The following is a 57,671-nucleotide window of genomic DNA, read 5'->3' as shown; positions in this document are numbered from 1 at the left end:
CCTGCACACCAAAGAAACCATTGCTGTGGCTACGCAAAAAAAGGGCTTATTACCATTGAGCCAGTATTCTATGTTTTCATTGCCGTCGCTTTCATATCACGGTTACGAAGGGCTTGCAGTTAATGATGATGAGCGCAAAGTCCTCCAGGATGATCTAGGCTCAACTAATCACATGTTATTAGTTAACCATGGAGGGTTAACTGTAGGCCCTACTGTAGGCGATGCATTTATGCGTTTTTACGACTTACAGCGCGCCTGCGAAATACAATTAGCGCTGCAAGCTAGTTCGCAAGAGGTCATTCCCGTGCCTCAACCAATTATCGACAATATTTATAATCAAGCCAATGTGGTTCATAGCGGCAGCACCGGAGGCCAGCTTGCTTGGCCTGCTATGCTACGTAAAGCGTATCGGCTTGATCCCAGTTTTGCAAAATAACCTTAACAGGTTAATAAGGAATTTTTATGAAGGTAAATCGCGTAGAAGTATTTGATATTCATTGTCCAGAGCGCCCAGCATGGACACCTGTATTCGTTCGCATTCATACTGATGAAGGCATTAGTGGTGTTGGTGAGGCGGGTCTTGCTTATGATTTAGGTCATAGCGCAGCTGCCGCCATGATCAAAGAAATGGCAGATGCTTTTTTAATTGGGCACGACCCCTTTCAGACCGAAAAGCTATGGTCTCGCATGTTACGAGAAAGCTTTTGGGGTTTAGGTGGTGGACCCGTTGTGTACGCTGCAATGAGTGCTATTGATACTGCGCTTTGGGATATCAAAGGTAAGGCGCTTGGGTTACCGGTATATCAATTACTTGGTGGTAAGGTTAACGACAAGCTTCGTACTTATGCATCGCAACTGCAGTTTGACTGGGATAGCGAATTTAAAGCGCTAGTTCAGCCACAAGAATACGCAGAGGCAGCATTAAAAGCCATAGCTGAGGGTTACGATGCGGTTAAGGTAGATCCAATTCAATATGATAAAGACGGTAATACCTATTACGACCGAACTAATATTATTTCACGCCCAGAAATGAAGTTATACCGCGCGCGTATGCAAGCTATTCGTGAAGCCGTGGGTGATGAAGTGGATATTATTTTTGAATGCCATAGTTTACCGGGTGCTACATCTGCTATTCAAATTGGTGAAATAGCCGAAGAATTTGATTGTATGTACTTTGAAGAGCCTGTGAACTACTTAAATCACTCATTGCATGCCAAAGTAGCAGATAAAGTTAATGTGCCAATTGCAGGTGGTGAGCGCTTGTATAACCGCTGGGGGGTTCGTCCTTATTTAGAAGATCAGAGTATTGACGTGCTTCAGCCAGATATCGGTTTATGTGGTGGTTTTACTGAAACTAAAAAGGTATGTGATTACGCTGATATTTTTGATGTACGCATTCAGGCGCACGTATGTGGTGGGCCAGTTGCAACGGCTGCATCACTGCACCTGGAAACCGCTATTCCTAACTTTTTAATTCATGAGCATCACACGTACGCAATTAAAAAGTGGAACCGCGAGTTGTGTCTACAAGACCCACAACCTAAAAATGGTTTTTTTGAAGTATCTGAAGAGCCAGGTTTGGGTATTGAGTTAAACGATGAGATTGTAATGCGGTCGCAACGTGTAGAAATAAAATAATAAATAATGTTGTTATTATAACAGCCGGTAAGTGACTATTCACTTACCGGCTTTTTATTAGCAAAATTAAGGTTGTTCGTTAATTACGCACTCAACACCTTTGAGCTCTTGAGTTGCTTTGCTATCTACGTGGCGTATAAAGCATTGTTCGTTCTTTATCATCAGTTCAAATTGGTCGGGTGGATTTAGCTGATGACTTTTTATTATGTTATTTTCGTTTAAATTACTCAGCGTAACCACACTGTTTATTGTAAATACATCGTCATCTAACGTTATATTTTGCATATTCATAAGGGTATTGATTACTTTGTTAACTGCGTTTTGATTAGGCGCTAAAAGTAATGCATGTTGTAATTTTGGAGTGGGTTCAGCGTGTTGCGATACACAGCCATTTAATAAAGTGCACAAGGCTAAGCTCGAAATGAATAATGTGTTTTTCATAAAACCTACGCCATTTTAAGCATAATAAAATTTAAATATAACGACTTTTACTTACACTTGGTAGTAGTGCTTTGCATTTGCGTAGCTGAGCTTATGCCAAAGGCTATGGCTATTACATAACGCATAATGCTGATGCCATAGGGCATTGTAATGCGTGTTTATTTGGCATACCGGAAAGTTACTAGCAAACATAATACGCTGCTCGCCAAAATGTTGTAAAAGCCACTTAAAGCAGTTTTCTTGTTGTGCTTGTGTCAGGTCTAATAATTCAAAGCCAGAAAACTTAATAGCAATATTGCTATATTGGGCAAGTAGTTCAACGCCTTTTTGCCAAGAGATCAAATCATCAGGCAACCCTGCATGGTTAAGAATAATTTGTAGGTGAGGTAATTGTTTCGCACAGTGAGCAATATGATTGGCCACACTAATATTGTGTAACTCAAATTGCGCTTCAAAATGCAATTTGTTTACTGCTAATAAATCAAGATTATGAATACAACGAGGGCTTTTTAGCCTTACTGCGTCATCCCCTTCGGTTATATCTCTAATGCCACATAAGCTTGAATGAGCAAGCGCATTTAGTGCATTACTAAATTGCTCAGCAGGGGCATCTATTTGTTTAAAGCTAATGGCTTTAAATGGCATTTCACTTAAATGCTTACTTAGCCAATTTAGCTCCTTAATTGGGGCTGAGTTATCAAAGCCCGCTTCTATGTGTACAAGGCCTTTTAATTTAAAGTCGGTACTGTTGGCAAGTTGTTGTGCGCTAATAGGCCGTTTTATTTTTTCTAAATTGGGCCACGCAGGAGGGTTACTTCCTTGTAGCCAAGTGTATTGACCATCGAGTAAATTAAAAAAATGAACATGCGGGTCAATTATATTTGTACTCATTGGGCTGTATAGCCGCCATCAATACTTTGTAAGCTGCCAGTAATAAAGCTTGCATCGTCACTTGCTAAAAAACCCACAAGAGCGGCTACTTCATCGGCTTGACCTAATCGGTTTAGCGGTTGAAGACTGGCTTCCTCTGCCACTATATCGGCTTTGTTTGCACCGCTTTTATCGCAGTAAGCGTCTATTGCGTTATGAAATAAAGGGGTTTCAATGGTGCCTGGACACACTGCATTAGCACGAATATTAAAGCGTGCATAATCAAGTGCCGTAGTTTTTGCCATTGAGGCGAGGGCATGTTTAGTGAGGTTGTAGGCAAATGAATTTTGCTTGGCAATTAATGCTTGGTCGGATGCTATTAATATAATAGAACCCGCATTATTTGCCTTCATCGTTGGGAGTACGCTTTGTACTGCCGCATAGGCGCCTTTTACATTAAGCGCAAATAGCGCATCGAGCGTTTGCTCATCAGTGCTTTCTATATTTGCGCTTAAGTGTTTTCCAGCATTAGAAACCAGTACGTCAATACGTTGAGATTGTTCATGTATCGTGTTTATCGAGCGGCGGACAGCCTCTACATCACTTACATCGCAATGATGAAAAACACCTACATCACTTGGTGTGATATCAAGGTTATGGACCTCATAGCCACTGGTTAGTAAGCGTTTTACTACCGCTAGGCCAATCCCTTTTGTACCACCTGTTACAATTGCAACTTTTGACATACTTGTTCCTTTTTCGCTAATTAGTGAGCGTGGCCACAACCGCCTTCAGCGTGAACATGGCCATGCGAAATTTCTTCGCTGGTTGCTTCGCGTACCGATACAACTTCAACATCAAATGTTAGAGTTTTACCTGCAAATGGGTGGTTTAGGTCACAATCGGCATTAAAACGACCAACTTTAACAATAGTCACTTGATGACGGCCTTGGTTAGATTGAACCATTGCGGTCATACCTGGTTTCCACACTTTAACATCGCCTTGTAAATGCTTTAGTGGAATGCGTTGAATTAAGTCATCAACACGCTCACCATAAGATTCACTTGGTTCAAGTGTTACACTAAATTTATCGCCGGCACTTTTATCTTCAAGGGCTTTTTCTAAACCTGGAAGCATGCCTTCGCTGCCATGGATGTAGCTAAGTGGTGCATCATTTACACTACTTTCAATTTGCTCACCTGCTTCACTGAGTGTGTAGTGAAACTCTACTGCCGAATTTTTACTAATTTGCATGCTGATCTCTTTCAATAATAACAATGTTAGGGCGTGATTTTACGCGAAATAGATTGGTTTATAAACTTAACGTGGTTGATTTAGTGTTTTTTGCAGATCAAGCAGAAGGTCTTTTTTGATTGGCTTGGCTTTAGGTTTTTCAGCTTGAGGAATAAAAAGTACTAGCTGACTGCCGGGCTTTAAAATACTTGAGGCTGATAATTTATTCCACTTAGCTAAATCGCTATGTGGTACGTCGTAAAGTTGGCTAATGCTCCACAGGCTATCTCCGGTTTTTACGGTGTAGTCTATTTCTATTGTTGGGATGACAATATCTTCTTGAGGTTCTAAATAAGGGCTTATTTTGTAATCTATGGTTAAAGAGCTTGGTAAGGTTTTGGGTTGCCCAACCAATAACTTTTCGCCTATACCAATAAAGTTATTGGCTTTGTTATTAAGCTGTTTAAGCGCTTTGACCGACATACTATAACGCTTTGCAATGCCATAAAGTGTATCGTGTTGCTTTACTATGTATTCACCAGCAAAGTTAGATTTAAAAAACTGACTTTTTAAAAGTGTCTCTTGGCCTATTGGCAGTAGTAAGGTATGTGGTCCGTTTGGCGAACTTTGATTTTTTAAATACCCTTGGTTAATTGCATGCAACTGCTTTGAGCCAATTCCAGACAGCTTAGCAATAACCGAAAAATCGAATTGCTGACCTATATTCATTTGTGTGGTGAGTGGTTTATAAGCAAGTTTTGGTTGCTTCATGCCTTTTTGTGGATGCTTAACTAAATAACTTAAAGCGAGTAATTTTGGTACGTAATCAGCAGTTTCTTTTGGCAAGCTTAGCGACCAAAAGTCAGTGCTTTTTGCTCGTTTTGTATTTTTCTCTATGGCCCGCTTTACGCGTCCTTCACCGCTATTGTAGGCGGCTAATGCATGTAGCCAGTTACCATTAAAGCGTTTATGTAAATAACTCAGATAATCCAGCGCGGCATCGGTTGAAGCAAGTACATCTTGGCGTCCGTCGTACCATTGATCTGACTTTATACCAAAGTGATACGCAGTCGCACCGACAAGTTGCCATACGCCAACAGCTTGCTGCGATGAGGCAGCGGTAGGTCTAAAGTCACTTTCCACAAAAGGCAGTAACGCTATTTCCATAGGGAGGTTTCTTTGCTCTATTTTTTTTACAATGTGGTATAAATAGGGTGCTGCACGGTTACTTACCGTGGTTAGGTATTTAGGCTGTTTTAGATACCACTTAATGCGCTTTTTTAAAGCCCGATTTTGATAAACCGTAAAGTGTAAGTTGTTAGCAATGTGCACCCATAAATCAGTCGTTTTTGGTGGGCGCTTTTTTACGACTCTATTTTTAACCTTTAGTGGCGTGCTTTGTTCTTCAATAAGAAGTGCTTGTTGCTTTTGGGGTATCGGTTCATCTATGTTTTGATGATTAGCGTAATCAGGCTCAAAATGAGTAAATATTTGAGGTGCCTCTGCCTGCTTTTGCTCAGTTGATTCACAACCAAACAAAAAAAGTACTAAAAAGCATAATATCAAACTGCGCATAGTGATCACTTGAATAAATTCCTTTTATTATTTTAACACAATCCGTTGTGTTGGGTTATTGTGAGCTTTTAGCGCGATTGAGTCCTGCTTGTAAAAAAAACTGGCTCGACTTTTGGTTTAGCGTGTCTTGTTGATAAGGAGCAAGCACATTTTGCGGAAAAGATTCTATGAGTGCTTCAGTTGTTAGGTTTTGATTACTTTTGACGTGCTCAGTCAGGGCATTTAAGAATGCCAGTGGTTGCTTAAGTTGTTGTTTATTTAGAGTATCACCATGGCCTGGTATAATGAGTGATAGCTTTTCATTACTTATGTATTGTTTAAGCAACGTTTGCCAGCTTTTAAGTTCACCGTGGCCTGGGTAAGGCAGCCAATCAACAATATCACCACCAATTAACGTGCTCCCATTGTTTGTAGTAATGGTTAAATCACCCGTAGTATGCGCTTTGTGTGGTGTGATATTTATCTCAAAGTTCCCTAAATTAAGCGTTTTACTTACTGCTAATGCTATTTTTGGTGGATTAAGCTTATATTCGCGCCAGCGAAAAAGTCGTGCTTTAGCCAGTTCTAGCTTTTCTCGCCATGCTGTTTGTTCTTCTTTGGGAATTGAAGCTAAACGCTGATAACTCAGTTCAATGCTTTTTTCATAGCTGTCGAGTTTATCGATGTAGGCTTTTTGATAGGTTTTAAAATCAGCGCTCACTTGCTGGTGGGTAATGAGTTTAGCGTTTGGATAGTAGTGTTGAACCACCGCCATGCCCAGTAAGTGATCGTCGTGATAATGAGTTGCAACTAAATAACAAAGAGGCGTTTTAAGACGTTTTTTTAGTTCAACAACTAGTTGTTCAACACCGGCAAAATTCCCGCTGGTATCAACAAGTAGGGCGCATTCAGCGCCTTCAATCAAAACTTGGTTTGAGTCGTAAAAGCGTAAATCGTCCTGTTGTTTTAAAAATTGGATATTGTTATTAATAGTTTGCCAGCTAATAGCTGCATTTGAATTGGCTGTGGCAAAAAGTAAACCTATCATCAGGAGTGTATATTTTAACGATGAGTGAATAGTGAGTAAGGAGTACTTCATTAGCGATCTCTTGCAGGCCATTTATTACCCTAATGATAAACAAAAAGCGCAGGTTGCGCTTTTTATTTTTTTTGTTCGGGGTCACTTGCCAAATGTTGACTGAGTTTATCAACAAGTTGGTCTTGGTGTTGCTGCTCAACAGTTGCTTGTGTTTTTGCTTCAAGCAAATCGTGGCTTAAATTAAGTGCTGCCATAAGCAATGCTTTTTGATCGTTTCGAACGGTTGAACGCTGTTTCATTTGTTCAACTAAGTCGTTTAGATTTTTAGCTGCTGCTATCAATGCCTCTTCTTGTCCTTGCGGACAAGCAAATTGCTGCTCTTTACCTAGCAACTCAACAGTGACCCGCTGGTTTTGCAGCTCAGACATTAGCTAGCCTGTTGTGCGCTTTGTAATTTATCAAGCAAGCCAGTTAATGTTGTGCTGGCATCTTTTTGCTTTTCTTCATTTTCAAGCGCTTCTAGTTGTAAAAGCTCATTATCATCAGCAAGTTTGCTGTTTTGTTCTTTTAAGCTAGCAACGTCAGTTTGTAATTGATTATTGCGTTCAATAAGTGAATCGATCAGTTGTTCGAGTTGTTGAAGAGTATTGTTGTCCATAAGGCGCTCATATAACTGTAATTAATGTCTTGCAAATGTAAAGCAAAGTACATTAATTTACTAGCATTTACGCGAGTTTTAGCTGATTTTTCTTCTTTGTTAAGGGATAATTCATACAACGTGCTTTTTTGTTCATATATGGTTCATTTAAACACCCTTTATCCAAGAGGTTGTTGAATTTTGCGGATTAAAGTTTGTTCAAACTAGGGGGTATTTAATCGTGGCGCGAGGTTTGTAACTCAGTGGACTCGGTAACTGCTCCCGCGTTATTCTACCGGCTTAAATTCATGTAAGTATAACCGCACTATGTAGGCTCTACTTTGCCTAAATATCAAACAGGCCGCTTAAACTTTAACCTCGAACGGTTAACAGACCCTAGTGCAAGTTGCTAAAGCCCAGTGCTTATGGTTCACTTGCGATATTAAATTGCGTATGGCGAAAATAAATAATGCTTAGTTACAGACACTCATTTCATGCGGGTAATCCGGCCGATGTTCTAAAACATCTTGTATTGGCTGAGGTGCTTAAATATCAAACAGTTAAGGATAAGCCGCTAGATTACATTGATACGCACTCTGGCGCAGGCTTTTTTGAACTCGCAGCAGCTGATGCTCAAAAAACGCAAGAATACCAAGACGGTATTGAAAAGTTGTGGGCGCACACAAGTGAGCATGAGGCACTTAACGAATACATTGACCTAATTAAATCGTTCAATAATACGAGTGACCTCGATTTTTATCCGGGTTCACCAAAAATTGCTGAACATTATTTACGTCGTCAAGATAAAGGTTGGTTTTTTGAATTGCACCCAAGAGACTTAGTCTTGCTAGAAAGTAATATGCAGGGTAAGCGCTCTATTCGAGTGCGCGGTGAAGACGGGTTCACTGGTTTGGTAGGGCTACTGCCACCTGCGTCTCGAAGAGCGTGCGTATTAATCGACCCACCATACGAAATTAAAGATGATTATGAACGCGTTGTAAAAACATTAATTAAAGCACATCAACGATTTGCAACGGGTACTTATATGATTTGGTATCCGGTTGTTGATCGGGAGCGCATTAACAATATGGAGCAGGGTTTAATTGATTCCGGTATGCGAAATATTCAGTTATTTGAGCTGGGAACCGAGGCCGATACTGACGTTCATGGCATGACTGCATCAGGTATGATAGTGATTAATCCGCCATGGAAGCTTAAACAAACTATGGATAATGTATTGCCTGAGCTAGTGTCATTATTAAGTGAACCTACTGGCTTTTATAGGTGTGAGCAACTGGTTGATGAATAACCACTACTTACAAAAATGCCCAGCACTGCTGGGCATTTTTGTTCTAACTTATTACTCACAGTTAAAAGCGAAGATAGTGTGAGTTATTGACTGCCTACTTTTTAACAAACTTAGTTAAAATGACAATGCGCTGGCCATCAACACGCCCTTCAATGTGCTCAGGGTTACTGGTTAAACCAATGTTGCGCACCGCAGTACCACGTTTTGCTGTAAGGCTACTGCCTTTTACATCTAAATCTTTTATGAGTGTCACGGTATCGCCAGCTTGAAGAACCACGCCATTACTATCGACATGTTTAACATCGTCATCTTCAGCAAGTGCTTTATTAGCCCAAGCCAGAGTCTCTTCTTCTAGATATACCATGTCTAGCGCATCTTGTGCCCAACCGTTATCAGGTGCTAAGCGCGATAGCATTCTATAGGCAACAACTTGAACCGCAGGTGTTTGGCTCCACATGCTGTCATTTAAACAATGCCAATGCGTCGGCGTTACATCTACGGTGTTTTCAATTTGTTCTTTGCATGTTTTGCAAGTGTAAATGCATTTGTCTGAATGTGTTTCGGTTACAGGTGGAACTTCATAAACAGATAAGTCATTGGTAGCTGTACACAATTCACACTGGTTGCTGCTGCGTTCAATTAAGGCTTTTTCAATACTCATAGGACTACTTTTTTGGTCGGGTTAATATTTTTGCATAGTATAACTCAGCGCACTGGGTGTGTGTTATAAATCCCTTAATTTTGTATGGGTATTTCTTTCATGTATTTTTCAGCTATGTTGTTTATATAGCCAATGCTGTGGAGGTTTTTTATTACTTTATTAATGATAGGCATTAAGTGCTTATGTTTGCTAAGTAGGCGAATTCTCAAAAAACCATGAGAATATTGAGCACCAAAACCAATGTTGATATTAAGTTTTTGTGACCAATATAAGGTTGGCAACTCACCTATTATGGCAACATCTACTCTTTTTCGAACTAGCGCCTCTATGAGTTCTTTTTCCGAAGGAAAATCAACGCGTTTAAATGTATCAGCATTGTGATAATAATAACCTAATACTGTGCCTACATTTTTACCCTCCATATTGGACACATGTTGCCATTTATTTGTGTTTTCGGGCAGCGTTACAAGCATTTCTGTTACTGTAATTAATGGGTCAGAAAATACATATTTGGTGTTGGTTCTTTCACTTTGAGGTAGCCAATCAAGCGAGATCACATCAAAGTCAATAATCCCTTCATTCAGGTATTTAGTAATTCGCTTTGCAGGTAGCGATTCATGAGAAGCAGAGATATTAGCGTCAATCAGTACTTTTTCAATGATTTCTGGTAACACTCCCGGGCGTTTAGGATTGTTGGTGTAGAAAGGGTAATGACTTCCAGATGAGCTAATGTTGTACTTTAGGGTATTGTTGCTTTGTGCTGCAATATTAGGAAGCGAGCTCAATGCTAAACATAATATCAATAACCACTTTAAAATAAGCAAACCCGCTCCTGTACTACGAACTTTTTTATTAGTTTTATTTACTTTGCAAAATTTTGCAACGATTAAGATGCATTTACTATACTTTTAATCTTTAACATAGATTAGACTCAAAAGATTAGCTTTAATTTTGCACAAACTTATAGGTGAATTCTATTGAACGTGTCTGACACTCCGTCGTTAACACCTACGTTGACACAATATGTTGCTAGGCAACCAATATTTGATGCTGACAAAGCTGTGTTTGCTTATGAGTTGCTTTACCGAAACTCCGCAAATAATGCGTTTCCTGTAGGCACTAGCGATGAGCACGCGACCAGCCGTTTGTTTTTTAATACCTTAATGCTAGTTGGCGCAGAAAAGCTTACAGCTCACCAACTTGCTTTTGTAAATCTTTCTACAGACGCCTTGCTGGATGAATTCCCTAAACTATTAAACCCTGAACATACTGTAATAGAAATTGTGGAGCGTACGGTAAATATTGCAGCGGTTGCTAGTCGTATTAAAGCGCTGAAAGGTCAGGGTTATGTATTTGCACTGGACGATTATGACGGCGATGAAAAATGGGAGCCGTTACTCGCCCTTGTTAGTTATATAAAAATTGAGGCTGAAGAGCCTATTATTAAAACTAATATGCGGGTTAAAAAGCTGAAACGAAGTTACCCTCATTGCAAAATAATAGTAGAGCGAATAGAAACTTACGATCAGTTTATAAACTTACGTGATGCAGGTTGTGATTATTTTCAGGGATTCTTTTTTGCCCGCCCAGAAATGCTAACTTACAGTGGGGTCGATCCTTCAAAAGTTACCGTTTTCGAACTCCTTAAAGCAATAGCAAAAGAATCGTTATGCTTTGAAGAAATTCATCAGCGTGTAGCTAAAGATGTAGGAATAACGGCGCGAATTTTACGTTTGGCAAATGCACGTTCTAATAATAGTAATTTAGTTATTACGTCCATATCGCAAGCTGTTGTTTATTTAGGTGAGGACGTAATTCGTCAATTTGTGCGCGTATTAGCTGTTAGCGATTTAGGAATAGATAAACCAACAGAGTTGACTAAATTTGCTCTTGTACGCGCTCGGTTAATAGAGCTTATATTAGCTGAAACAAACAAAAATTTATCTCAGCAAGGTTACTTAGTGGGTTTGTTTTCGATGCTTGATGCGATATTAGATATTGAGCTAGCAACTATTGTAAAAGAGTTTACGCTAGATAAAAGCATAACAGATGCTTTGCTACTGCAAACCGGTTTGCTGGGTGATTGCTTATTACTGGCAAAAGCGATTGAAACTAAAAACTGGGCAGTGGTTGAAACACAACTTAAGTTGGTTAACCCAGAGATGGAAATAGAAAAAATATACAGCTTTATATTAGAGTCAATGCTTTATAGTGATGATGTAATAGAAGTTATGAGCGAATAAGTATGCGTAATTTTTTATCTGTTGTAAGTGTAGTTATTGCTTTATGTTTGTTATTTCCGGGTATTACAAAACCCGTGCTAACAATTGAAGGGAATATTGATAAATCAAAACTTGCTCAAGCGGGGATTGAAATGTTAGCTGAAGAGGGCGATAGCCGAACGCGCAGCATGCTAATGATGTTTTCAAACATGTTGGGCCTGGATAAGTTAGACGGTGAGATTAGCGCTTATAGCAAAACGCAAAGTATTTACGGCACTATCACAGACCTAGCAAATAATAATAATTTGCTTGTGGCTGCCTTGGTTGGTCTTTTTTCAGTTGTGGTGCCAAGCTTAAAGCTATTATTACAGCTGCTGTATTGCTGTTTACCAGTTAATAGGCTTAAGCAAGTATGTGGCAATATTGTTTGTGCACTCAGCAAATGGAGTATGGTTGATGTATTTGTAATAGCATTAATTGTTACGTATTTAGCGGGCAATGCACATGCTAAAAGTGGTGAATTGCTTGTTATGAATGCACAATTTGGTGAAGGATTTTGGTACTTTAGCGCCTATTGTATATTTACAGTTATTGCCAGTTATTTAATTAAAACCCAAACCAAACTACAAAACACGCCCTAAATTATTTGTAGTCATTTATAAGTTACTTTAAAATCCCCTTTTTTGATTGAGGTACTATTTTGCAACGCTTGTACACTATTTTACTTACGCTTACTTTACTGCTCACGTTTGTGGGTCAGTCGTTTGCGTCTGTAGCAAGTGAATGTGAAATGCCTCATCAGTCTAACGTTCACGTTAACATGCATTTAGACAAAAGCAGCGCAGAGAATAACAGCGCTCACCATTCCATGATGCAAATGGATTGCTGCGATGAGGAAGCGACTGCCCAAAATGAATGCAGTTGCCCCGTTAATGGCTGTACCGCTAACTCAATGCTCAATGTTGATATTCTAATGATTATTGCAGTTATGAGTACTGAAAAAGTTAATGCGTGCGAATCGCTTGCTCAAACAACTTCTCCAAAATCACTTTATCGACCTCCAATGTTTGCTTAAATAGCAGGATAGGTGTGTTTAAATTTTATGGAACCTCAAGCTGATTTTTATCTTTTGAAAACGTGATTAGTTTTCGTATTAGGTGCGGCTGATATAAACACCTTTCTTGCCAATTTAAACTTTTATTAATTTTTAAATGGAGCAAGTGATGAATTACGCTTTAAAAATAAATGCAGTGCTATGTTGTTTGACTTTGTTCAGTAGTGCGGCGAATACCCAAGAAGAAAAAACGACTGGCGCAATAGATGAGTATAGCTCTGTACGTACGCTAAACTTATCTCACGCCCTTACCTATGCACTTGCAAATGATCCGTGGTTATCGGCAAGCCGCCACCAAGAGCAAGCCATTATGGCGCAAAGTATTATGGCGGGTACTTTACCCGACCCAACACTAACGCTTGGTCTTATGAACTTACCAACAAATGGTTATGCGTTTGACCAAGAAGGGATGACTCAATTTAAAGTGAGTCTAAGCCAAAAATTTAGCCGCGGTGATAGTCTATCACTGAAACAAAAGTCGCTTTTTCAGTCGTCTAAGCAATATCCATGGCAGCGAGCTGATAGGTTGGCTCAAGTCAAAGCGATGGTTACTGAGTTTTGGTTAAATGCTTATAGGGCTCAGTACAGTATTAATTTGATTGAGAAAGACAAAGAGTTATTTACTCAGCTTATTCAAATAACTGAGGCCAGCTATGCAAGTACGCAGGGTAAAACACGCCAGCAAGATATTATTCGTGCTCAGTTAGAGCTTACCCGCTTAGAAGATAAGCTACTCATACTTGAACAGCAACTTCACAGTGCTAAAAACCGGCTAGCGCAATGGTTACCCATAAAAATGTTAGTAAAATCTTTAGACGATAAATTTATACCGCCTGTGGCGCTTACTGATTTTAATACCCTTGAATTTAGTCAACTTATGCAATTACTTATGGCTCATCCAGCTATTGTTGCTATAGAGCAAAGTGTGTTGGCAAAGCAAACACAAGTGAGCTTAGCGAAACAAAGTTATAAGCCACAGATAGGGGTTAATGTGGGGTATGGCTATCGAGCAGACACCCCAATGGGCCAATCAAGAGCCGATTTACTTTCTGTGGGAGTTAGCATTGATCTCCCTTTATTTACGGATAACAGGCAAGACCAACACGTTAAATCGGCTATATCTATTACGGAAGCGACTAAAACACAAAAAAGGGTCGCTTTGCAAAAGCTCAAAGGTATGTATTTTAAAGAATATAGTCAGCTATCCCAGTTACAAAAACGAAATACGCTATATCAAAATATTTTATTAGTACAAATGGCTGAGCAATCACAAGCAACCTTGAATGCTTATACGCGTGATGACGGTGACTTTTCTGATGTTATGCAAGCACGTATTAGTGAGTTAAATGCCAAAATTGACGCGCTTAACATCCAAGTCGATCAACACATTATTATTGCACGCTTAAATTATTATATGAGTAGCTTAGACTCCCAAGTTATGGGCGAACTACGTGAGGAGCAGCCTGATGAACAATAATTTGAAACTATTCATTGCCGCTATTGTAGGGGCTGGTTTATGGGCTGCTTTTACGCAAATTATAATTGATGACAAACCGGCCGTAAAACAACCCTTATATTGGGTGGCACCCATGGACAGCAATTATAGGCGTGACGCTCCAGGCCTCTCTCCTATGGGAATGGATTTAGTGCCCGTTTACGACGAAGTTGGTAATAGTGAAAGTGAAAAAGGAGCGATTACTATTTCGCCAGTGGTGATTAATAATTTAGGAGTTAAAACCACTAAGGTGCAGTTAAAAACACTGCACAGTAACATCAATACAGTGGGTTATGTGCAATATAACCAAGATAAAATTACTCATATTCACCCTCGAGTAGAAGGGTGGCTTGAGGATTTATATGTAAAAGCGCAAGGCGATAAGGTAAACGCCGGCGAACCTTTGTATACCTTATATTCACCGCAGCTAGTTAATGCACAAGAAGAGTTTTTATTGGCAGTAAATAGAAATAACAATGTACTAATTCGTGCTGCAAAGGCACGTTTAGAGTCGTTAAATGTATCTGCTGAATTTATTGAGCGCTTACAAAAAAATAAGCAAATAATGCAAAATATTACCTTTTATGCGCGTCAAAGTGGGATTGTTGATGAGCTGAATGTGCGAGAAGGTTTTTATGTAAAGCCGGGGACATCTATGATGAGTATTGCTCAACTTGATGAAGTATGGGTGGAGGCGGAAATATTTGAACGTCAATCGTCGCTTATTAGTGTTGGCCTACCGGTAACCATGACCCTTGATTATTTTAAGGGAAAAATATGGCAAGGACAGGTCGATTATATTTATCCGGCGCTCGATGCTCAAAATAGAACACTTCGGGTTAGGCTCCGATTTACAAATAAAGACCTTAAGCTAAAAGCGAATATGTTTGCTCAGGTGACTATTCATACAAATGCGAGTGAACCTCAGCTTGTAGTACCAAAAGAAGCTGTAATTCGTACGCAACATCAAAACCGCGTAGTTATAGCATTAGGCGAAGGGCGCTTTAAATCTGTTGAAGTGCAAGTAGGACAAACAAGCGTTGATGAAACGATTATTTTATCAGGTGTGGTGGTAAACGATAGCGTGGTTACCTCTGCACAATTTTTAATAGATTCTGAGTCGAGTAAGCTTTCAGACTTTAAGCGAATGGAGATGCCAGCTGCTGATAGTAGTAACGATGACAACTCTCAAAGTGCAACCGTAAATGGCGTTATAAATACAATTGATGCAGCAACTCGAGTTGTAAATATTAGTCGTGAAGCTATTCCAAAGTGGAACCGAGGTCCAGCAACAATGAATTTTGTTCTGGCACCGCATATAGAGGTTAACTCTCTTATTAAAGGTCAAACCATTGATTTCACGTTTAGTATTATTAATGATGATTTTGTGATCACCGCTTTAAATAATATAGACGCAATAGATCACTCCTCAATGCAACATACGATGGGCGAGGAAGTAAAATGATTACTGCTGTTATCCGCTGGTCTGTTCATAACCGGTTACTGGTATTGTTGCTTACATTAATTTTAGTGGGCGGTGGTGTGTTTGCCGTTAAAAATACGCCCGTAGATGCCTTGCCCGATTTATCTGATGTGCAAGTTATTGTAAAAACATCGTATCCAGGGCAAGCACCACAAGTGGTTCAAGACCAAGTTACTTATGTGCTTACTACTGCTATGTTATCGGTGCCAGGGGCAAAAACCGTAAGAGGCTTTTCATTTTTTGGCGACTCGTATGTTTATATTATTTTTGATGACAGCACTGATTTATACTGGGCGCGTAGCCGAGTGCAAGAATACCTAACCCAAGCTGCAAACCGCCTGCCTGAAGGTGCAACGCCAGAGCTTGGACCTGATGCAACGGGTGTTGGTTGGGTTTACCTATATGCCCTTATTGATAAAACAAATACGCTTGATATTAGCCAATTGCGAGACTTACAAGATTGGTTTTTAAAGTTTGAATTACAAACTGTGCCGGGTGTTTCTGAAGTTGCCTCTGTAGGGGGAATGGTTAAGCAGTATCAAGTAAATGTAGATCCTAATAAGCTGCGTGCTTACGGCATTCCGTTGAGTCTTATTCAAACTGCAATACAGCAAGGAAACCAAGAAACAGGCGCCTCTGTTATTGAAATGGCCGAAGCGGAATACATGGTTACCAGCACAGGGTACATAAAAAGTGTTGCCGATTTGGAGGCTATTCCATTAGGTACTAATGCAAATGGCACTGCTTTGCAATTACGTGATGTCGCAAATATTCGCCTAGGCCCACAAATGCGCCGTGGCGTGAGTGATCTTAACGGTGAAGGCGAAGCTACCGGTGGTATTGTTGTTATGCGCTACGGCGAAAATGCACAAAAAACCATTGAACTGGTTAAGGCTAAACTCGAATCGCTTAAAAAAGGATTACCAGAGGGCGTTGAGATTATTCCCGTTTACGACCGCTCAAACTTAATTAACAACGCAATAAGTAATCTGACAAGCAAACTTGTTGAAGAGCTGATTGTTGTAGCGCTTGTGTGTGTTGTGTTTTTGTTTCATGTGCGCTCATCTTTGGTGGCTATTGTTACCTTACCGCTGGGTATTTTAACGGCGTTTATTGTGATGTATTGGCAAGGAATTAACGCTAATATTATGTCTTTGGGCGGGATTGCGATTGCCATAGGGGCAATGACCGATGGCGCCATAGTAATGATTGAAAATATGCATAAGCATATGGGAAAAACGCCTCTGACTGATCAAAACCGTTGGGAAGTCGTTATTAAAGCGACAAGCGAAGTAGGCCCTGCGCTGTTTTTTAGTTTATTAATTATTACCGTGAGTTTTTTGCCTGTATTTATTTTAGAAGCGCAGGAAGGGCGAATGTTCTCACCTCTTGCTTACACTAAAACTTATGCAATGGCGGCTTCAGCGGGATTAGCGATCACCCTAGTGCCTGTATTGATGGGCTATTTTATAAGAGGTAAGGTAATACCTGAAAATAAAAATCCCGTTAATAGATTGCTTGTAGCGGCTTATCGGCCTTTGCTCAGATGGGTGCTTAGTTTTCCAAAAACGACCTTAATATTTGCCTTAGTTATGACCTTGGTAGGTTTTTACCCACTTAACAAAATAGGTAGCGAGTTTATTCCGCCACTTGATGAGGGTGATTTAATGTATATGCCCACTACATACCCAAGTATATCAATAGCTAAAGCACGAGAGATTTTGCAGCAAACAGATAAGTTAATCGCAACCGTGCCGGAAGTTAAAACAGTTTTTGGTAAAGTCGGGCGAGCTGAAACAGCCACCGATCCCGCGCCACTGACAATGATTGAAACGTTCATTCAATTAAAGCCCAAAGACGAGTGGCGAGAGGGAATGACTCTTGAAAAACTCAAAGCCGAACTTGATGCATTAGTCACGTTTCCTGGTTTAACTAATGCGTGGGTTATGCCAATTAAAACACGCATAGACATGTTGGCAACCGGTATTAAAACCCCAATAGGTATTAAAGTGGCAGGTCCACAGTTAAGTGAAATTCAAAAAATTGGTGAGCAAATAGAAACGCTACTTGCTGATATTCAAGGCACTGTATCTGTTTACTCTGAACGAGTGGCTGGTGGGCGCTACGTAAAAATTGATATAAACCGTGAAAAAGCAGCGCGTTATAATTTAAACATAAGCGATATACAGCAAGTTATAGCAACGGCAGTTGGTGGTAAAAATGTAACACAAACAATAGAAGGGCAGGCTCGTTATTCGGTTAACGTGCGTTATCCGCAAGTTTTTAGGGATTCACCTGACGCCCTTATGTTAATGCCCATTGTGACGCCACAAGGACAGCATATTGCACTTGGAGATGTCGCTAATGTATTTATTGAAAATGGCCCGTCTGGCATTAAAAGTGAAAATGCACGTTTAAATGGTTGGGTTTATATTGATATAGATGGCGTAGACATTGGTAGCTATGTTGAAAGCGCGAGAGCCGTGCTCGATGAGCGTTTGATACTGCCATCGGGATATTCTATTACATGGGCTGGGCAGTATGAATATATGCAACGTGCAAAAGATAAGCTCACCTACGTAGTGCCTCTCACCTTGGCCATTATTGTTGTGCTGCTCTATCTTAATTTTAAAAGCTTTGCTGAAGTAACTATTATTATGTGCACACTGCCATTGGCTATGATAGGTGGTGTATGGCTAATGTACCTTCAAGGTTTTAACTTTTCAGTCGCCGTAGGGGTTGGTTTTATTGCACTGGCCGGTGTTGCCGTGGAGATTGGGGTGATTATGCTGGTTTACTTAAATCAGGCATATCAAAACATGTGCTTAACTGCTAAGCGAGCTGATAAACCACTTTCGTTAGCTCAGTTACAGCAGGCAATTATTGAAGGTGCCGGGTTACGTGTGCGTCCTGTCATGATGACGGTGGCTACTATTGTTATTGGTTTATTACCTGTGCTTTATGGTACGGGTAGCGGTAGTGAAGTAATGAGCCGAATTGCAGCGCCTATGGTAGGTGGTATGGTAAGCGCAATAATGTTGACCTTATTAGTTATTCCTGCGGTTTACCTGTTGTGGAGAACAAAGGCCATTAAGTAACAGTGATAGGGTAATGACTTATCATTGCCCTATAAAAATTACCTATTGTCTGTAAGTTATTCTATTAATTTGTATTTTAATTTATTTTTAAAGTGTAACCCATTGTTTTTAATTGTGGTTTTTATTGGCATGATTCAAGCAACTAGTAACTCATAAGTTAACTAAGTAAGGAATGCACATGCAAGTTAAAACAATTAAAGAGGTATACGATTGGACAGTATTATTTCATACGCAAATGGCGGCTAACTTTCATAGCGTTAAACCAATACTTGATGAGCGTAATGCCATGCTGGTGGATTATTATCTTAATTACGAAAAAAAACTCGCTGAAGATTTAGTGGGTTTTAAAGCGATTACCGAAATTAACACGCTCGACACGTTTTGCTATGAGTACTTTGCCAGCAACCCCGAACTTATTACGTTTAACGATATCAGCAAAGATAAGCAGTTAGATGAAAAAGCAATTCAAAATTACTTATCGAGCCAGCATCAAAAAGTGATTGCGCTTTACGGTTACCTACTTGAACGTGCAGAAACTGAACATGCTCAAGAGAAGCTAGCGCAGCTACTAGAGCTTGAAAAGCAAGGGCTTAAACAAATGATGCAAAGTACAAATCGCCATATGGATATGTAATTAGCTAAAGTATACTTAGCTAAAAGTAGGGTGTAATAGCACCCTGCTTAATTATTTACTCTTCAAAATATTATGAGCAGTTAAGACTTATTCCTACCTTTTTCAAATAACGCTGTTCTAGTTCTAAATCTGCATTAAGTAACGTGTGTGTTTGTAAATAATTATCGTAAAATTTAATAAAAAGTCCTGTGGCATTAGCGCTAATATTCATATTAGGTTGCTGGCTAATTTGGCGTTTTTGATTAAATAAAACAGCTAAGCGTAAAATAGTAACAAGCTTAATTACATGTTGCTGCGCGATTGTTGTGAACTCTGGTAATTCATCACGTTTAATTTTTTTTCGGTAAAAGCGAATTAGCGAGCTTAAAATGAGTTGTTCTTGCTGAGTAAAGCCAGGAAGCTGGCTATTTGCCACAATGTAAGCGCTGTGTTTATTAATACCTGAAGAGTTAATAGACAAGCCAATTTCGTGTAGCTTAGCAGCCCAATTAAGAAGCGCTATGTCGTTATTATCATTTAGTTGCCACGCTTTGCTAAGGCGTTCGTATATCCAAATAGCTGTATTAGCAACGCGTGAGGCATGGGCTTTATCTACGGTGTATCGTTCACTCAGGTTATTGATTGTATTGCTGCGAATGTCTTTATCGGCGAGTTTTTGCTGCATTTCATGAAGTAGCCCCTCTCTTAAAGAGAAGTCACTATAAGAGAGCTGATTGATTGAGAACTCTTTAAAAACAGCAATAAGAATGGCAAGTCCTCCACATAGACTCTGCTGACGCTCAGGCGTTAATCCTTCTATACTTATATTATCGATATGTTTAGCGGCAATGCATTGCTGCTTAAGAGCCAGTAAATCGTCAATACTTACAAATGTTTGTTGCGGGTTTTGTGCGCACACCATGGTTAAAATTGATTTTATGGTGCCAGATGTACCAATTACATCTTGCCAACCTTCGTTAATGTAGTTGGCAAAAATAACTTCGATTTCTTGTTCCGCTTTTATTTCAGCTCGATTAAAACGCTTAGCCGTAATAGCTCCACCACTAAAAAACTGTTTTGTGTAGCTAACACAGCCCATATTACGGCTGGTAAGAAGCTTATGTTTGAAGTGCTTACCAATAATTAGTTCGGTACTGCCTCCGCCAATATCGATAATAAGGCGGTTCTCTTCGTTATGTACATAATGAGCCACACCTTGATAAATAAGCCGAGCTTCTTCTTGCCCTGGGATCACATCAATATGAAATGGAAATACCTTACTCGCCTGAGTTAAAAAGGCATGAATATTTTTGGCGCGCCTAAAAGTGTATGTAGCAGCTACTTTTACATTACCAGGAGGAAAGTCTTCAAGGGTGTTTGCAAACTGCTTAAGTACAAGTAGTGCACGGTCTATGGCTGCTTGGTTTAGTCTTAATTTATCGTCTAAGCCATCGGCTAAATAAACACGCTGTTTCTCTTTATGCAGAATTTGTAATGTGCCATCCACTTCGCGCGCAACGACCAAGTGAAAGCTATTCGAACCTAGATCGACGGCCGCTATTGATGGGTGATCATTCATTATTATAATTACCCTCCCATTTTTTTAAGTGATCGTATATTGCTATTTGTGAGCGAATTTTTTTTCTGTTACCGCGCCTAACATAGGTATTTTTTTGCTCGCTATCGATTAGCCGAGCTTTTGTGCGGTCTTTAAATTGTAGCTCTAAAATATCCATAATGAGCTGTTTTAATTTATTATTTAAAATGGGCACTCCCACTTCAACGCGTTGATCAAGATTGCGAGTCATCCAATCGGCGGAAGAAATATACACCTTATCATTGCCATTATTGCCAAATACCATTACGCGAGGATGCTCTAAAAAGCGATCAACAATACTGATCACTTTTATGTTTTCGCTAAAGTGAGCCACCCCCGGTATTAATGAGCACATACCACGTACAATAATTCGGATTTTTACTCCACGACGACCGGCATAATAAAGTTTATCTACAAGTTGTTTATCAACTAAGTTATTTACTTTAATTGTAATTTTTCCTGTGAAACCATCTTCAACATGCTGAATCTCTTTATCAATTAAATCCAATAAAGTGTCGCGAGCATTAATAGGGGAGAGCATTAAATATTCAAAATTAAAAGGCTTGTAGCTGCTTTCTATAAACTTAAATACGCTATCGCATTCTTCACAAATACCGTTATGTTTTGTGAAAAGGCTAAAGTCAGTGTAGATTTTAGCTGTTTTTTCGTGAAAGTTTCCGGTACCGATATGGGCGTATTTAACTATTTTGTTTTTTTCTTTACGGTGAATAACACATAGTTTGCTGTGCACTTTTAAGGCTGGAATACCAAAAATAACTTTTATTCCAGCACTGCTAAGAACTTTAGCCCATTCAATATTGTTCTGCTCATCAAAGCGCGCTTTAAGCTCAACCATTACCGTGACACTTTTGCCATTTTTAGCGGCATTGATGAGTAAAGAAATAAGCCGAGACTTACTCGCGACTCGATAAATATTTACTTTAATCTGCGTCACCATAGGATCAAATGCGGCTTGGCGAACATACTCCAGTAAATGATTAAATGTGTGATATGGGTAGTAGAGCAGTATGTCTTGCTCGCTTATTGCGTCAAATACGCTGCTGTGTTTGTTAAAAGCTGTGCTTTGTATTGCTGGAAGTGGTTTGTTTTCAAGGTATTGGCGACCCACATTAGGAAAAGCAATAAAATCTCTAAAGTTACGGTATCGACCGGCGGGTATCAGCGCATCATGATGACTCACGTTTAAACGTTTTTTCATCACTTTTAACATACTTTTTGGCATGCTCTCGTCGTAAACAAGGCGCACAGGCTCTGCATAAATACGTTGTTTAAGGCCCTTAGACATTTTATCGAGCAGTCCTTCTTCTAGCTCATCGTCTAAATTGTATTCTGCATCTCGTGTGAGTTTTATTGCATGACCTTGAATTTTATCAAAGTGAAAAAAGTTACTAAAAACATCATTTAAAAAGTAAGAAATAACGTCATCAAGCATAACAATGGTTTTACGACGACGTGTCTTTTCAGGCGGTAATATAATAAAACGGGGTACTCGGTCTGTGGGGACTTCAAGCATAGCGTAATGGCTTTTTTCGTCACTCATTTCAATAAACAAGTAAGTCATTGTGTCGTTTATATAGTCTGAGTAATCTTTATTTTCATTAAGTAAAATGGGTGATATATGCTGTAAAACCTTGTCATGAAAATACGCTTTAAGCCAATTAAGATGAAAATCTGTTAATTTTTCGGGGCGGTCAACATGGATATTATGAGTGGTTAAATCGTTTAAAATTTGTTGGTGTATTAGGTTAAATTTTTTGCCTAGCTGCAAAACTTTTTGTTGAATTTGACTTAATAAAGCTTCGTCTTCTTCAAAATTAGCATCGGGAAGTTTGTTTAATAAAATACGGCGTTTAACGTCGGCAACACGCACCCTAAAAAATTCATCAAGGTTATTAGAAAAAATCCCCAAAAACCGCATGCGTTCAATTATTGGATTATTTTTGTCTTTAGCCTCTTGTAGAACGCGCTCGTTGAATGACAGCCAACTAAGCTCTTTAGCAAAGTATTCAACGGTTTGAGTATGTTCTATGTGGGCATTCATATTATATTCCATTATCTAACGCTGAGTTAAATATAGAACAATTTAATGACATTAAAATGACATGCGTGTCACTTGTATGACACGCAATAAAAAATTATGCTTCTTCTGTGTCTACTATTAAGTCGCTGGTTATTGACTCGAGCGCATCAATTACTTCGTCTTTATCCATTCCGTTAGGTAAGGTAACGGTTGCAACAGCGCTAAAAATAGGGACTCCCCAATTAGGTGCGCTTTGTTGTCTAGAATTTAAATGAGTAATACTTGCTCCTTTGTGTCGTATTACGCTCGCGAGCTCTTGGACAATACCAGGGCGATCGTTTCCTGTGATCACTAAATTGATTTGTTCACGTGGTGAAGGTTCAATTTCAGTATTGCCAGCTTCAATACGCACTTCAAGTTTTGGTAAAGCGGTAAGCGCGTTTTGCAGTTCCTGAAAATGCTCTTCAGCAACTTCTAACTGAATAATCCCTGCAAAATGACCTAATAAATGGCTAAGGTTACTACATAACCAGTTGCCGTGATTTTTTAAAACTACCGATGAAATATCTTCTACTAAGCCTGGACGATCCTTTCCTAAAATAGTTATTACCAACTGTTTCATAAATTGTGCCTCTTTTTAAGCCCGAAGAATGTAAATGCGTAGGCATTAAATAAAATATGTTTTGATGCTGACGCGCTTTTATAGGTTAATGATTTTATTATGTTAATAATTAATTTAACGTGAATGAAAGAAAGGTAAGCGCATCCCTTAATTTACCATTTGAGTATTAACCTCGTTAAATGCTTTGTCCAATTATTTTTGTTATTTAGTTCCCTTCTAAATGACTAATCTAACGCTTAATTAATACAATAACTTATGCCACCTTAGATATACCTTTAATTAGAGTGCTTATTATGACCGTTGTAACATTACTGTCATCTTGATGAAATATAATTTATAGAACGTTAAGATTTAAAGGTGTTTTGATGACTTCCAATCCGAATAAACCGTCTTTTAATACGGATCGAAGCCGTCTATTTAAAGACAGGTTTGCCAAATTTGGCATAACCGCCGGTGGAGTAATGGTATTAATAGCGCTGTTGTTAATATTTTTCTACCTTCTTTATGTAGTACAGCCAATTTTTGAGTCGGCTAAAGTTGAAAAGCGTGACAGCTTCACAGTAAGTAACGCAGATCAAATAGTTGGCTTAGGTGTTGAAGAGCAAACCGAAGTTGCTTATTTACTAAGCCAACAAGGCCAAGTTGATTTTTACAATGTAGAAAAAGCAAGTTTTGGTAAAAAACTCAAGACGCTTAATGTTGCTCTTCCAAGCGAAGTAACAAGCTTTGCAACGAGTGCACCGTTTCAGGGCCAATACGCCTATGGTTTAGAAAACGGCACTGTAATGGTGGTTGTACCTAAATTTTTAGTTACCTTTCCAAATAACGAACGCAAATTAACGCCACGCGTTGATTACCCGCTTGGTGAAATGGCGTTAGAAGTTGATGCTCAAGGCGCTGCTATCAAGCGTTTTGCGTTTACTCACTATGAAGATAAAACGGCGGTTGTTGCATTAACCGCAGATAAGCGCGTTTTGTTTAGCAGCTTTGTTGCTGAAGAAAACATGTTTACAGGTGAAGTAGAGTGGGTTGTTGAGCGAACAGAGCTTGATGTTGAAGGTCGTGTAGATGAGCTTTTAATTTCGCCAGATACAACACGTACGTTTATTCGTTCAGCTAATCAAATTTACGTTTATGATACGCGCTATCCGAGTGAAGTAGAGCAAATCCAGTTATTATCGGCTAATGAAGAAAACGCTAATATAGTGTCTGCTCAGTTACTTGCGGGTGCAAACTCATTAATGCTTGCTAATGATAACGGTGAAGTATCGCAGTGGTTTGAAGTAAACACAGACGCTGGTCGTCAGTTCCAAAAAATTCGTGCGTTTGAAACAACCAAACAAAGCAAATTAAATATTTTTACAGAATTTTATCGTCGTACTTTCTTTACTACCAGCAGCAACGGTGAGCTTGGTGTTTACTACACAACAAGCGAAGCTAAGTTGTGGCAGGGTAAAGTAAGTGAAGGCGAAATTAAACACTTTGCAATTGCTCCACGTTCAAATGCTGCGTTAATTTTAGCGGATGGCAAATTAACGGTATTAGAGGTTCACAACGAACACCCTGAAGTAACATGGTCTGCGTTATGGCAAGAAGTGTGGTACGAAGGTTACCCAGAGCCTGCATACATTTGGCAGTCAACATCTGCAAGTGATGACTTTGAATCTAAATTTTCGCTAGTGCCTATTTCGTTCGGTACAATTAAAGCGGCTTTTTACGCTATGTTATTTGCAGTACCAATTGCGATTTCGTCGGCAATTTACACTGCGTACTTTATGTCGAGTGGATTACGTAAGGTTGTAAAGCCAACCGTTGAAATAATGGAAGCACTTCCTACGGTTATTTTAGGCTTTTTAGCGGGCCTTTGGTTAGCGCCTTTAATTGAAGAGCACTTACCTGCAATTGTTGGCTTACTCATTTTATTACCTATTGGTATTTTAGGTTCAGCACTTGCGTGGACGAAGTTACCAGCAAGTATTCGCCATAAAATACCTGAAGGTTCTCATTCAATTATTTTGATTCCTGTTGTATTAGTTGTTGGTTGGTTCTCGTTCGCAATGAGCGAAACAGTAGAGCTGTGGATGTTTGACGGTAATGTACGCCAGTATCTAACAAACGAGTTGGGCATGACATTCGACCAACGTAATTCATTGGTAGTCGGTATAGCAATGGGTTTTGCAGTGGTTCCAACTATCTTCTCTATTGCGGAAGACGCCGTATTTAGTGTACCTAAGCACTTATCAAATGGTTCATTAGCACTAGGGGCTACTCAATGGCAAACACTCGTACGTGTTGTGCTATTAACTGCAAGCCCAGGTATATTCTCTGCGGTAATGATGGGCCTAGGCCGAGCCGTGGGCGAAACCATGATTGTACTCATGGCAACAGGTAACACACCGATTATGGACTGGAGTATTTTCCAAGGCATGAGAACGCTGGCAGCTAATATTGCGGTAGAAATGCCTGAATCAGAAGTAGGTAGCTCGCATTACAGAATATTGTTTTTAGCCGCCTTTGTACTATTCATATTCACCTTTGTATTTAACACGTTAGCTGAGTTTGTTCGTCAGCAGTTACGTGAAAAATACAGCTCAATGTAAGTGGAGAGACACGACATGGTAAAGCAGTGGTTTAAGTCTGGTTCTCCTTGGATTTGGATGACCGGCGGTGCAGTGAGCATCAGCTTAATTTCGGTTTTAGGTATATTAGCGATGATAGCCTGGAAGGGATTGAGTTTTTTCTGGCCTTCTCAAGTTGTACAGTTTGAGCTTGAAGGCTCGATTGCCAAGCAAACCGTTATTGGTGAAGTTTACGACCGTGAACTCGTACCAAAAGAACGTTTGGCAGCGACAGGTGTTGATGTTTCAGCATTTGATAAAGAAGAATTTGAACGTTTACTTATAAAAACAGGTAACCGTGAATACGTAGCTCTAGATTTTCGTTGGATACTTGAAACCGACATAAAAGCAAAGTCTACACCCGCTACGCTTGCAGTATTTGAACGTAGTAAAAATGGTAATTTTTACGGGTATGTAGAAAGTGTATTTAAAGACGGCAAGCCAATAGAGGGCGATAAAGTAGAGGCTTTATATGACCTTGTTGAGCGTGCTGTAGATTTAAATGATGAAGCACTGGATTTACAAAATGGCGATATAGGTCATATCAACTATGAACTTGAGCGCTTACGCTTAAAAGAGAAAAGCTACTTACTTGATAACCAGTTAACAGATGAACGTGTTGCAGAGCTTGCAAAAGCGCGTGCCGAATTACGTGCAGAGTACGGCGAACTTGAAAAAGAGTTATTTGCACTACGTAAACAGGCAAAACGTGACCATGTTACGGTAAAAGATATGCGCGGCGAAATAGTCACGATCCCTATGTATCAAGTACTTGATGTGTGGTTTCCGAACGACATGGGCTTTTTTGCAAAGCTAGGCCATTACTTTGGTCAACTAGGCAAGTTTGTATCTGACGATCCTCGCGAAGCAAATACAGAAGGCGGTGTATTCCCTGCTATATTTGGTACTGTATTTATGGTTATGTTGATGGCTGTGATAGTAACGCCGTTTGGTGTTGTTGCTGCTATTTACTTGCACGAATACGCGGCAAAAAATGCGGTCACTAAAATGATTCGTATCGCGGTAATTAACTTAGCGGGTGTACCTTCTATTGTTTATGGTGTATTCGGCTTAGGCTTTTTTGTATATATGCTTGGTGGCAGTATTGACCAATTATTTTACCCAGAGTCTTCACCAACACCAGTATTTGGCACGCCGGGTGTAATGTGGTCTGCACTAACATTAGCAATACTAACGTTACCCGTGGTTATTGTATCTACGGAAGAGGGTTTATCACGTATTCCAAGCACTGTACGTGACGGTTCATTAGCATTGGGTGCAACTAAAGTTGAAACCCTATGGCGTATTGTAATTCCAATGGCAAGCCCTGCAATTATGACGGGGTTAATACTGGCTGTTGCACGTGCAGCAGGCGAAGTTGCGCCCCTGATGTTGGTAGGTGTTGTTAAAATGGCACCGACGTTACCATTAGACGGCAACTTTCCGTATTTTCACTTAGACAGAAAGTTCATGCACTTAGGCTTTCATATTTACGATGTTGGCTTCCAGAGCCCAAATGTTGAAGCGGCACGCCCGCTAGTATATGCAACGGCATTTTTACTTGTGTCGGTAATTATCACACTCAACATAACGGCCATTGGTATACGTAACCATTTACGTGAAAAATTCAGATCGCTTGAACACTAATTAGTAAAGATTTAATAGGTAACAAACATGATTACAGTCGCTCCAAAAGTAAACCAAGCCAATTTGGGCATGAAGTTAGATTTAGACAATTTAACAGACGAGCAAAAAGCGTTAGAGATTAAAGATCTCGATCTTTACTACGGTGATAAACAAGCGCTTAGTAAAGTGAATATGAATATTCCAAAAGGCCAAGTAACGGCGTTTATCGGCCCATCAGGTTGTGGTAAATCAACGCTATTACGTTGTATTAACCGAATGAATGACTTGGTTGATATTTGTCGAATTGAAGGTGAAATACTCCTTCATGGACAAAATATTTACGATAAAAATGTAGATGTTGCGGCGCTTCGCCGTAACGTTGGGATGGTGTTTCAGCGTCCTAATCCATTTCCAAAATCGATTTATGAAAATGTAGTCTATGGTCTACGCTTACAGGGCATTAAAGAAAAGCGTAAGTTAGACGAAGTAGTAGAGCAGTCATTACGTGGCGCTGCTTTATGGGATGAAGTAAAAGATAGACTACATGACAGTGCATTTGGTTTATCAGGCGGTCAGCAACAGCGTTTAGTTATTGCTCGTTCTATTGCGATAGAGCCTGAGGTTTTATTACTAGATGAACCAACGTCTGCACTTGATCCAATTTCGACTTTAGTTATTGAAGAACTAATTAACGATTTAAAGAATAAATTTACCGTTGTTATTGTTACGCATAACATGCAACAAGCAGCGCGAGTGTCTGACCAAACAGCCTTTATGTACATGGGTGAGCTGATTGAATACTCAGATACAAATACCTTATTTACAACACCAACAAAGAAAAAGACTGAAGATTATATTACAGGTCGTTACGGCTAAATAATTAACAGTATCGTGTTGTACAAGATTTAGAGAGAAGGTAATTATGGAACATAATATTAATAAGCATATTTCTGGTCGCTTTAATCAAGAGCTTGAAAATGTTCGTAACCATGTACTAAGCATGGGTGGGTTAGTTGAGCAACAACTAAGTAGTGCGCTTGATGCGGTAAGCACAAACGATGCAGAACTTGCAGAAAAAGTGCGTAAAAACGACTACAAAGTTAATGCTATGGAAGTGAGCATTGATGAAGAATGTACTCGTATTATTGCGCGTCGTCAGCCCGCTGCCAGCGATTTACGTTTGGTGATTGCTATTGCAAAAACTATTGCTGACCTCGAGCGTATTGGCGATGAAGCTGAGCGTATTGCAAAAGTGGCTCTCGATTCTTTCACTAAAGATCAACAAGATTTGTTAGTGAATATTGAAAATATGGGTCGTCAGGTTTTAAAAATGTTACACGATGTACTTGATGCGTTTGCACGTATGGATGTGCAACGCGCATTTGAAGTACACAAAGAAGATGCTAAAGTTGATCGTGAATATGAAGCCATAACACGTCAAATTATGACGTACATGATGGAAGATCCACGTTCTATTCCAAAAATCATGGATTTAGTTTGGTCAGTGCGTTCATTAGAGCGGATTGGCGACCGTTGTCAGAATATTGCTGAGTACATTATCTACTTTGTAAATGGTAAAGATATTCGCCATATATCACAGGAAGATATTGAAAAATCGCTTTAAAGTTCATTAGCGCATTTTAACAAAGCGGCTATAAGCCGCTTTGTTTATTTAGCTATAAGTTAAATAATAAAAACCGTTCACAATTGTTGTGAATACTGTAAAATCGCATGCTGCACGCATGTAATTTGATTAAAGGGTCAGTTATGCCTACAAACGCGTTTTTAGGAGTTTTTGCAAAATCTCCTTTCAAACCAATGGAAGATCACATCAAAAAAGTTCATCAAGCTAGTAAAGCTTTGATACCTTTTTTTAATCACGTTTTTAAAGAAGAGTGGACACAAGCAGAAGAGCTTCGTATCACTATTCGTAATTTAGAGCGTGAAGCCGATGACATGAAAAGAGACATACGTTTACAGTTACCACGCGGTTTATTTATGCCGGTAGAACGTACGGATCTGCTCGAGTTAGTAACCCAACAAGACAAAATTGCTAATAAAGCAAAAGACATTGCTGGGCGCGTAATCGGTCGTGAAATGACCATACCAGCAGTAATGCAAGCTGATTTCTTGGCTTACTTAACTCGTTGTGTGGATGCGACAAAACAAGCATCTAAAGCAATAAACGAGTTAGAAGAGCTATTAGAAACAGGCTTTAAAGGTCGCGAAGTGACCTTAGTAGAAAAAATGCTCGTTGAATTGGATGCAATAGAACAAGACACGGATGACATGCAAATTAAAGTACGCCGCCAACTACGTGAAGTAGAAAGTGAACTTAACCCTGTAGATGTAATGTTTTTATACAGCATTATTGAATGGGTTGGTGAGCTTGCAGATATTGCAGAGCGCGTAGGATCACGTCTTGAGCTGATGTTAGCTCGTTAATTTAAAATCAGTTCAAACACGAAAGATTAAGGTTATACAATGGATATCATTGCATCTTACGGCACGGTATTAGTTTTAATTGCCGCAGCTGTTGGTTTTTTCATGGCTTATGGTATTGGCGCGAACGACGTTGCGAACGCCATGGGTACATCTGTAGGTTCAAAAGCATTAACAATCAAACAAGCTATTTTAATAGCTATGATTTTTGAGTTTGCAGGTGCTTATTTGGCAGGTGGTGAAGTTACATCAACTATTCGTAAAGGAATAATTGATGCTGCACCGTTTGCGAATATTCCTGAACTGATGGTTTTAGGTATGATTGCCGCGCTATTTGCCGCGGGTTCATGGCTACTAATTGCTTCATTTTTAGGTTGGCCAGTATCAACAACTCACTCTATTATTGGTGCAATCATTGGTTTTGCGCTAGTAGCTGTGGGTACAGAAGCAATCCAGTGGAATAAAGTAGGCGGCATTGTAGGAAGCTGGATCATTACACCAGCTATATCCGGCTTTATTGCGTATCTAATATTCATGAGCGCGCAAAAGCTTATATTTGATACAGATGCACCATTAAAGAACGCTAAACGCTACGTACCAATCTACATGGGTTTAGCGGGTTTTATCATGGCTTTAGTTACAATCAAAAAAGGTTTAAAGCACGTTGGTATTAACCTAGGTTCTGTTGAAGGCTATGCGCTTTCAATTGGTGTTGCAGTGGTTGTTGCCATCATTGGTAAAATTGCTATTTCTCGCTTAAACATCGATCCTAAAGCTGATAAGCAAATGCAATTTAATAACGTAGAAAAAGTGTTTGCGGTATTAATGGTGTTAACCGCTTGTTGTATGGCATTTGCTCACGGTTCTAACGATGTTGCTAATGCAATTGGTCCACTAGCTGCTGTTGTAAATATTGTTGAAAACAACGGTGAAATTGCTAAGAAGGCAGCAATTGCATGGTGGATTCTTCCACTAGGTGGCTTTGGTATTGTTGCAGGTCTTGCCATTTTAGGTAAAAAAGTAATTAAAACAATTGGTGAAGGCATTACACATTTAACGCCTAGCCGTGGTTTTGCTGCAGAACTTGCCGCTGCTTCTACTGTTGTTATTGCATCAGGAACTGGTATGCCAATCTCTACTACTCAAACCTTAGTGGGTGCGGTACTAGGTGTAGGTATGGCACGTGGTATTGGTGCACTTAACATGAGCGTTATCAGAAACATTGTAGTTTCTTGGGTAATAACGTTGCCAGTTGGTGCTGCCCTTGCTATTGTTATCTTCTACGTACTGAGAACCGCATTTGGGGTTTAACAAAAAAGTACTAAAAGACTTTTAGCTTGAAAAGATCTCAATGCCCTAGGTATTGGGGTCTTTTTATTTGTGGAAAGAAAAAATGACCAATCTTCCAAGTATTAAACAGCTTCAGTATTTACTCGCTGTTCATCAGCATCAGCATTTTGGCCGTGCAGCCAGTGCCTGCTTTATTGGCCAGTCGACACTAAGCAGTGCCATTCAAAACCTTGAAGAAACGCTAGGTTGCCAACTTATTGAGCGTGAAAACCGAAGTCTTATGTTTACAAGCATAGGTGAAGAGGTTGTTGAGCGTTCACGAAAAATAATCAACGACACTATTAGTTTAAAAGAGCTTACAAAAAGCTTTTTAACGCCCCTTAGCGGTAAGTTAACCGTAGGCGTTATTCCTACTATTGCAAGCTTTATTGCAGCGCCTTTGTATCACTTTTGTCAGCAAACTTTTTGTGAATTAGAGTTGGTACTAATTGAGGATACCAGCGACAAATTACTGGATAAGCTAGAGCATGGGCACATTGACTTAGCGTTACTGGCATTACCGTATGCAACCGACAAGTTCCATACCCAAATTTTAGCAAAAGATCATTTTAGCTTAGTGCACCATAAAGATTATATGCCTGCAAAGGGCGTAGAAGACTTTAACCTATTACCTGATGCCAGTGTGTTTTTGCTAGAGCGAGAGCACTGTATGACGGGTCACGCGCTGAGTGCGTGCCATTTAAACCGCTCAAGCTGTATTAACCCATTTGAAGCGGCCAGCTTACATACATTACTCAGTATGGTTGAACACCAGCTCGGGGTGACCTTTTTACCACAAATGGCCATTAATGCCGGTATTTTAGAAAATAAACAGATGGTAGCCACACCGTCGCAAAGCGATGCTTACAGAGATATTGGTATTCTCTGGCGAAAAACTACAGGACGTATTCGCGATTTTAAATTGTTTAGCCAGCAGCTTGAGGTGTTTTTACAACGCCAATGTAGTTTAAACTTTAATGAGCCAAGCAATTAAAGTTAACCGCTATTAAAAAATTAAAGCAGCCTACAATGGCTGCTTTTGACTTTGAACATGGCTTTCAAATGGCTCCAGTTCAGGTAAAAAAAGTAAGTAAATCCATACCACTACATTAAAGTAGGGCACGCATCCTAATACGGTAAATACTTTGACGGGGTAACCTTTTAAACTTGAATACCTGTAACATTGGTACGCAATAATAAGGTGAATTATCAGTAATAATATAACTAGTTGCGCCATACCTTCCTCCCTAAAACCCTTGTAACTTGTAATCAACCATGTATTGACTGGGGGTTGATGTCATGTTTATACAGCGTAATCCTTTAAATTACATGACATCCTCTTTATCTGATAAAGAAAGTATAGGCAAGAAAGAAAATAATGGAAGAAAAAAGTGACGTTAAATTGTTCGAATTTGTTAGTTTTAACCTAGGCTACTGTTGGTAAATACTTTTATTTTGATAAATTTTTTCAAGCTCATCATTTATTTTTTCAACAGGAACGGGGCGAGCAATAAAGTAGCCTTGTCCGTAGTCGACACCAATGTCTCTTAAAGTAGTAAATAATTCTTTATTTTCAACGTATTCCGCAACAGAATATTTATTAAGTGAGCGACTAATGTCGTTAATTGCTTTTACCAAAGCAAGGTCAATGGGGTCATTAAGCATGTCGCGAACAAACGAGCCATCTATTTTCACATGTTGAGCAGGCAGCTGTTTTAGGTAACTAAAGGTACTAAAGCCAGTCCCAAAATCGTCTATTGAGAAGTGACACCCTAAAGAGTTAAGTTTATCAATCATCTTACGTGTAGCTTGTATGTTGTTTATGCTTGCGGATTCGGTGATCTCAAAAATAATCCGTGTGGCGGGAACATTGTACTTTTCAAGGTTCGATTCAATGAGTGGTAGCAGTCGTTCATCTAAGAATGATTGTGCAGATAGATTAATAGCAACTTGGCTAAGTTGAGGGTATTTTGCAACACTGGCAATTGCATTTCTAATTACGCACTGATCCATTAAAAAGGTGTCGTTAAGCATTTCTAGAGACGGAATAAACTGATTAGGGTAAATAAGAGTGCCTTCATGCTTTAAGCGCAATAGTGCCTCAAAGTAAGCAACTTTTTCTGCTTTAAAATCCCATATAGGCTGGTAATGCAATTCAATATTATTCTGTTGAAGTGCTTGGCGGATTTCGTGTCCCCACTCAAGACCTGTTTGAAGTGTATTGTTGTGCGCATCTTCTTTTGAATAGCAATGTACTAAGTTACGGCCTAAGTTTTTTGCAATATACAAAGCAATGTCGGCTTGTTTTAAACACTCATTAGGGTCGTTATTGTTTACTGTAATTTGCGTTAAGCCGATAGAGCAGCTTATTGTGTAGCTTTGCTCGTTTGACTTAAAGGTATGCTGCTCTATGGCACTACAGACACCTTCTGCAATAAGGTGCGCATCGAGTAGGTTCATATTTTTTAGAATGACGGCAAATTCATCGCCACCAATGCGACATACTAAGTGTTCTTTTTCAATATTGTCTTTAAACAGCTGTGCCACATCTTTTAACACCAAGTCGCCTTGATGATGACCTTGGCTATCATTAATAATTTTAAAATGATCAAGGTCAATGTAAATCAAGGCATGCTCAACATCGCAGTGAGTATGTTTGGGTTTACAAATACGACTTAGCTCTTGGTCAAAGTGGTATCGGTTGTGTAGGCCAGTTAATGGGTCATGCAGCGCAAGGTGGCGTAATTGAAGTTCGGCTTGCTTACGCTCGTGAATGTTATCAATAGTGACAGTGATCGTTGCATTATTGCGTCTGTTTTTAATTAGCTGCAACCTACATTCAACCCAAATTTGGCCACCGTTTTTATGTTGGAGTTTTATTTCTATTTGCTGATGATCGTTCCCACCACCGAGTATATCGTCGATGGTTGCTTTGAGCTTTATCTGACATTCACCAGTATAAAATTGCGTTAGGCTTTTTTGCAGGCTTGTTTTAACGCCAAAACCACTTAAGGTTTCCCAGGCTGGATTTATAAAGCGAATTTTTCCTAACTGGTCGAGCTCAAGAACAACAGTATTAAGGTGCAATAATATGCGCTGATGAGCTGAGAATAGTTCTTTATACCTCACTTCGCTTACGCTTAACTGCTCTACTTTTTGAGCAAATTCAGCGTAGCTCACCATAAAGTCTTCTCGACGAGCGGCATGATCACATACTTTATTTAAAAATGAAGGTTCGTAAGGGGCGCGAATAAAATCGGTTACGCCCGATAACAAAAGCTGTTCGGCATAATCTGCATCAGCGCTATCTATAATAGTAACAATGGCTTGCTTTGGGTTATGTTGTAAAATATTTTCGACAAGCAAGCTAGATTCATCGGTTTTTTCTTGAGTGGTATCAAGCAGTACGATTGAGAACTGTTGTTGGTTGTACTGGTTCAGTGCGGCTTTACACGTTGTGACATGTGTAATAGCAAAATTTAGTTTTAGTTCTTCAGTTATAGACTCCGCTTTATTTGTCTGGGGCTCTAACAAAAGTAGGTTTAGTCGACTGCTTTTTTCTAAATGTGTAGATAAAACATTAGCCAGAACTTGCGGTAGCATATCTTGGTTTTCAAAAGGCAAAACAGCATCGATTCCGTAACTACGGGCGGTTGTTTCTGCAATTCGTTCGCAGTAAGTCGGGGGCATCAACAAAATAGGGGTGTTTTTAGGGGTTTTTAATAGCCCTGAGCGAATCATACGAGAAAAACGCCAACCGTCTATTTTACCCACATTTAATCCAGTGATAATAATATCAACCGGTTGTTGCTTAAGAGTTTTAAGAGCTTCCTGGCTATCATTTGCTTCGATAAAGCTAAATACGTTAAGCTTTTTTAAAGTATCTTTAATCACCCTGCGCTCAGCACGGCTTGCATTTAAAATCAGCAAATTTAATTGTTCTGCCACGCAGGAGATCCTAAAAATCGTAATTTACTACCATTACTAAGGGTAATAAGTTTTGTTAGTAAGAACAAGTAGATTTGAATAATCCCCCCGAATAGAAGGATGCTCAGGTTTACAGTAGTTGGATTGGCTTCTTGAGCTTAATTGACGATAGATATACACTTGGCGCGATTTTTAATGATGTGGATTACCAACTATGCGCGTAGCTGACTTTAGTTTTGACTTACCCGATGAATTAATTGCTCGCTTTCCAAAAAAAGATCGTACGAGTAGCCGCTTATTAAGCCTCGATGGTCCAACAGGGGAGATAAGCCATAAAGTATTTAGTGATATTCTTGAGCTAGTTAACGAAAACGACTTACTCATTTTTAATAATACGCGAGTAATACCAGCACGTATGTTTGGCCAAAAAGCATCGGGCGGTAAGGTTGAGGTACTTGTAGAACGAGTATTGGATGAACACCGTGTGCTTGCTCATGTTCGTGCAAGTAAATCATTAAAACCAGGCAATGAGGTTATTTTAGAAGGCAAAGCTAAAGCCACTATGATTGCCCGTCACGACACCTTATTTGAGCTGGAATTTGATCACAGCAAAAATGTACTCGATACACTTAATGATATAGGCCATATGCCGTTACCGCCTTATATCGATAGACCAGATGACGAAGCTGACCGCGAACGTTATCAAACAGTATATGGTGAAAAACCAGGGGCTGTGGCAGCACCTACAGCGGGCTTACATTTTGACGAGCCGCTTATGGCTGCGCTTAAAAATAAAGGTGTAAACATGGCCTTTGTCACGTTACACGTAGGCGCAGGTACATTTCAGCCGGTACGTGTAGAGACCATTGACGAACACGTCATGCACTCAGAATACATTGAAGTACCACAAGATGTTGTGGACGCTGTAGCACAGACTAAAGCGAGCGGTGGGCGAGTGATTGCTGTTGGTACTACATCAATGCGTTCGCTCGAATCAGCTGCAAAAATACATGGCGGTAAATTAGATACTTACTTTGGCGATACCGATATTTTTATTTTTCCGGGTTACCAATTTAATGTCGTTGATGCCATGGTCACTAATTTTCATTTACCTGAGTCAACGTTAATTATGTTGGTGAGTGCGTTCAGCGGACAAGACAACATAATGGGTGCCTACAACACAGCAATAGAACAAAAATATCGCTTTTTTAGTTATGGCGATGCTATGTTTTTAACACGTAAATAGCGCTGTTTTATTTATTATCAAATATAACTAACACTCAACCCCAGCATACTTGCTGGGGTTTTTAGTTGCATATGATTATAACGAGCGAATTTACCGCAGCTAATAGTATTAGCAGTGCAAAAAGGGTAGAATCGAGCGGTTAAATTATAGCTTGTTGGACTGTTTTTCCGACATTGAGGATGATATGAAATTTGAATTAGACCGCACCGACGGTAAAGCGCGCCGTGGCCGCTTGATTTTTGACCGTGGTGTAATAGAAACACCTGCATTTATGCCAGTAGGTACTTACGGTACTGTTAAAGGCATGACACCTGATGAAGTTAAAGCAACAGGTGCGCAAATTTGTTTAGGTAATACCTTTCACTTAATGCTTCGCCCTGGTACTGAAATTATTAAGCAGCACGGCGATTTGCACGACTTTATGAATTGGGACTTCCCAATTTTAACTGACTCAGGCGGCTTCCAAGTATTTAGTCTTGGCGCAATGCGTAAAATTACCGAAGAAGGTGTTTTATTTCAGTCACCTGTAAACGGTGACCAAATAATGATGTCACCAGAAAAATCAATGGAAGTACAACGTGATTTAGGTTCAGATATTGTAATGATATTTGACGAATGTACGCCATACCCTGCTACTGAAAAAGAAGCTAAAGACTCTATGGAGTTGTCTCTTCGTTGGGCAAAACGCTCAAAAGAAGGTCACGGCGATAACCCATCTGCGTTATTTGGTATTATTCAAGGTGGCATGTACCCAGAATTACGTGCACAATCGCAAGCTGGTCTAGAAGAAATTGGCTTTGATGGTTATGCGCTAGGTGGTTTATCAGTTGGTGAACCTAAAAACGAAATGATGAATATTCTTGATCATTGTGCGTTCAAAATGCCTGAAGATAAACCACGATACTTAATGGGGGTTGGCAAGCCAGAAGATTTGGTTGAATCGGTACGTCGCGGCATAGATATGTTTGACTGTGTTATGCCAACGCGTAATGCGCGTAATGGTCACTTATTTATTACCACCGGTATTATTAAAATACGTAACGCAGTGCATAAAACAGATACCGGTCCACTCGACCCTGATTGTGATTGCCATACGTGTAAAAATTACTCGCGTGCATATTTACATCACCTTGATAAATGTAACGAAATTTTAGGTGCACGACTAAACACAATACATAACTTACGTTACTATCAGCGTGTTATGGAAGGCCTGCGCAATGCAATTAGCGAAGGTAAACTAGAAGAATTTGTTAAAGATTTTTACGCTCGCCGCGGCCAAGACGTGCCAGAGCTTGCAGATATAAAAAATTAAACTTTAAATTTAAAGAGGAAGTATTATGAGTTTATTTATTTCAAACGCACACGCATCAGCTGGCGCACCTGCAGCCGGTGGCGGCATGGAAATGCTAATCATGTTAGCTATTTTCGGTTTAGTTTTTTACTTTTTAATTTACCGCCCACAAGCTAAGCGTGTTAAAGAGCATAAAGGCTTAATGAATGCGATGGCTAAAGGCGATGAAGTACTAACCCAAGGTGGTTTAGTAGGTAAAATTGTTAAAATTGCAGAAGATAAAGATTTCATCGTTATCTCTTTAAATGAGCAAGCAGAAGTTACAGTTCAAAAAGCGTCTGTATCTGCTGTATTGCCAAAAGGCACAATGAAGTCGCTATAAAAATAATAAGGACGACCCCGTGTTAAACAAGTTTCCAGTGTGGAAGTATTTACTTGTTTTAGCTGTGGTTGCCATTGGCCTTTTATATGCCTCTCCAAACTTGTATGGCCGTGACCCGGCTATACAAGTTTCGGGCGCTAAAGGTGCTGATGTTGATCTCAGTGTAGTAGACAAAGTAAACGCAACCCTTAAAAAACATAACGTAGCAGTTAAATCAACCAAGCTTGAAGGCGGTCAAATACTTGTTCGTTTTAAAAATGTTGAAGAGCAATTAAAAGCACAAGATTTACTGCGTGACTCGCTAAGTGACGATTACATTTCAGCCATTAATATGGCGCCGGCTCAACCTCTTTGGTTAAAATCCCTTGGCGGAAATCCAATGAAGTTAGGTCTAGATTTAAGTGGTGGCGTACATTTCACCATGGAAATCGACATGGCAACAGCGGTTGATAACCAGCTTGAGCAAATGGAGCAAGATTTCCGTAGCGATCTACGCGAAGAAAAACTTCGTTATCGCAGCGTTCGTCGCGTGGCTGGCTCTGACCGTATGCGTGTTGAAATGCGTAATGAAGAAGATAAAAATGCTGCAGAGCGCTTTTTAGAATCTCGTTATCCACTTAACGTATACATTGATGACAGCAGTAACGATAATGCATTTTTTGCCACCATGAGTGAGCAAAAGCTGAAAGAGATTCGTGACTACGCCATCAAGCAAAACGAAACAATCATCCGTAACCGTATTAACCAAATTGGTGTTGCAGAGCCAAACGTACAACGCCAAGGTGCTGAACGTATTATTGTTCAATTACCTGGTGTACAAGATACAGCTCGTGCTAAAGAAATTTTAGGCGCGACAGCAACGCTTGAATTTCGTGAAGTAGACGAAAACGCCGATCCAAGCGCTGCTGCTCAAGGCCGTATCCCTGCAGGCACTGAAATGATCATGAGCCGCGACGGTTACCCTGTGGTACTTAAAAAACGCATTATTCTTGAAGGTAGCCATATCACTGGCGCGCAATCTGGCGCAGATGAATACCAACGCCCACAAGTAAGTATTTCACTCGACAGTAAAGGCGGTTCAAAAATGAATGCCTTTACTAAGCGTGCTATTGGCAAGCGTATGGCAACGGTATTTATTGAATACAAACCATCAGGTAAAAAAGACGAAAACGGTAAAGCACTTCCACCTATTAAGGTAGAAGAAGTTATTAACGTGGCAACAATTCAAGCTCGTTTAGACCGCTCTTTTCGTATTACAGGTATTGATAACCCAGCTGAAGCACATAACTTAAGTTTACTGCTTCGCGCAGGTGCACTTGTTGCGCCAATTCAAATTGTTGAAGAGCGTACAGTGGGGCCAAGCTTAGGCCAAGAAAACATTGAAGCAGGTATGACTGCGGTTGCACTTGGTTTTGCGTTTGTACTTGCCTTTATGCTTATTTATTACAAAGGGTTTGGCTTAGTGGCTAACTTAGCGCTTGCTGCCAACTTGGTGCTTATTGTTGGCATAATGTCACTTATTCCAGGCGCTACGTTAACCTTGCCGGGTATTGCTGGTATTGTACTGACAGTTGGTATGGCGGTTGATGCTAACGTACTTATTTTTGAACGTATTCGTGAAGAGCTGGCCGATGGTCGTAGCCCGCAACAAGCCGTTCATTTTGGTTACGATAGCGCATTCAGCACTATATTTGATGCCAATATCACTACGTTAATTGCGGCAGTTATATTGTTTGCTGTGGGCACAGGCCCAATTGCAGGCTTTGCCGTTACATTAGCTATTGGTATTTTAACTTCAATGTTTACAGCCATTGTTGGTACCCGAGCGGTGATCAACTTATTTATTGGTGGTAAACGCATTGATAAACTTTCTATTTAAGGAGCAGACATGCAAATTTTAAGTTTGGGTAGCAGAACCCTTCGTTTCATGTCTCTTCGAAAAGTGGCAATGGGCTTTTCTACGCTATTAATTGTAGCGTCGATAGTATCAATGTTTACGAAGGGCTTAAATTTTGGTCTTGATTTTACCGGCGGCACCGCGGTAGAAGTGGGTTTTTCTCAACCGGCTGATCTTAAAAAAGTGCGTAATGTACTTGGTGAAAATGGCTTTGCTGATGCATCAGTGCAGCTGTTTGGTTCGAGCCAAGATATATTAGTGCGCTTAGCTCCACGTGGAAGCGATGTTAAAGCTGAAGTAATTGGTAACCAAGTAATTGATGCACTGAAAAAAGCGGACGACAGCGTAGTCATGCGTCGTATTGAGTTTGTTGGCCCAAGTGTCGGTGAAGACTTAAAAGAGCAGGGTGGCCTAGCCATGTTAACTGCACTTATTTGTATCTTAATTTACGTTGCATTTCGTTTTGAATGGCGTTTTGCTGTGGGTGCTGTAGGCGCACTATTACACGATGTAATTATCACTTTAGGTTTGTTTTCAGTACTGGGTTTAGAGTTTGATTTAACTATATTAGCGGCAATATTGGCGGTAATCGGTTACTCACTCAACGATACTATTGTTGTATCTGACCGTATTCGTGAAAATTTCCGTAAAGTACGCATCGACGATACCGTTGAAATTATTGATATTTCACTTACGCAAACACTTAACCGTACACTTGTTACATCAATCACCACAATTTTGGTATTGATTGCATTGTTTGTATGGGGTGGACAAACCATTCATGGTTTTGCTACTGCATTATTGTTTGGTGTATTTATTGGTACATATTCTTCTGTATATGTTGCAAGCTCGGTTGCACTTGCAATGGGAGTAAGTAAAGAAGATTTAATACCAGAAGTGATAGAAAAAGAAGGTGCAGATCAAGATCCGATGGCAATGCCATAATCTTAAATGCATTAAAAAAAAACCGCTCTATGAGCGGTTTTTTATTGCCTGTAATATAGGGGCTTGAAATAAAAATGTCATACAGAATTGATATTTTGTTGCTCTATTTAAAATAATAATTGAGCCAGTAGTGACCCTTCAACGACAAGCCTTAGAGGCTATTTTAGATAGTGGGGAAGTAACCACGTTATTTCAGCCTATTTTAGATATATCTGGTCAGCTCATTCTTGGTTACGAGGCGCTTAGCCGTGGTCCACAAAATAGCCCATTAGAAATGCCCAATAAGCTCTTTAAAGCTGCGCATCAAGAGGGCCTTATTTCTGAGCTAGAGCTACTATGCCGCTCAAAGGCAATAGAAAACTTTGTTAAGCTAAATTTGCAAGGTAAGCTTTTTTTAAATGTGAGTCCAAAAACGCTACTAGACCCTTGCCACCCAAAAGGCGAAACACGCCACCTAACCGAGCAGTTTGGTTTAGCGACTAATCGTGTTGTTATAGAAGTAACAGAGCAAGACAAAGTAGATAACGACGACTTATTACTTAAAACCATTGCGCATTACCGAGAGCTCGGTTTTACCATTGCAATTGATGATTTAGGTGCTGGGTACTCTGGCTTAAAGCAATGGTCTGCACTGCGTCCTGACTATGTAAAAATAGATCGTTATTTTATCGACCATTGCGATCAGAGTGAGGTTAAAAAGGAGTTTTTAAAATCAATTATTGTTTTAGCTAAAGCAACAAACACATTAGTAATTGCCGAAGGCATAGAGCGCTCTGAGGAACTCGCACTGGTTGAAAGTTTAGGCATTAATAATGTACAAGGTTTTTTATTTGAACGACCGAACTTGCAACCAAGTCGTGATTTTAGCTCTGCTCAAATACAAGCACTTACATTTAAATTATGTGATCAGTTTGATCAGTCAATGGCGATTGGCGCGCTAAGCCAACCACAAAAGGCCATAGCAAGTGATACCCGATGCAAAGACGCTCATTTACTTTTTGAGCAAGACAAAGCCATTATTAGCATACCTGTAATCAATCAACAGAGTCAGCCAGTGGGCCTACTACATAAAGACCAACTTACCGAGGTATTTGCAGCACCCTATGGTCATGCTCTTTATGATAAACGCCCTGTTATAGAGTTAATGGACAAACAACCCTTGATTGTTGATGTAGACCAAAAGCTCGATACGGTGAGTAAGCAAATAACTGAGCAAGACTTCGATATTAGGCGCCATATTGTTATTACTAGAGGCGGTAATTATTTAGGGCTTGCGCCACTAAGAGACATTTTAAAACATATAACAGAAGAAAAAATTCGCCACGCACAACATGCAAATCCGCTAACAATGTTACCAGGCAATGTTGCAATAAACGAAGCTATAGAGCATAGGTTACGTAATAAAAATAAATTTCATCTTGCCTATATTGACCTGAATCACTTTAAACAGTTTAACGATCTTTATGGCTACGCGAGTGGCGACAGTGTTATTAAATTATTGGCTGATGTAACAGTGCAAGCCTGTACAAATAGTGCTAACTTTGTAGGACACATTGGTGGTGACGACTTTATGGTTGTTTTTGACCAAAGCGATGCGGTAAGTATTTGTAACCGTATTATTGAACAGTTTGAACATCGTTCTCGTGCTTTTTTTACGCCCGATCACATAGCTAGCAAAGGGTATTGGGCTACAAATCGTGAAGGTGAAAAGCAGTTTGTACCGTTACTCACCTTATCTATCGGATTAGTTGAACCCGATTTACAGCAGTGCAAAAATAGCCATCAGGTTGCAGCATTAGCAACGGATGCAAAGAAAGAAGCCAAACGATTTCGTCATAGCTATCTTTTTACATGCAAGCGAAGGCGCCCAGCGCCTCCAGTAGTAGCGATTAGCAAATAGTAAAAAGGTAATTTACTAATAGGTGATCATGATGTTGCCATTAAAGTGTATCGTATGTGTAGTGAGCTTGTTTATTGGAAGTGTTGTAGCAAGCGAAGTTAATATTGTAAAAATTCCGAAAGATCAACATGCGCATTTTGCCCGTGATGATTACCTCAATGACATGCTAACCAAGGCATTGATAAGAGCCCAGTATCCTGTCGAAATAGAACGTGTTGCTGTACACCCGCATCAGCAACGCAATTTAATGTCACTTGATGATAGCTCGCTTGATTTATTTTGGAGTATGAGCAGCCCTGAACGAGAGTCACTGGCAACAGCTATTAAAATTCCATTGTTCAAAGGGTATATAGGCAAAAGAGCGTTAGTTACAAATAAACAGAATTTAGATAAATTTAAAGATATAAAAACGCTTGAGCAATTATCAAAACTGAGCTCGGTACAGGGGCATGATTGGCCTGATACGCGCATATTGGTTAATAACGGTTTAAACGTGAGGCCATTATCAAACTTAAAAGCCATGTTTGCGCTTACTAGCCAAGGCCGCATAGATTACTTTCCGCGATCATTTATTGAAGTCAATTCTGAGCTTTTAGAGCGAGATCACAAAAATTTACGTGTTGTGCCTAATTTATATATTAGCTACCCAACAGCGCTATATTATTTTGTGTCTAAGGATAAGCCTGAGTTGGCTAAAGCGCTTGAGCAGGGAATTAAAATAATGCAGCAAAACGGCGAGTTTGATGCGTTATTTTATGAATACTTTGCTACAGATTTAAATTCCCTTCCCTATACAAAAGGGGAAACTATAGAGATTAAGCTAATAAACCCATATTTTTAACAACAAAAAAGGAGCCTAGGCTCCTTTTTTGTTGTACCAATTATATTGGTAAAAGCAATTTATTAGCGAAGTAACGATTCAGTTAACACTGGACGAATTTCACGAATAATAGCTTGAGTCAGTTTTGGTGCGCCACAGATGATATTGCCACTGTGGTTGTAGTTATTACCACCAGCAAAATCGACAACCATACCACCCGCTTCTTTAACCATAAGCTCACCTGCAGCAGAGTGCCAAGGTTTTAAGCCAATTTCAAAAAAGCCATCAACACGGCCAGCAGCAACATACGCCATGTCTAATGCAGAACAACCTGCGCGACGAATATCTGCAGTGTGAACAAATAACGCTTTAAACGCTTCAGTGTATGCATCTGTATGTTGTTTATGCTTAAAAGGGAAGCCCGTTGCCAATACTGTACCAGCAAGAACAGTTGTTTTACTCACGCGTAAACGCTTGCTGTTAAGTTGTGCGCCTTGACCTTTAGATGCAGTGAAAAGCTCACCACGAATCGGATCATAAATAACGGCTTGGTCTAAACGACCTTTAACTTTAAGTGCAATAGAGATTGCGTAATGTGGAATACCTTTGATGAAGTTTGTTGTTCCATCGATAGGATCTACAATCCATTGGTAATCATCATCCTTGCCTTTGTGTTCACCTAGTTCTTCGCCCACAACAGAGTGAGTAGGGTAAGACTGTAAAATAGTGTCACGGATTACGGCTTCGGCTTCTTTATCAATATTAGTTACTAAGTCGTTAGCGCCTTTTTGTTGCACTTCAACTTTTGATAAATCTTCGCCAGCGCGAAGTAAAATTTTGCCTGCGTTACGCGCAGCGCGAACCGCAATGTTTAACATTGGATGCATGGAGTTACCTTTGGGTTGTAAAAGAACGTTTGTATTTTCAGCCGGCGTATTTTAGCGACTTTTGACATAAAGTAAACAATAAACCCTAAATACTTGTGGGTGTTTTTTGTACAGCCTTGAAAGTGTTGCACATTTAATTAAAACAAAAGTGTATTTTTAATGACCCACTAAAAATTTAAAAAAAGCGCTTTACCTAAAGTTAACTTGAGGTTTTATTGTGTGTTTAAATTAACTCACAAGGAAACAGTATGTATTTAGAACACGTAAATTTAGTTGTTAAAAACATTGATACCATGATTCGCTTTTACCAAGCCATTTTTCCCCACTGGGTAATACGAAGTGAAGGGCGGGGTGAATGGTATGGAAAACCAAGGCGTTGGGTCCACTTTGGTGACGACACGCAATACATAGCAATGAGCGATCATGGTGAGGGTGAAAATAGATCGCTTTCAGGGCATCAAGTTGGGTTTGCTCACTTTGCTTACGTGACGGCTAATTTAGAAAATACGGTGTCTCGTTTAAATAAAGCGGGTTTTTCAGTTCATAAGCAAGGCAATGAAAACCCATTTAGAAAAAATATCTACTTCAGAGACCCATCGGGCTTTGAAGTTGAGTTTATAGAGTACTTGTCGGATATACCTGCAGAACGAAATAATGATCTTTAAGCCCACCACTATATGGCTGCCAAAAGCAGCCATATTAAAGCAAATACAGTTGCACTTATTTACTGCTGACCCCTAGCTGTGACCTTAAATCGTTTGCAAAGCTCATGAACTTTTCTTTTATGGTACGTTTTATCTTTACTTCAACCGACCCTAGTATCGCTTTGCCTTCAATATGAATGGTAGGACCTTGACGCTTATTTAACGTTACTGATTTGTTTTCTAGCGTGCTTAAAATACAAAACATTTTGGACACAACATTAACATGCTCGGGTACGTAAATTTCGTCGCTACCAAAAATACAATTAACATGAATTGTCACGTTTTGATGCGTAAAGATAGCGTCGGTGAAATCAAGCACCACAGAGCCCATATAATTATTTAGGTAAATATTTTTAGGAACCACCCATTGTCCGCTTCGCTCGTTTGAACCCAAAATACTGCGCAGTGTAATGTCGTCATCGCTATTTTGTTGAGCACTGTAATTAGGCGTAAACTGCGATTGCTTTTCAGCTTTGTATTGCTTGTCGGTATTAAGTGTTAAGTCTTCTACTAACGTAAGCAGCACAGAATTGTCTTTTGCATCCATTGCTTTGTCTAATCGTCTTTCAAATGCCTCAACCGATATAACGCCATGGCTATAGTTATAAATTAACTGATCAATCACTTGTTCGCGTACTTGCTCTATTGGGCGGTCTTCAACTTTTACAGACATGGGGCATTCCTTAATTGTATTTGCAATTAGTTAACTAGTTAGCAAACCGTATACCAAAGTTAATTTTGTTTATTATCAACATTTTAACTTTCAAGGGCTTTTTATTTAGTTGTTATATTAACGATACATTAACCAAAATAGCAATAATCTAGTAATTTTCACACTTTGAGAAAGTTTTACTCACTTGCCTGTAAATAGGGGAAATGCGTTAAACCTATAAGAGTCTATTTTTTTCGTTAAGTTTATGATTTTGAATGGTAAATAAAGTTGGCTTGATGTTCGCATTAGTTAAAGTGTCTTTAATCAAAAGGAGAAAGATTATGAAAACATTTAACAAATCTATTATCGCCGCGTTAGTTCTTGGTACAACAGCAATGGGTGCACAAGCAAACAGCTGGGAAAACGAAAGTAAAGATGCTTGGATTGATGGCAAGGCAGAAACTGTGCTTCTTATGAACACAGACCTAAACAACTTTGACATAAACACTGATGTAACAAATGGCAAGGTAGTACTTACAGGTAAAGTTGATAGCGAAGTAGAGAAAGAGCTAGCAGAAGAGCTTGTACTTAGTCTAGATGGCGTCATGGACGTTGAAAACAGCCTAACCGTTGTTAAAAACATGAGCGCTAAACACACAGATTCTAAAATGATGGATGATGATAACGACCTGACGGACGCTAAAATCACCACCGTTATTACAACACGTTTCCTATTTGATTCTGAAGTAGGTGGAACCGATATTGATGTAGATACCGATAATGGTGTTGTTACATTAAACGGCTCAGTTGAATCATCAGCGGAAAAGCAATTAGCAATCGAAATTGCAAAAAATGCTGAAGACGTACGTGATGTGGTAGATAACTTATCTATCGTAGCTGAATAACGTTATACTCAAAGCCCAGCATTGCTGGGCTTTTTGTTTTTAACTGTTTGAAGGAGCTAAATAATGGATATCATTCGCATAATACTGTCTGTTTTGCTACCACCACTAGGTGTTTTTTTACAAGTGGGCTTAGGTATGCATTTTTGGATTAATATTTTATTAACGCTATTGGGTTACTTCCCTGGGTTAATACATGCAATTTATATTATTGCTAAAAAATAATGCGCAGCTGAGCTATGTTTGCGGCAGTTGTAAGTAAATATTGCTCAGCGCATTCTATTAATAAATATTATTTTTAATCATTTTTACTTTATTATCCTAAAACTCCCCAAATTTACCCATTCACACTCTTTAAAAGATTACAATTTAAGCAGTTAGCTTATTGATTGTTAAAATAAAGGTTTTTGGTAGTGACAAGCCCTAAAAAAGTTTTTATACTGCAACCCGCTTTAGTCGCTCTGTGGCTGAACGCTTCAAAAATTAACTGCCTTGCAGTTATATAAAGTTGGCCCCTTAGCTCAGTTGGTTAGAGCACACGACTCATAATCGTTAGGTCCCCAGTTCGAGTCTGGGAGGGGCCACCACTTTCCAAGTAGATCCCTATTAAATTTTTACGCACTTAAAATCCAAAGCTCTACATTATTATTCTTTATTGTTGATATATTGATTTTTAATTAATCTATAAAATTTCTAATTGCAATCAAATATATAGCTGTGTATTTTATTGGGTACAAAAATATGTTGTTAAAATATATCTAAAAGGAAGTACCATGAAAATGAATAAAGTCGCACTCTTATTATTAAGCTCAGTTTTTGTCACCCCTGCTGCATTTGCAGAAACACCTAACTTTAATTATGTGTCTGGCGGTTATTTAAATGCAGATCTTGATGGCGATGATTTAAACGGTTGGACGCTTGATGGTAGTAAATTACTAGGCGATAACTTTTTTGTGTCTGGTCAATATAAGACTGTAGGCGACTCAGAAGATGGTTTGGATGTAGATCTAAATTGGTTGAGCGCAGGCGTGGGCTACCGTACTGCAATTAGTGAAAGCACTGACTTTTATGGTTTAGTAACGTACGAAAACATTGAAACTGAAGTATCGTTCAGCGGTACTGATTTGTCGGATGATGAAAATGGCTATGGATTATCTGTTGGTGTTAGATCAATGCTAACTGATAGCATCGAAATTGATGGCCGCTTAAGTTACATTGATATTGCTGATGACAGTGAAACAGCTATCACTTTAGGTGCTCGTTACTATGTGAATACAAATTTCTCTGTAGGTACTAGCTACACCACAATAGATGATTTAGATTATATTAGCTTAACTGCACGTTACAGCTTTTGATCACAAGCAGTTAAATGAGCGCACTTATTAGTGCGCTTTTTAGTTTTTACGTAGCTATAACACGCTAATTTACGTGGTATAAGCCATTGCAGCGAATGTAAATAGTTGCTGGTATATCGCTTGTGTTCTCAAGCGAGTGAATGAACTTACCCCCAGATTCTACAAAGCTACCTGCACTTAAGTTTTGTGAGTTACTTTTTGAGCTGTATTGCGCGTTGCCTGCAATTATCACTGCACGAAACTCATCCGCATCTGTGCTAATTTCCCCCTTAAACCCGGCTGGTAGTTTTATCATTGAGCCGTACATTGTCTCGGTGTCTCCCCAAAGGTAGGTTGTTTGTACACCTTTAGCATTAATATTGCTTACGTCGTTTTTGTCTAGCCAAACAAGGTTGTCTTTATGTACGTTTAATGGGCGTTCACCATTATCAAACTGTTTGTTTGTTGGTTTTACTAAATAAGGGCCTGAGTCTATTTCTAGGTAAATTAGATTTGTAGTGCCATTGGCTGCAGTAGTATGGTTTTCACCGGCAGGTTGTGTCCAAAATGATCCCGCAGGCATCCACATTTTTTCAGCTGTGGGGTCGTCATTGTGCATTTGGCCTTCAATTACGATACCTCGGTAAGTAATGTTATGAATATGCGGCGGGGACTCGAACCCTTTTTTAAAGCGTACTAGCATACCTGTTGCGGTATCTGCGGTACGATCGCCCCATAAATCGGCTGCACCGGGACTTTGATCGCCTCTTAATGGGTTTAAATAGCCCCATTTTACTTTGTTTGCAGGTATTACTTTTGATTCGTGCTCGTCTGCAAAAGTAGGTACAGATATAAGCGAAGTTGTGAGTATTAAAGCTGATAGGACAATTCTACATTTCATAAATATTTTCCTTTGCGTTGGGATAGAAACACAATAGCGAGTATTTTTCATTCCATAAACAGGCTAATGTTTAATACAGTTTCGTTAAAACGTGGATAATTGGCAGCATCAACGAATAGTTTTATAAAGGGGCGGTTATGAAAATTGCAGATTTACGCGTATTACTAAAAGTTGCACAGCTTCAATCAATAACAGCGGCTGCGCATCAGTTGGATATGAGCTCGTCGGCAGCGAGTGTCTCTATTAAACGAATAGAGCAAGCTCTTGGTACACAACTATTTGTTCGCACTACTAGAAAGATAAGACTGACCGCTGAAGGTGAGCGTTACTTACCATTATGCGAACAGGCGCTTGGGCTACTAATGCAAGGGCAAGCGGTTATTAATGAAAAGCAGGAGTGTATTACAGGCGAAGTGCGAATGGCGGTGTCGTCTGAAATGGGACGTAATTTAATGCGTGTTTTGCTTAATGAGCTTATGGATCTTCATAGTTCTATAACTTTGAGGTTACATGCAAGTGATAGCCGTGCTGATTTTTATCGTGATGGAATTGATGTTGCATTAAGAGCGATGAAAAAAGGTGTAGCTGAGGAGCTTAATTTATATGGATTTAAAATTTGTAATATTCCACACGTGGTGTGCGCTTCACCTAGTTACTTAAAACTGAATGGCGAGCCGTTAGTGCCGAACGATTTGAGCGAGCACAACGCATTACTCTACAAACTTTACGAAGTAGTGCATGCGGATTGGGAGTTTTATGATAATACACAGCAATACAAAGTTAAAATGAACAGCGATAGAGCTGTAAACGATGGTGATATTGTTAGACGCTGGTGTGTTGATGGTGCTGGGATTGCAAAAAAGTCAGCCATTGATGTAGCAGATGATTTGCTTACCGGAAAGCTCAAACGAATAATACCCGATTATAAAATACCCTTAACAGAAATGTGGTTAGTGCTTCCGAGCCGGCAGTTTATTTCGCCTGCAATAAGGCTGATACGTGATGAGTTAAAAAGTAAAATAATGGCTCTTAGGGCATCGCTATTGGCAAAGCATATTTTGACTGAAGACGAGTGGCCTTGTGATGATGAGTACAAGGCCTGAATTGTGTTAATTTTTACGATATATCTCGTGGTCCATGTCGTAAATATTAACGCTTAAACTGTCAGACTCCCTGCAATAGGTTTTTAAACACGCAAGTAGGTGCTCACTCAGAGTTTGCTTTTGCTCTACTGTTCGCCCTGCCATAATGTGTGCTTGCACATGTATAAACCCTTCTTTACCCACACCCAATTGATACTGCTGATATGCAACTGCGCGAGTTTTTATAGTTTCTAAATCAAATAAACCGCTTTCGAATGTGCATTTATGGATTTTTTCTACCAGTACTTGAGGTAATACAGGGAGGTCTTCTGAGTGCTCAATAATAATGTGCGGCATGCGGGTGGTTCCTGTTGGTTACGGCATTAAGCGTGTCGTTAATTGTAACAAATACACGACGGCTCGCTAAACCCCATACGGCTAAAATGTTTGTTTTAAACTAATTTAGTTGTGCTGATTTTTGATGTTAGTATAAAAACACACAGGTGAACCCAAGCTTATTAAAATAAGCGTGTAAAAAACCTAGCTTAAATTAAGGATGAGTATGAAATTTCAGCAAAAAATAAAACATTTAGCCGTGCTAATGGGCGCAATAATTACGTTAAGTGCCTGCTCTGATGATGTGGCGTCGGTGAGTTTAGGTTTGTTTACTACAAAAGATGTGGTGGTGAACTCACAGCAAGATCCGATCATTAAAGGAGTGACGTGTCATATTAGTCATGTTGAGGCCGATTTAGACTTTTCTGACCCGTCAGACATGTCGATTGCGTGTCGTCAAACAGGGCCAATCACTGCGGAGCAATTACAAGAAATTGATCGTAGTAAGTCTGGTGAGGTGGTGTTTAAGTCATCAAAGAGCATTTTATTTAAATCGTTAAAGGTGCGCCGAATATACGACGCTAAAACTCGCACATTATTATATTTGTCGTATTCAACAAAAGAGTCGAGCGGCAGTCATCACCATGCATTATCTACTGTGCCTTTATATAACACGAAAGCATGGCAGTGGGCACAAGAGCAAGAATAATTAAATTAAGAGTACACTATGTTAGCGTTATTTAAATCAGCGCCTTTGTTAGAGCAACAAGAGCAGCAATGGCTTATTGATACTTTTATTTGGGCTGTAGAAAATTTTGATGCTGAGTTTTTTACTAAACATACGCAAATAATATTGCCTACAGGGCAATATTTTCCTGATTCGGTATCAAGTATTGAGCAAATGGCCACCAGCGTATTTAAGCGAGTAACTACGTATGCGGGAATGAGTGCATGGCCAATTCAATTAGTTGCGCCTCAGCAATTACAGCCACAAGTGTTTCCTCGTTTTGAGTTTAGTAGTGTAATACGTGGTGAGCGCTGTGAGTTAATTGTGCCGCCGAGCCATGCTATTAATATTTCATTTAACCCTAATCAAATAAATCAGCCCCAAGATTTAGTTGCCAGTTTTGCCGGAACACTGTCTACTATTATGATTCATCATGTTGGTGTATTGCCTCCAGGGGGGAAGGACTTTTTACCCCAAGCTGCTGATGCGCTTGCCTGTTTTTTAGGTTTTGGTGTCATGATGAGCAATACGGTGTATCAGTTTAAAGGCGGGTGCGGCTCATGTTACAACCCGTACGCTAACCGTGAAGCACAATTGAGCGAAACACATACGGTATTTATGCATGCTTTGGTTTGCTACTTCAAAAAAGACAACGTATCTAAAAAACATTTAAAGCCCCATTTACGAAGCCAATTCAAAAAAGCGCAAAAAGAAATTAAAGCGCTGGTGAGTGAATCGGCAAACCCGTTATTACTGGCGTATGCACCTAACTAGCAAGGATAAGTGTGGACTATTTAGATGAATTTTTATTAATTGTTATTGCTCACTTCTTTGCAGTAGCGAGCCCAGGCCCTGACTTTGCTGTTGTGCTAAAGCAAAGTGTGCAACAAGGTAGGCGAAACGCCTTGTGGACAAGTGCAGGCGTTGGCGGCGCTATTTTGTTGCACATAGCTTATTGTGTAATGGGTGTGGCGCTTATTTTGTCTCAATCGCCTCGTTTGTTTATGGCACTTAAATATGTAGCAGGCGCTTATTTGGCTTATCTTGGAATACAAGCACTAAGAGCGGCTAAGCCGGGCGCATCATCAACCAATGATATTGATAACCAAACAGCTCCAGAGGAGTCTATTTGGGTTGCTTTTAGACGTGGTTTTTTCACTAACGCACTGAACCCAAAAGCCACTCTCTTTTTTATGTCGTTATTTACCTTGGTAATAAGTCAAACAACGCCAGTGAGTGTGCAAATTGGTTATGGTATTTATATGGCGCTTGCAACATGGGCGTGGTTTTCTGCGCTTTCGTTGGTACTTTCTAAAGCCTGCGTGCGTGATTTTTTTCAGCAACGCGGCTACTGGTTTGACCGAGGTATTGGCGTTATTTTAATTGCGTTGGCTGTACGTGTTGTTATTTAACTTGTTCAATTTATGTAATACAAGCAGGAGTAAACATGCCTTTATATAATTTTTCGTTTGGATCTAACATGTCGTCTAATCGTTTGTTGGCACGTTTGCCAAATGCAAAGCGTGTGGGCACAGCAATCCTTAAAGGGTATGAGCTAACCTTTGATATGCTTTTTTCTGATGGCTCGGGTAAATGCAGTATTCAAAAAACTGATAAAGCAGATGCCTTAGTATACGGTGTGGTCTATGAGGTTAACGCTGACGAAAAACTCACTTTAGATGCGATTGAAGGCCCAGGTTACGATTGTGTAGATATAACGGTTGATCTGTTAAATGGGCAAACAATTGATACCCATTGTTATATTGCAAATACACACGACGAGAACGTTTTACCCTACGATTGGTACGTTAAACATGTTCATCGCGGAGCACTTGAAGCGGGCGTACCAAAGGCTTACAGTGATGCAATACTTAATCGCCCACAAAAGAGCGATCCTAATAAAGAACGCGCAGCAATTGAATTTGCAGTGCATCAATAATAAAAGGACTAACATGAAACTGACTAATTTAGCGGCTTTTACACTACTGGCCAGTGCTACTTTTAATACTTGGGCACAGGTTGATACCAACAAAATAGAAGAGGTCATTAAAACCTCTATGGCGCGCTTTGATGTGCCAGGTATGGCCGTTGCTATTGTTGAAAATGACGAGGTTGTACTCGCTAAAGGGTTTGGCATCGCAAACCAAAATACAAAGGCTGAAGTAAATAAAGATACGTTATTTGGTATTGCATCAAATACAAAGGCATTTACCAGCGCCGCGTTAGCTAAATTAGTCGATGAGGGGAAATTACGCTGGGATGACCGCGTAATCGACCATTTACCTGAATTTAGATTATACGACTCATATGTAACCCGGGAAATGCGAGTGCGCGATTTACTAAGCCACCGTAGTGGTTTAGGCCTTGGGCAAGGCGACTTAATGATTTGGCCAAGCACAGATAAATCAGTTTCTGATATTTTATCAGGCTTAAAATACTTAAAACCAGCCAGCAGTTTTCGTAGTAAATACGCTTATAACAACCTGATGTTTGTAACCGCTGGGGAAGTTGTAGCGCGTGTATCTGGCATAAGCTGGAACGACTACGTTGAAAAACATATTTTACAGCCGCTAAAAATGACCAATTCACGCGCAGGTTTTTCGCGTATCCCAAAGTAATAAAAACTGGGCAATAGGGCATATTCCAATGGAGGGAAGCTTACACCCATTTTTTGTTAATTACCTTGAAGATTTTAGAGGTGCAGGTGCTATTGCATCGAGTGTAAACGATATGAGCCAATGGCTACGCACTCAATTGGCTGGCGGCAAAATGCCTAATGGCGATCAATTGTTTAGTGAAAAACAACAAGCGCAAATGTGGCATCCGCATATTACCTCTATGGCATCTAAAAGTGCCTTTGAAGCATATCATCAACAATTTAGAGGTTATGGTTTAGGTTGGAGTATAGAGGACTACCACGGCTTTAAAAAGTTAGGTCACGGTGGCGGTATTTTAGGGATGGTGTCGCAAGTTACGTTACTACCAGAAAAAAAACTCGGTATTGTTATTTTGTCTAATCAGCAAGCATTTAGTGCTTTAAGTGCTGTTACTCACGAAGTACTTGAGGATGTGCTCAACCTAGAGGATAAAGATTGGGTTGAAGATTTAGCCAAAAAGCATTTTGAAGGTAAGCAAAAAGCATACGCAAATGCGACACCACCAACCCCTGCGGATTATCAGCCACAGCTACCTAGTATAAATTATACTGGTACACTAAACGATGATTGGTATGGCGACGTTATTATTGAAGAGCTTGATGGTAAATTACGAATTGATTTTACGCACACAAAACGCTTAAAAGGCACACTTGAGCACTATACAGGCAATACGTTTATTGTTAAGTGGGACGAAAAGCTGCTCGAAGCCGATGCGTTTATTAGTTTTGAAATGAGTACAGCTAACCGTGTTAATAGCGCCAACATGCGTGCAGTTTCAACAGCCGTGACCGACTTTAGCTTTGACTTTAGAAATTTAAATTTAAAAACTAAATGATTAACGCTAAAGTTATATAGTTATACACCAAAGTCGCAAAGCCACCATCGGGTGGCTTTGTTATATTAAGTTTTCACTTATTTGGTTTTTGGAGTTTTTATGCGTACTGCAGTTATCTCACACCCACATTGCCGTAAACATAAAATGATAGACGACCACCCTGAGTGCCCAGAACGTTTAGATGCGATAACTGACCGCTTACTTGCCAGTGGCATCGACGTGGGGTTAAAGCATTTACAAGCGCCTAAAGCTCATCGAGAACATTATTTACTAGCGCATGATGAGGCGCTTGTTAATTTGGTTGAGCGATTAATTCCTCAAGAGGGCTTAAATAATCTCGATGGCGATACATGGCTTTGCCCTGACTCATTTAAAGCAATTGAGCGCGCGGTGGGGGCCGGGGTTTTAGCGGTAGATGAAATACTTGATGATAAACTCGACGCGGCATTTTGTTCTGTGCGTCCGCCAGGGCATCATGCCAATAAGCACTCTTCATCAGGGTTTTGCGTATTTAATAACTTAGCGATTGCTGTTAAGTATGCACAAAGCAAAGGCATCAAACGTATTGCAATTGCCGATTTTGATGTACACCATGGTAACGGAACCCAAGACATTTTTATTGATGATCAAAGGGTACTGCTTTGCTCGTTATTTCAATACCCGTTTTACCCAAATACAGCGGTTAAAAATAATAACCATATTGTTAATTCGCCTTTACCTATTGCAAGCAATGGGGACGATTTAAAAGAGGTATTCAATAGCAAATGGTTACCAAAATTAAAGGATTTTAAGCCTGAACTGTTATTTATAAGTGCAGGTTTTGACGCACATGTAGAAGATGACATGGCAAGCCTGAATTTTGTAGAAGACGATTACATTTGGCTCACTGAGCAGCTATGCAAAGTAACAAAAGAAAGTGGCTGTAAGGGAATTATATCGTATTTGGAAGGGGGCTATGCGCTATCAGCATTGGGTAGAAGTGCAGTAGCGCATATTAAAGTGCTTAGCGAGCAATAGTTATTAAAAGTATGTTTAAAGCCCGAGTAAATCAAATGCCTGTGAAGTACTTAGCGTTTTAATTTTACCTAGGCAACAATGCCCTTCATTTAATAGGTAAGCAGTAACAAGATGTGCTAGCTGCTCTTCGGTTAAGGCTAAGCAAGGTTGAGCTTGTAGGTTAAGGTATTGACCTTGTTTATTAAGCACTCTCACATTAGTTAGTTCACTTGATGCAACACCGTGTAAGCACTCATTTTGCTCTTGCTGGTTTCGCACTATTTCAAGCTCATTATAAATAACCATTAACTGTGGAAAGCTGTTTAACATGGTTAGCCTACAGTTACTTCGTATGAAGTAAATTTACGTATATTAATAACGCCGTTATCAAATATTAAATATTGGCCTTTAATACCTTGTAAAATACCGCTTACAACGGGATTTTTATCAAAGTTAAACGAGCTAATTTTGGTTGGGTATTCGGTGACTGGAAAGTTTAAATCAACAACGTCTTCATCAAGTTGTTCTATGGCTGTTGCACCAAAAAGCTCACTAAGCTCGTTTAGTTTATCGCTAATTTGTGGAATAAGCTCAGCGGCGGCAGCTTTTAAGTCTATAGCTTCGTTTTGGCCTTTTAACATATTGCGCCAATTAGTTTTATCGGCAATAAACTCTGCTAATGCAACTTCTACCAATCCCGACTGCAAACGTGTTTGTACTTTAAAAATAGGTAAAGCTTGAGTGGCGCCTTGGTCAATCCAACGTGTAGGTATTTGTGTATGGCGCGTAATACCTACTTTTAATCCCGAGGTGTTAGCTAAGTAAACGTAATGTGGGATCATACAATTAGCTTCGCCCCACTGTGGCTCTCGACATGTACCTTGATCGTAGTGGCAGGTTTCTGGTTTCATAATACACATGTCGCAGCTAGCGAGCTTACGCATACAAACAAAGCAATGACCTTGAGAATAACTTTTTTTGGTTTTTTTACCGCAGTTAGAACACAAAATAGTGCCGCTAAATGTAAGCGTTAGTTCTTTACCTATAAAAGCATTTAAGTTAACTAGCTCATCGCCAACGGGAAGGTGATATTGAACGGGCTCTGTTAAGCTCGATTTTAATTTACGCAGTGTGCCTTGCATCTTCACATAGCCCCTAAAGATGTTTAAAAAGGAGAGTCTAACATTTTTAAACTGTATTGGCTTTTTAAGAAATTAACATACTCAGGATAAGGCAACGCTTTAGCATATAAATAACCTTGTGCGCGGTCTGCATTCATTTGTTTTAGTAGCTGGTGGATTTCTTGAGTTTCAACACCTTCTACAGTAATTGACAAGTTAAGCTGGTGCGCCATATCTATTGATGTTTGAACTATGACTTGGTGAGCGGGGTTATTAACGAGGTCAAAAATAAATGATTTATCTATTTTAAGCTCGCTAAAGTGGTAGTTAACAAGGTAGCTCAATGATGCGTAACCTGTGCCAAAGTCATCGAGTACAACTTTTATTCCTAATGCTGATAATTCATCAACTAATTTAATGAGCACGTCTTGGCTTTCTACAAAGGC

General features: G+C 39.6%; 56 protein-coding genes, 1 tRNA gene and 1 pseudogene (2 of these 58 running past the window's edge). 36 read left to right on the top strand and 22 right to left on the bottom strand.

All coding sequences use genetic code 11. The features are described 5' to 3' along the window. On the top strand, positions 1-436 hold the 3' portion of the coding sequence (locus tag ATS72_RS09930) for a class II aldolase/adducin family protein (RefSeq protein WP_006791222.1). The gene continues 332 nt to the left of window position 1, outside the view; only the last 436 of its 768 coding nucleotides appear in the window; its start codon lies off the left edge, out of view; it ends in the stop codon at positions 434-436. 26 nt (positions 437-462) lie between these two features. Continuing rightward, positions 463-1,638 (top strand): mandelate racemase/muconate lactonizing enzyme family protein, encoded by a 1,176-nt coding sequence (locus ATS72_RS09925; protein ID WP_010556678.1) that lies wholly within the window; start codon positions 463-465, stop codon positions 1,636-1,638. A 66-nt stretch (positions 1,639-1,704) separates the two neighbouring features. Here ATS72_RS09925 and ATS72_RS09920 read toward each other — a convergent pair whose 3' ends face one another. The 8 genes from ATS72_RS09920 to zapB all read right to left on the bottom strand — a co-directional run bounded on the left by ATS72_RS09920 (position 1,705) and on the right by zapB (position 7,434). Next, positions 1,705-2,079: a hypothetical protein gene (locus ATS72_RS09920; RefSeq protein ID WP_058429624.1), complete on the bottom strand. Its 375-nt coding sequence runs from the start codon at positions 2,077-2,079 to the stop codon at positions 1,705-1,707. Between the two features lie 51 nt (positions 2,080-2,130). Continuing rightward, positions 2,131-2,970, bottom strand: coding sequence for an amidohydrolase family protein (locus tag ATS72_RS09915; protein ID WP_058429625.1), 840 nt, complete (start codon positions 2,968-2,970; stop codon positions 2,131-2,133). Further along, the gene (locus tag ATS72_RS09910; RefSeq protein ID WP_058429626.1) at positions 2,967-3,695 is read right to left on the bottom strand and encodes an SDR family NAD(P)-dependent oxidoreductase; all 729 of its coding nucleotides are present in this window, start codon (positions 3,693-3,695) and stop codon (positions 2,967-2,969) included. The genes ATS72_RS09915 and ATS72_RS09910 overlap by 4 nt, the downstream gene beginning before the upstream one ends. A gap of 20 nt (positions 3,696-3,715) precedes the next feature. Continuing rightward, entirely contained in the window at positions 3,716-4,204 is a 489-nt protein-coding gene (locus ATS72_RS09905; protein WP_039037967.1) for an FKBP-type peptidyl-prolyl cis-trans isomerase, read from the bottom strand. A gap of 66 nt (positions 4,205-4,270) precedes the next feature. Next, positions 4,271-5,758, bottom strand: a complete 1,488-nt coding sequence (locus ATS72_RS09900; protein ID WP_058429627.1) for a LysM peptidoglycan-binding domain-containing protein — start codon at positions 5,756-5,758, stop codon at positions 4,271-4,273. Between the two features lie 55 nt (positions 5,759-5,813). Further along, a complete protein-coding gene (locus tag ATS72_RS09895; protein WP_058429628.1) occupies positions 5,814-6,836 on the bottom strand; it encodes an MBL fold metallo-hydrolase in 1,023 nt (340 codons plus the stop codon). Between the two features lie 62 nt (positions 6,837-6,898). Next, entirely contained in the window at positions 6,899-7,204 is a 306-nt protein-coding gene (locus ATS72_RS09890; protein WP_006791214.1) for a cell division protein ZapA, read from the bottom strand. Then, the gene (gene zapB, locus ATS72_RS09885; RefSeq protein ID WP_006791213.1) at positions 7,204-7,434 is read right to left on the bottom strand and encodes a cell division protein ZapB; all 231 of its coding nucleotides are present in this window, start codon (positions 7,432-7,434) and stop codon (positions 7,204-7,206) included. The genes ATS72_RS09890 and zapB overlap by 1 nt, the downstream gene beginning before the upstream one ends. Before the next feature lie 448 nt (positions 7,435-7,882). Here zapB and ATS72_RS09880 point away from each other — a divergent pair, with 448 nt between their 5' ends. Next, positions 7,883-8,722 carry a 23S rRNA (adenine(2030)-N(6))-methyltransferase RlmJ gene (locus tag ATS72_RS09880; RefSeq protein ID WP_039037970.1) on the top strand — a complete coding sequence of 280 codons (840 nt, stop codon included), beginning with the start codon at positions 7,883-7,885 and terminating at the stop codon, positions 8,720-8,722. Between the two features lie 94 nt (positions 8,723-8,816). Here ATS72_RS09880 and ATS72_RS09875 read toward each other — a convergent pair whose 3' ends face one another. Further along, complete coding sequence (locus ATS72_RS09875) at positions 8,817-9,383, bottom strand: PhnA domain-containing protein (protein WP_058429629.1); 567 nt, start codon at positions 9,381-9,383, stop codon at positions 8,817-8,819. A 74-nt stretch (positions 9,384-9,457) separates the two neighbouring features. Then, positions 9,458-10,207, bottom strand: a complete 750-nt coding sequence (locus tag ATS72_RS09870; RefSeq protein WP_058429630.1) for a substrate-binding periplasmic protein — start codon at positions 10,205-10,207, stop codon at positions 9,458-9,460. A gap of 153 nt (positions 10,208-10,360) precedes the next feature. Here ATS72_RS09870 and ATS72_RS09865 point away from each other — a divergent pair, with 153 nt between their 5' ends. From ATS72_RS09865 to ATS72_RS09835, 7 genes are all read left to right on the top strand, one after another. Continuing rightward, positions 10,361-11,626: an EAL and HDOD domain-containing protein gene (locus tag ATS72_RS09865; RefSeq protein WP_058429631.1), complete on the top strand. Its 1,266-nt coding sequence runs from the start codon at positions 10,361-10,363 to the stop codon at positions 11,624-11,626. Positions 11,627-11,628: 2 nt separating this feature from the next. Then, on the top strand, positions 11,629-12,246 hold the full coding sequence (locus ATS72_RS09860) for a paraquat-inducible protein A (RefSeq protein WP_058429632.1): 618 nt from the start codon (positions 11,629-11,631) through the stop codon (positions 12,244-12,246). Between the two features lie 59 nt (positions 12,247-12,305). Further along, positions 12,306-12,680, top strand: coding sequence for a hypothetical protein (locus ATS72_RS09855; RefSeq protein WP_058429633.1), 375 nt, complete (start codon positions 12,306-12,308; stop codon positions 12,678-12,680). A 148-nt stretch (positions 12,681-12,828) separates the two neighbouring features. Beyond that, on the top strand, positions 12,829-14,196 hold the full coding sequence (locus ATS72_RS09850; RefSeq protein WP_058429634.1) for a TolC family protein: 1,368 nt from the start codon (positions 12,829-12,831) through the stop codon (positions 14,194-14,196). Further along, positions 14,186-15,679 (top strand): efflux RND transporter periplasmic adaptor subunit, encoded by a 1,494-nt coding sequence (locus tag ATS72_RS09845; RefSeq protein WP_058429635.1) that lies wholly within the window; start codon positions 14,186-14,188, stop codon positions 15,677-15,679. The genes ATS72_RS09850 and ATS72_RS09845 overlap by 11 nt, the downstream gene beginning before the upstream one ends. Next, entirely contained in the window at positions 15,676-18,795 is a 3,120-nt protein-coding gene (locus ATS72_RS09840) for an efflux RND transporter permease subunit (RefSeq protein ID WP_058429636.1), read from the top strand. The genes ATS72_RS09845 and ATS72_RS09840 overlap by 4 nt, the downstream gene beginning before the upstream one ends. Positions 18,796-18,973: 178 nt before the next feature. Next, a complete protein-coding gene (locus ATS72_RS09835; RefSeq protein WP_039037975.1) occupies positions 18,974-19,429 on the top strand; it encodes a hypothetical protein in 456 nt (151 codons plus the stop codon). A 70-nt stretch (positions 19,430-19,499) separates the two neighbouring features. Here the strand turns inward: ATS72_RS09835 and ATS72_RS09830 are convergent, their stop codons facing one another. From ATS72_RS09830 to ATS72_RS09820, 3 genes are all read right to left on the bottom strand, one after another. Then, the gene (locus ATS72_RS09830) at positions 19,500-20,987 is read right to left on the bottom strand and encodes a Ppx/GppA phosphatase family protein (protein WP_058429637.1); all 1,488 of its coding nucleotides are present in this window, start codon (positions 20,985-20,987) and stop codon (positions 19,500-19,502) included. Beyond that, positions 20,980-23,067, bottom strand: a complete 2,088-nt coding sequence (ppk1, locus tag ATS72_RS09825) for a polyphosphate kinase 1 (protein WP_058429638.1) — start codon at positions 23,065-23,067, stop codon at positions 20,980-20,982. The genes ATS72_RS09830 and ppk1 overlap by 8 nt, the downstream gene beginning before the upstream one ends. A gap of 94 nt (positions 23,068-23,161) precedes the next feature. Beyond that, positions 23,162-23,668 carry a glycine cleavage system protein R gene (locus tag ATS72_RS09820; protein WP_006791200.1) on the bottom strand — a complete coding sequence of 169 codons (507 nt, stop codon included), beginning with the start codon at positions 23,666-23,668 and terminating at the stop codon, positions 23,162-23,164. A 365-nt stretch (positions 23,669-24,033) separates the two neighbouring features. Between ATS72_RS09820 and ATS72_RS09815 the strand changes: the two genes are divergently transcribed. The 7 genes from ATS72_RS09815 to ATS72_RS09785 all read left to right on the top strand — a co-directional run bounded on the left by ATS72_RS09815 (position 24,034) and on the right by ATS72_RS09785 (position 32,677). Continuing rightward, positions 24,034-26,268 carry an ABC transporter permease subunit gene (locus tag ATS72_RS09815; RefSeq protein WP_006791199.1) on the top strand — a complete coding sequence of 745 codons (2,235 nt, stop codon included), beginning with the start codon at positions 24,034-24,036 and terminating at the stop codon, positions 26,266-26,268. A gap of 15 nt (positions 26,269-26,283) precedes the next feature. Next, positions 26,284-27,933 (top strand): phosphate ABC transporter permease PstA, encoded by a 1,650-nt coding sequence (pstA, locus tag ATS72_RS09810; protein WP_058429639.1) that lies wholly within the window; start codon positions 26,284-26,286, stop codon positions 27,931-27,933. A gap of 27 nt (positions 27,934-27,960) precedes the next feature. Next, positions 27,961-28,788 carry a phosphate ABC transporter ATP-binding protein PstB gene (pstB, locus tag ATS72_RS09805; protein WP_006791197.1) on the top strand — a complete coding sequence of 276 codons (828 nt, stop codon included), beginning with the start codon at positions 27,961-27,963 and terminating at the stop codon, positions 28,786-28,788. A 46-nt stretch (positions 28,789-28,834) separates the two neighbouring features. Beyond that, positions 28,835-29,536 (top strand): phosphate signaling complex protein PhoU, encoded by a 702-nt coding sequence (phoU, locus tag ATS72_RS09800; protein WP_006791196.1) that lies wholly within the window; start codon positions 28,835-28,837, stop codon positions 29,534-29,536. A 143-nt stretch (positions 29,537-29,679) separates the two neighbouring features. Then, entirely contained in the window at positions 29,680-30,357 is a 678-nt protein-coding gene (locus ATS72_RS09795) for a TIGR00153 family protein (RefSeq protein ID WP_006791195.1), read from the top strand. A 39-nt stretch (positions 30,358-30,396) separates the two neighbouring features. Then, positions 30,397-31,665 carry an inorganic phosphate transporter gene (locus ATS72_RS09790; protein WP_008130472.1) on the top strand — a complete coding sequence of 423 codons (1,269 nt, stop codon included), beginning with the start codon at positions 30,397-30,399 and terminating at the stop codon, positions 31,663-31,665. 82 nt (positions 31,666-31,747) lie between these two features. After that, entirely contained in the window at positions 31,748-32,677 is a 930-nt protein-coding gene (locus tag ATS72_RS09785) for a hydrogen peroxide-inducible genes activator (protein WP_006791193.1), read from the top strand. 30 nt (positions 32,678-32,707) lie between these two features. On the opposite strand, the gene ATS72_RS09780 is transcribed toward ATS72_RS09785, so the two are convergent. Together ATS72_RS09780 and ATS72_RS09775 are read right to left on the bottom strand one after the other, a co-directional pair. Continuing rightward, positions 32,708-32,920, bottom strand: a complete 213-nt coding sequence (locus ATS72_RS09780; protein WP_006791192.1) for a hypothetical protein — start codon at positions 32,918-32,920, stop codon at positions 32,708-32,710. Between the two features lie 194 nt (positions 32,921-33,114). Further along, the gene (locus ATS72_RS09775; RefSeq protein WP_058429640.1) at positions 33,115-35,631 is read right to left on the bottom strand and encodes an EAL domain-containing protein; all 2,517 of its coding nucleotides are present in this window, start codon (positions 35,629-35,631) and stop codon (positions 33,115-33,117) included. Between the two features lie 193 nt (positions 35,632-35,824). Here ATS72_RS09775 and queA point away from each other — a divergent pair, with 193 nt between their 5' ends. The 7 genes from queA to ATS72_RS09740 all read left to right on the top strand — a co-directional run bounded on the left by queA (position 35,825) and on the right by ATS72_RS09740 (position 44,112). Beyond that, a complete protein-coding gene (gene queA / locus ATS72_RS09770) occupies positions 35,825-36,856 on the top strand; it encodes a tRNA preQ1(34) S-adenosylmethionine ribosyltransferase-isomerase QueA (RefSeq protein ID WP_010556659.1) in 1,032 nt (343 codons plus the stop codon). Between the two features lie 184 nt (positions 36,857-37,040). Continuing rightward, positions 37,041-38,168, top strand: a complete 1,128-nt coding sequence (tgt, locus tag ATS72_RS09765) for a tRNA guanosine(34) transglycosylase Tgt (RefSeq protein ID WP_058429641.1) — start codon at positions 37,041-37,043, stop codon at positions 38,166-38,168. A 25-nt stretch (positions 38,169-38,193) separates the two neighbouring features. After that, positions 38,194-38,529 (top strand): preprotein translocase subunit YajC, encoded by a 336-nt coding sequence (gene yajC, locus ATS72_RS09760; RefSeq protein ID WP_006791188.1) that lies wholly within the window; start codon positions 38,194-38,196, stop codon positions 38,527-38,529. A gap of 19 nt (positions 38,530-38,548) precedes the next feature. Beyond that, positions 38,549-40,408 (top strand): protein translocase subunit SecD, encoded by a 1,860-nt coding sequence (gene secD / locus ATS72_RS09755; protein ID WP_006791187.1) that lies wholly within the window; start codon positions 38,549-38,551, stop codon positions 40,406-40,408. A gap of 9 nt (positions 40,409-40,417) precedes the next feature. Next, positions 40,418-41,371: a protein translocase subunit SecF gene (secF, locus tag ATS72_RS09750; protein ID WP_006791186.1), complete on the top strand. Its 954-nt coding sequence runs from the start codon at positions 40,418-40,420 to the stop codon at positions 41,369-41,371. Between the two features lie 130 nt (positions 41,372-41,501). Then, complete coding sequence (locus ATS72_RS09745) at positions 41,502-43,271, top strand: bifunctional diguanylate cyclase/phosphodiesterase (RefSeq protein WP_082650907.1); 1,770 nt, start codon at positions 41,502-41,504, stop codon at positions 43,269-43,271. A gap of 31 nt (positions 43,272-43,302) precedes the next feature. After that, the gene (locus ATS72_RS09740; RefSeq protein ID WP_058429643.1) at positions 43,303-44,112 is read left to right on the top strand and encodes a substrate-binding periplasmic protein; all 810 of its coding nucleotides are present in this window, start codon (positions 43,303-43,305) and stop codon (positions 44,110-44,112) included. A gap of 62 nt (positions 44,113-44,174) precedes the next feature. On the opposite strand, the gene suhB is transcribed toward ATS72_RS09740, so the two are convergent. Then, positions 44,175-44,978 (bottom strand): inositol-1-monophosphatase, encoded by an 804-nt coding sequence (gene suhB / locus ATS72_RS09735; RefSeq protein ID WP_006791183.1) that lies wholly within the window; start codon positions 44,976-44,978, stop codon positions 44,175-44,177. A gap of 248 nt (positions 44,979-45,226) precedes the next feature. Between suhB and ATS72_RS09730 the strand changes: the two genes are divergently transcribed. After that, positions 45,227-45,643, top strand: a complete 417-nt coding sequence (locus ATS72_RS09730) for a VOC family protein (protein ID WP_058429644.1) — start codon at positions 45,227-45,229, stop codon at positions 45,641-45,643. Positions 45,644-45,698: 55 nt separating this feature from the next. Here the strand turns inward: ATS72_RS09730 and ATS72_RS09725 are convergent, their stop codons facing one another. Then, positions 45,699-46,355: a LiaF domain-containing protein gene (locus ATS72_RS09725; protein ID WP_006791181.1), complete on the bottom strand. Its 657-nt coding sequence runs from the start codon at positions 46,353-46,355 to the stop codon at positions 45,699-45,701. Between the two features lie 320 nt (positions 46,356-46,675). Between ATS72_RS09725 and ATS72_RS09720 the strand changes: the two genes are divergently transcribed. The 4 genes from ATS72_RS09720 to ATS72_RS09705 all read left to right on the top strand — a co-directional run bounded on the left by ATS72_RS09720 (position 46,676) and on the right by ATS72_RS09705 (position 48,591). Continuing rightward, on the top strand, positions 46,676-47,239 hold the full coding sequence (locus ATS72_RS09720) for a BON domain-containing protein (protein WP_006791180.1): 564 nt from the start codon (positions 46,676-46,678) through the stop codon (positions 47,237-47,239). A gap of 63 nt (positions 47,240-47,302) precedes the next feature. After that, the gene (locus ATS72_RS09715) at positions 47,303-47,461 is read left to right on the top strand and encodes a YqaE/Pmp3 family membrane protein (protein WP_006791179.1); all 159 of its coding nucleotides are present in this window, start codon (positions 47,303-47,305) and stop codon (positions 47,459-47,461) included. A gap of 285 nt (positions 47,462-47,746) precedes the next feature. Next, positions 47,747-47,823, top strand: a tRNA-Ile gene (locus tag ATS72_RS09710). 186 nt (positions 47,824-48,009) lie between these two features. Then, complete coding sequence (locus ATS72_RS09705) at positions 48,010-48,591, top strand: porin family protein (RefSeq protein WP_058429645.1); 582 nt, start codon at positions 48,010-48,012, stop codon at positions 48,589-48,591. Positions 48,592-48,655: 64 nt separating this feature from the next. Here ATS72_RS09705 and ATS72_RS09700 read toward each other — a convergent pair whose 3' ends face one another. Continuing rightward, entirely contained in the window at positions 48,656-49,471 is an 816-nt protein-coding gene (locus ATS72_RS09700; protein ID WP_058429646.1) for a DUF4437 domain-containing protein, read from the bottom strand. A gap of 137 nt (positions 49,472-49,608) precedes the next feature. Here ATS72_RS09700 and ATS72_RS09695 point away from each other — a divergent pair, with 137 nt between their 5' ends. Next, the gene (locus ATS72_RS09695) at positions 49,609-50,574 is read left to right on the top strand and encodes a LysR family transcriptional regulator (RefSeq protein WP_058429647.1); all 966 of its coding nucleotides are present in this window, start codon (positions 49,609-49,611) and stop codon (positions 50,572-50,574) included. Between the two features lie 6 nt (positions 50,575-50,580). On the opposite strand, the gene ATS72_RS09690 is transcribed toward ATS72_RS09695, so the two are convergent. Then, positions 50,581-50,910: a 5-carboxymethyl-2-hydroxymuconate Delta-isomerase gene (locus tag ATS72_RS09690; protein ID WP_006791175.1), complete on the bottom strand. Its 330-nt coding sequence runs from the start codon at positions 50,908-50,910 to the stop codon at positions 50,581-50,583. A gap of 205 nt (positions 50,911-51,115) precedes the next feature. Between ATS72_RS09690 and ATS72_RS09685 the strand changes: the two genes are divergently transcribed. The 6 genes and pseudogenes from ATS72_RS09685 (at position 51,116) to ATS72_RS09660 (ending at position 56,125) form a co-directional block, all read left to right on the top strand. Beyond that, positions 51,116-51,598, top strand: a complete 483-nt coding sequence (locus ATS72_RS09685; RefSeq protein ID WP_058429648.1) for a CreA family protein — start codon at positions 51,116-51,118, stop codon at positions 51,596-51,598. Between the two features lie 18 nt (positions 51,599-51,616). Continuing rightward, positions 51,617-52,390: a hypothetical protein gene (locus ATS72_RS09680; protein WP_058429649.1), complete on the top strand. Its 774-nt coding sequence runs from the start codon at positions 51,617-51,619 to the stop codon at positions 52,388-52,390. An 11-nt stretch (positions 52,391-52,401) separates the two neighbouring features. Continuing rightward, positions 52,402-53,028: a LysE family translocator gene (locus ATS72_RS09675; protein WP_058429650.1), complete on the top strand. Its 627-nt coding sequence runs from the start codon at positions 52,402-52,404 to the stop codon at positions 53,026-53,028. A 35-nt stretch (positions 53,029-53,063) separates the two neighbouring features. Then, positions 53,064-53,555, top strand: a complete 492-nt coding sequence (locus tag ATS72_RS09670) for a gamma-glutamylcyclotransferase family protein (RefSeq protein WP_058429651.1) — start codon at positions 53,064-53,066, stop codon at positions 53,553-53,555. Between the two features lie 13 nt (positions 53,556-53,568). After that, positions 53,569-55,108 (top strand): annotated as a pseudogene (locus tag ATS72_RS09665) (serine hydrolase). A gap of 99 nt (positions 55,109-55,207) precedes the next feature. Beyond that, the gene (locus ATS72_RS09660; RefSeq protein WP_058429652.1) at positions 55,208-56,125 is read left to right on the top strand and encodes a histone deacetylase family protein; all 918 of its coding nucleotides are present in this window, start codon (positions 55,208-55,210) and stop codon (positions 56,123-56,125) included. Between the two features lie 15 nt (positions 56,126-56,140). Here the strand turns inward: ATS72_RS09660 and ATS72_RS09655 are convergent, their stop codons facing one another. The 3 genes in view from ATS72_RS09655 to ATS72_RS09645 are tightly spaced (at most 23 nt apart) and all read right to left on the bottom strand, a layout consistent with a single transcriptional unit that may run on beyond the window. Next, entirely contained in the window at positions 56,141-56,434 is a 294-nt protein-coding gene (locus ATS72_RS09655; RefSeq protein WP_058429653.1) for a DUF4144 family protein, read from the bottom strand. 2 nt (positions 56,435-56,436) lie between these two features. Beyond that, on the bottom strand, positions 56,437-57,246 hold the full coding sequence (locus tag ATS72_RS09650; protein WP_006791167.1) for a DUF2797 domain-containing protein: 810 nt from the start codon (positions 57,244-57,246) through the stop codon (positions 56,437-56,439). Between the two features lie 23 nt (positions 57,247-57,269). Further along, positions 57,270-57,671, bottom strand: partial view of an EAL domain-containing protein gene (locus ATS72_RS09645; RefSeq protein ID WP_006791166.1) — the 3' end only. Its footprint extends 2,139 nt past the window's final position; 402 of the gene's 2,541 nt are visible here — the last part of the coding sequence; the start codon falls outside the window, past its right edge; it ends in the stop codon at positions 57,270-57,272.

Origin of the sequence: Pseudoalteromonas sp. 13-15 (assembly GCF_001468205.2) — a bacterium.
Lineage (GTDB): Bacteria > Pseudomonadota > Gammaproteobacteria > Enterobacterales > Alteromonadaceae > Pseudoalteromonas > Pseudoalteromonas marina.
The sequence above is the reverse complement of the archived record's forward strand: the minus strand, read 5'-3'. Positions and strand labels throughout refer to the sequence as shown.

Bases quoted from the DNA above. Each gene is read 5' to 3' on its own strand.
- ATS72_RS09705 (WP_058429645.1), top strand. From the start codon at position 48,010: ATGAAAATGAATAAAGTCGCACTCTTATTATTAAGCTCAGTTTTTGTC.
- ATS72_RS09740 (WP_058429643.1), top strand. From the start codon at position 43,303: ATGTTGCCATTAAAGTGTATCGTATGTGTAGTGAGCTTGTTTATTGGA.
- queA (WP_010556659.1), top strand. From the start codon at position 35,825: ATGCGCGTAGCTGACTTTAGTTTTGACTTACCCGATGAATTAATTGCT.
- ATS72_RS09725 (WP_006791181.1), bottom strand. From the start codon at position 46,355: ATGTCTGTAAAAGTTGAAGACCGCCCAATAGAGCAAGTACGCGAACAA.
- ppk1 (WP_058429638.1), bottom strand. From the start codon at position 23,067: ATGAATGCCCACATAGAACATACTCAAACCGTTGAATACTTTGCTAAA.
- ATS72_RS09895 (WP_058429628.1), bottom strand. From the start codon at position 6,836: ATGAAGTACTCCTTACTCACTATTCACTCATCGTTAAAATATACACTC.
- suhB (WP_006791183.1), bottom strand. From the start codon at position 44,978: ATGCATCCAATGTTAAACATTGCGGTTCGCGCTGCGCGTAACGCAGGC.
- ATS72_RS09700 (WP_058429646.1), bottom strand. From the start codon at position 49,471: ATGAAATGTAGAATTGTCCTATCAGCTTTAATACTCACAACTTCGCTT.
- ATS72_RS09785 (WP_006791193.1), top strand. From the start codon at position 31,748: ATGACCAATCTTCCAAGTATTAAACAGCTTCAGTATTTACTCGCTGTT.
- ATS72_RS09900 (WP_058429627.1), bottom strand. From the start codon at position 5,758: ATGCGCAGTTTGATATTATGCTTTTTAGTACTTTTTTTGTTTGGTTGT.
- ATS72_RS09790 (WP_008130472.1), top strand. From the start codon at position 30,397: ATGGATATCATTGCATCTTACGGCACGGTATTAGTTTTAATTGCCGCA.
- ATS72_RS09840 (WP_058429636.1), top strand. From the start codon at position 15,676: ATGATTACTGCTGTTATCCGCTGGTCTGTTCATAACCGGTTACTGGTA.
- ATS72_RS09880 (WP_039037970.1), top strand. From the start codon at position 7,883: ATGCTTAGTTACAGACACTCATTTCATGCGGGTAATCCGGCCGATGTT.
- ATS72_RS09830 (WP_058429637.1), bottom strand. From the start codon at position 20,987: ATGAATGATCACCCATCAATAGCGGCCGTCGATCTAGGTTCGAATAGC.
- ATS72_RS09780 (WP_006791192.1), bottom strand. From the start codon at position 32,920: ATGGCGCAACTAGTTATATTATTACTGATAATTCACCTTATTATTGCG.
- ATS72_RS09715 (WP_006791179.1), top strand. From the start codon at position 47,303: ATGGATATCATTCGCATAATACTGTCTGTTTTGCTACCACCACTAGGT.
- ATS72_RS09685 (WP_058429648.1), top strand. From the start codon at position 51,116: ATGAAATTTCAGCAAAAAATAAAACATTTAGCCGTGCTAATGGGCGCA.
- ATS72_RS09650 (WP_006791167.1), bottom strand. From the start codon at position 57,246: ATGCAAGGCACACTGCGTAAATTAAAATCGAGCTTAACAGAGCCCGTT.
- ATS72_RS09680 (WP_058429649.1), top strand. From the start codon at position 51,617: ATGTTAGCGTTATTTAAATCAGCGCCTTTGTTAGAGCAACAAGAGCAG.
- ATS72_RS09815 (WP_006791199.1), top strand. From the start codon at position 24,034: ATGACTTCCAATCCGAATAAACCGTCTTTTAATACGGATCGAAGCCGT.
- ATS72_RS09695 (WP_058429647.1), top strand. From the start codon at position 49,609: ATGAAAATTGCAGATTTACGCGTATTACTAAAAGTTGCACAGCTTCAA.
- ATS72_RS09720 (WP_006791180.1), top strand. From the start codon at position 46,676: ATGAAAACATTTAACAAATCTATTATCGCCGCGTTAGTTCTTGGTACA.
- yajC (WP_006791188.1), top strand. From the start codon at position 38,194: ATGAGTTTATTTATTTCAAACGCACACGCATCAGCTGGCGCACCTGCA.
- ATS72_RS09835 (WP_039037975.1), top strand. From the start codon at position 18,974: ATGCAAGTTAAAACAATTAAAGAGGTATACGATTGGACAGTATTATTT.
- ATS72_RS09820 (WP_006791200.1), bottom strand. From the start codon at position 23,668: ATGAAACAGTTGGTAATAACTATTTTAGGAAAGGATCGTCCAGGCTTA.
- ATS72_RS09670 (WP_058429651.1), top strand. From the start codon at position 53,064: ATGCCTTTATATAATTTTTCGTTTGGATCTAACATGTCGTCTAATCGT.
- ATS72_RS09690 (WP_006791175.1), bottom strand. From the start codon at position 50,910: ATGCCGCACATTATTATTGAGCACTCAGAAGACCTCCCTGTATTACCT.
- pstA (WP_058429639.1), top strand. From the start codon at position 26,284: ATGGTAAAGCAGTGGTTTAAGTCTGGTTCTCCTTGGATTTGGATGACC.
- ATS72_RS09890 (WP_006791214.1), bottom strand. From the start codon at position 7,204: ATGTCTGAGCTGCAAAACCAGCGGGTCACTGTTGAGTTGCTAGGTAAA.
- ATS72_RS09655 (WP_058429653.1), bottom strand. From the start codon at position 56,434: ATGTTAAACAGCTTTCCACAGTTAATGGTTATTTATAATGAGCTTGAA.
- ATS72_RS09915 (WP_058429625.1), bottom strand. From the start codon at position 2,970: ATGAGTACAAATATAATTGACCCGCATGTTCATTTTTTTAATTTACTC.
- ATS72_RS09860 (WP_058429632.1), top strand. From the start codon at position 11,629: ATGCGTAATTTTTTATCTGTTGTAAGTGTAGTTATTGCTTTATGTTTG.
- ATS72_RS09910 (WP_058429626.1), bottom strand. From the start codon at position 3,695: ATGTCAAAAGTTGCAATTGTAACAGGTGGTACAAAAGGGATTGGCCTA.
- ATS72_RS09660 (WP_058429652.1), top strand. From the start codon at position 55,208: ATGCGTACTGCAGTTATCTCACACCCACATTGCCGTAAACATAAAATG.
- ATS72_RS09920 (WP_058429624.1), bottom strand. From the start codon at position 2,079: ATGAAAAACACATTATTCATTTCGAGCTTAGCCTTGTGCACTTTATTA.
- phoU (WP_006791196.1), top strand. From the start codon at position 28,835: ATGGAACATAATATTAATAAGCATATTTCTGGTCGCTTTAATCAAGAG.
- ATS72_RS09925 (WP_010556678.1), top strand. From the start codon at position 463: ATGAAGGTAAATCGCGTAGAAGTATTTGATATTCATTGTCCAGAGCGC.
- ATS72_RS09905 (WP_039037967.1), bottom strand. From the start codon at position 4,204: ATGCAAATTAGTAAAAATTCGGCAGTAGAGTTTCACTACACACTCAGT.
- ATS72_RS09795 (WP_006791195.1), top strand. From the start codon at position 29,680: ATGCCTACAAACGCGTTTTTAGGAGTTTTTGCAAAATCTCCTTTCAAA.
- ATS72_RS09850 (WP_058429634.1), top strand. From the start codon at position 12,829: ATGAATTACGCTTTAAAAATAAATGCAGTGCTATGTTGTTTGACTTTG.
- zapB (WP_006791213.1), bottom strand. From the start codon at position 7,434: ATGGACAACAATACTCTTCAACAACTCGAACAACTGATCGATTCACTT.
- pstB (WP_006791197.1), top strand. From the start codon at position 27,961: ATGATTACAGTCGCTCCAAAAGTAAACCAAGCCAATTTGGGCATGAAG.
- ATS72_RS09730 (WP_058429644.1), top strand. From the start codon at position 45,227: ATGTATTTAGAACACGTAAATTTAGTTGTTAAAAACATTGATACCATG.
- tgt (WP_058429641.1), top strand. From the start codon at position 37,041: ATGAAATTTGAATTAGACCGCACCGACGGTAAAGCGCGCCGTGGCCGC.
- secF (WP_006791186.1), top strand. From the start codon at position 40,418: ATGCAAATTTTAAGTTTGGGTAGCAGAACCCTTCGTTTCATGTCTCTT.
- ATS72_RS09875 (WP_058429629.1), bottom strand. From the start codon at position 9,383: ATGAGTATTGAAAAAGCCTTAATTGAACGCAGCAGCAACCAGTGTGAA.
- ATS72_RS09845 (WP_058429635.1), top strand. From the start codon at position 14,186: ATGAACAATAATTTGAAACTATTCATTGCCGCTATTGTAGGGGCTGGT.